This is a genomic window from Billgrantia hypersalina, from assembly GCF_052584175.1.
Map to the genome: position 1 here is coordinate 1 of NZ_JBMIQI010000005.1, position 41990 is coordinate 41990.

The 41990-nt window shown below is 65.0% G+C and carries 36 protein-coding genes; 14 read left to right on the forward strand and 22 right to left on the reverse strand.

What is annotated here, in order from left to right:
• Nucleotides 1–125: 125 nt before the first annotated feature.
• On the reverse strand, nt 126–410 hold the full coding sequence (locus tag ACOJCM_RS03270; protein WP_445210634.1) for a hypothetical protein: 285 nt from the start codon (nt 408–410) through the stop codon (nt 126–128).
• Between the two features lie 212 nt (nt 411–622).
• Here ACOJCM_RS03270 and ACOJCM_RS03275 point away from each other — a divergent pair, with 212 nt between their 5' ends.
• On the forward strand, nt 623–1105 hold the full coding sequence (locus ACOJCM_RS03275) for an FKBP-type peptidyl-prolyl cis-trans isomerase (protein WP_445210635.1): 483 nt from the start codon (nt 623–625) through the stop codon (nt 1103–1105).
• A gap of 93 nt (nt 1106–1198) precedes the next feature.
• Here the strand turns inward: ACOJCM_RS03275 and ACOJCM_RS03280 are convergent, their stop codons facing one another.
• Nucleotides 1199–1834: a CDP-alcohol phosphatidyltransferase family protein gene (locus ACOJCM_RS03280; protein ID WP_445210636.1), complete on the reverse strand. Its 636-nt coding sequence runs from the start codon at nt 1832–1834 to the stop codon at nt 1199–1201.
• Nucleotides 1827–4031, reverse strand: a complete 2205-nt coding sequence (locus ACOJCM_RS03285; protein ID WP_445210637.1) for an FAD-dependent oxidoreductase — start codon at nt 4029–4031, stop codon at nt 1827–1829. The genes ACOJCM_RS03280 and ACOJCM_RS03285 overlap by 8 nt, the downstream gene beginning before the upstream one ends.
• Nucleotides 4032–4140: 109 nt before the next feature.
• Between ACOJCM_RS03285 and msrA the strand changes: the two genes are divergently transcribed.
• Entirely contained in the window at nt 4141–4758 is a 618-nt protein-coding gene (msrA, locus tag ACOJCM_RS03290) for a peptide-methionine (S)-S-oxide reductase MsrA (protein WP_445210638.1), read from the forward strand.
• On the opposite strand, the gene ACOJCM_RS03295 is transcribed toward msrA, so the two are convergent.
• Nucleotides 4744–5946 (reverse strand): MFS transporter, encoded by a 1203-nt coding sequence (locus tag ACOJCM_RS03295; protein ID WP_445210639.1) that lies wholly within the window; start codon nt 5944–5946, stop codon nt 4744–4746. The two genes, msrA and ACOJCM_RS03295, sit on opposite strands and share 15 nt — an antisense overlap.
• 109 nt (nt 5947–6055) lie before the next feature.
• Between ACOJCM_RS03295 and ACOJCM_RS03300 the strand changes: the two genes are divergently transcribed.
• On the forward strand, nt 6056–6943 hold the full coding sequence (locus tag ACOJCM_RS03300) for a LysR family transcriptional regulator (RefSeq protein ID WP_445210640.1): 888 nt from the start codon (nt 6056–6058) through the stop codon (nt 6941–6943).
• A gap of 59 nt (nt 6944–7002) precedes the next feature.
• On the opposite strand, the gene ACOJCM_RS03305 is transcribed toward ACOJCM_RS03300, so the two are convergent.
• Both ACOJCM_RS03305 and ACOJCM_RS03310 read right to left on the reverse strand, forming a co-directional pair.
• A complete protein-coding gene (locus tag ACOJCM_RS03305; protein WP_445210641.1) occupies nt 7003–7626 on the reverse strand; it encodes a C40 family peptidase in 624 nt (207 codons plus the stop codon).
• A 222-nt stretch (nt 7627–7848) separates the two neighbouring features.
• A complete protein-coding gene (locus ACOJCM_RS03310; RefSeq protein ID WP_445210642.1) occupies nt 7849–10314 on the reverse strand; it encodes a DUF1266 domain-containing protein in 2466 nt (821 codons plus the stop codon).
• 202 nt (nt 10315–10516) lie between these two features.
• On the opposite strand from ACOJCM_RS03310, the gene ACOJCM_RS03315 reads away from it, so the two are divergent.
• The gene (locus ACOJCM_RS03315; RefSeq protein ID WP_445210643.1) at nt 10517–11962 is read left to right on the forward strand and encodes an NAD-dependent succinate-semialdehyde dehydrogenase; all 1446 of its coding nucleotides are present in this window, start codon (nt 10517–10519) and stop codon (nt 11960–11962) included.
• A gap of 34 nt (nt 11963–11996) precedes the next feature.
• Nucleotides 11997–13289, forward strand: a complete 1293-nt coding sequence (gabT, locus tag ACOJCM_RS03320) for a 4-aminobutyrate--2-oxoglutarate transaminase (protein ID WP_445210644.1) — start codon at nt 11997–11999, stop codon at nt 13287–13289.
• A gap of 80 nt (nt 13290–13369) precedes the next feature.
• Here the strand turns inward: gabT and katE are convergent, their stop codons facing one another.
• From katE to ACOJCM_RS03335, 3 genes are all read right to left on the reverse strand, one after another.
• Nucleotides 13370–15520, reverse strand: a complete 2151-nt coding sequence (katE, locus tag ACOJCM_RS03325) for a catalase HPII (RefSeq protein ID WP_445210645.1) — start codon at nt 15518–15520, stop codon at nt 13370–13372.
• Nucleotides 15521–15763: 243 nt separating this feature from the next.
• On the reverse strand, nt 15764–16006 hold the full coding sequence (locus tag ACOJCM_RS03330) for a GlsB/YeaQ/YmgE family stress response membrane protein (RefSeq protein ID WP_445210646.1): 243 nt from the start codon (nt 16004–16006) through the stop codon (nt 15764–15766).
• Nucleotides 16007–16089: 83 nt separating this feature from the next.
• Nucleotides 16090–16644, reverse strand: a complete 555-nt coding sequence (locus ACOJCM_RS03335) for a DUF924 family protein (protein ID WP_445210647.1) — start codon at nt 16642–16644, stop codon at nt 16090–16092.
• An 81-nt stretch (nt 16645–16725) separates the two neighbouring features.
• On the opposite strand from ACOJCM_RS03335, the gene ACOJCM_RS03340 reads away from it, so the two are divergent.
• From ACOJCM_RS03340 to ACOJCM_RS03365, 6 genes are all read left to right on the forward strand, one after another.
• Entirely contained in the window at nt 16726–16905 is a 180-nt protein-coding gene (locus ACOJCM_RS03340; protein ID WP_445210648.1) for a hypothetical protein, read from the forward strand.
• 94 nt (nt 16906–16999) lie between these two features.
• Nucleotides 17000–17995, forward strand: a complete 996-nt coding sequence (locus ACOJCM_RS03345) for a GlxA family transcriptional regulator (RefSeq protein ID WP_445210649.1) — start codon at nt 17000–17002, stop codon at nt 17993–17995.
• A 30-nt stretch (nt 17996–18025) separates the two neighbouring features.
• The gene (locus tag ACOJCM_RS03350) at nt 18026–19204 is read left to right on the forward strand and encodes an MFS transporter (RefSeq protein ID WP_445210650.1); all 1179 of its coding nucleotides are present in this window, start codon (nt 18026–18028) and stop codon (nt 19202–19204) included.
• Between the two features lie 26 nt (nt 19205–19230).
• Nucleotides 19231–20622 carry a YcjX family protein gene (locus ACOJCM_RS03355; RefSeq protein ID WP_445210651.1) on the forward strand — a complete coding sequence of 464 codons (1392 nt, stop codon included), beginning with the start codon at nt 19231–19233 and terminating at the stop codon, nt 20620–20622.
• A complete protein-coding gene (locus ACOJCM_RS03360) occupies nt 20619–21668 on the forward strand; it encodes a YcjF family protein (RefSeq protein WP_445210652.1) in 1050 nt (349 codons plus the stop codon). Before ACOJCM_RS03355 ends, ACOJCM_RS03360 begins: the two co-directional genes overlap by 4 nt.
• A 101-nt stretch (nt 21669–21769) precedes the next feature.
• On the forward strand, nt 21770–22210 hold the full coding sequence (locus tag ACOJCM_RS03365; protein WP_445210653.1) for a universal stress protein: 441 nt from the start codon (nt 21770–21772) through the stop codon (nt 22208–22210).
• Here ACOJCM_RS03365 and ACOJCM_RS03370 read toward each other — a convergent pair.
• The 9 genes from ACOJCM_RS03370 to ACOJCM_RS03410 all read right to left on the reverse strand — a co-directional run bounded on the left by ACOJCM_RS03370 (nt 22197) and on the right by ACOJCM_RS03410 (nt 32327).
• Nucleotides 22197–23468 carry a DUF1479 domain-containing protein gene (locus tag ACOJCM_RS03370; protein ID WP_445210654.1) on the reverse strand — a complete coding sequence of 424 codons (1272 nt, stop codon included), beginning with the start codon at nt 23466–23468 and terminating at the stop codon, nt 22197–22199. The genes ACOJCM_RS03365 and ACOJCM_RS03370 overlap by 14 nt on opposite strands.
• Nucleotides 23469–23481: 13 nt before the next feature.
• On the reverse strand, nt 23482–24603 hold the full coding sequence (locus ACOJCM_RS03375) for an ABC transporter ATP-binding protein (protein ID WP_445210655.1): 1122 nt from the start codon (nt 24601–24603) through the stop codon (nt 23482–23484).
• A 28-nt stretch (nt 24604–24631) separates the two neighbouring features.
• A complete protein-coding gene (locus ACOJCM_RS03380; RefSeq protein WP_445210656.1) occupies nt 24632–25510 on the reverse strand; it encodes a carbohydrate ABC transporter permease in 879 nt (292 codons plus the stop codon).
• Entirely contained in the window at nt 25503–26444 is a 942-nt protein-coding gene (locus tag ACOJCM_RS03385) for a carbohydrate ABC transporter permease (RefSeq protein ID WP_445210657.1), read from the reverse strand. The genes ACOJCM_RS03380 and ACOJCM_RS03385 overlap by 8 nt, the downstream gene beginning before the upstream one ends.
• An 81-nt stretch (nt 26445–26525) precedes the next feature.
• On the reverse strand, nt 26526–27800 hold the full coding sequence (locus ACOJCM_RS03390) for an ABC transporter substrate-binding protein (RefSeq protein ID WP_445210658.1): 1275 nt from the start codon (nt 27798–27800) through the stop codon (nt 26526–26528).
• A 120-nt stretch (nt 27801–27920) separates the two neighbouring features.
• A complete protein-coding gene (locus ACOJCM_RS03395) occupies nt 27921–29132 on the reverse strand; it encodes an AGE family epimerase/isomerase (RefSeq protein ID WP_445210659.1) in 1212 nt (403 codons plus the stop codon).
• Between the two features lie 64 nt (nt 29133–29196).
• A complete protein-coding gene (locus ACOJCM_RS03400; protein ID WP_445210667.1) occupies nt 29197–30606 on the reverse strand; it encodes an ATP-binding protein in 1410 nt (469 codons plus the stop codon).
• A gap of 80 nt (nt 30607–30686) precedes the next feature.
• The gene (locus ACOJCM_RS03405) at nt 30687–31409 is read right to left on the reverse strand and encodes a response regulator (RefSeq protein ID WP_445210660.1); all 723 of its coding nucleotides are present in this window, start codon (nt 31407–31409) and stop codon (nt 30687–30689) included.
• A 120-nt stretch (nt 31410–31529) separates the two neighbouring features.
• Nucleotides 31530–32327, reverse strand: coding sequence for a Cof-type HAD-IIB family hydrolase (locus ACOJCM_RS03410; RefSeq protein WP_445210668.1), 798 nt, complete (start codon nt 32325–32327; stop codon nt 31530–31532).
• A 194-nt stretch (nt 32328–32521) separates the two neighbouring features.
• Here ACOJCM_RS03410 and ACOJCM_RS03415 point away from each other — a divergent pair, with 194 nt between their 5' ends.
• A complete protein-coding gene (locus tag ACOJCM_RS03415) occupies nt 32522–34462 on the forward strand; it encodes an exoribonuclease II (RefSeq protein WP_445210669.1) in 1941 nt (646 codons plus the stop codon).
• A gap of 79 nt (nt 34463–34541) precedes the next feature.
• On the opposite strand, the gene ACOJCM_RS03420 is transcribed toward ACOJCM_RS03415, so the two are convergent.
• The 4 genes from ACOJCM_RS03420 to ACOJCM_RS03435 all read right to left on the reverse strand — a co-directional run bounded on the left by ACOJCM_RS03420 (nt 34542) and on the right by ACOJCM_RS03435 (nt 39620).
• Nucleotides 34542–35918, reverse strand: a complete 1377-nt coding sequence (locus ACOJCM_RS03420) for an extracellular catalytic domain type 1 short-chain-length polyhydroxyalkanoate depolymerase (RefSeq protein ID WP_445210661.1) — start codon at nt 35916–35918, stop codon at nt 34542–34544.
• Nucleotides 35919–35941: 23 nt separating this feature from the next.
• Nucleotides 35942–36358 carry a CopG family transcriptional regulator gene (locus ACOJCM_RS03425; RefSeq protein ID WP_445210662.1) on the reverse strand — a complete coding sequence of 139 codons (417 nt, stop codon included), beginning with the start codon at nt 36356–36358 and terminating at the stop codon, nt 35942–35944.
• 188 nt (nt 36359–36546) lie between these two features.
• On the reverse strand, nt 36547–37866 hold the full coding sequence (locus ACOJCM_RS03430) for an HlyD family type I secretion periplasmic adaptor subunit (RefSeq protein ID WP_445210663.1): 1320 nt from the start codon (nt 37864–37866) through the stop codon (nt 36547–36549).
• Entirely contained in the window at nt 37863–39620 is a 1758-nt protein-coding gene (locus tag ACOJCM_RS03435; protein WP_445210664.1) for a type I secretion system permease/ATPase, read from the reverse strand. Before ACOJCM_RS03435 ends, ACOJCM_RS03430 begins: the two co-directional genes overlap by 4 nt.
• A 401-nt stretch (nt 39621–40021) precedes the next feature.
• Here ACOJCM_RS03435 and ACOJCM_RS03440 point away from each other — a divergent pair, with 401 nt between their 5' ends.
• The gene (locus ACOJCM_RS03440; protein ID WP_445210665.1) at nt 40022–41173 is read left to right on the forward strand and encodes a hypothetical protein; all 1152 of its coding nucleotides are present in this window, start codon (nt 40022–40024) and stop codon (nt 41171–41173) included.
• Nucleotides 41116–41874 carry a hypothetical protein gene (locus ACOJCM_RS03445; RefSeq protein ID WP_445210666.1) on the forward strand — a complete coding sequence of 253 codons (759 nt, stop codon included), beginning with the start codon at nt 41116–41118 and terminating at the stop codon, nt 41872–41874. Before ACOJCM_RS03440 ends, ACOJCM_RS03445 begins: the two co-directional genes overlap by 58 nt.
• Nucleotides 41875–41990 lie beyond the last annotated feature (116 nt).

Sequence of the window (41990 nt, forward strand, 5' to 3'; positions counted from 1 at the left end):
CTGAGCCCCGTACAATACAGGACTCAGGCCTTGGGCACCGGCTGAATGAACCGTCCAACTATTGGGGGTCAGTTCAATACCGCGGGCCCTTTTTCGTCTCGCCGCGTCGCTGGCGACGCACAGACTCAATGAAACTTGGCCCGGCCCATCGCCCATTCGGCAAGTTTCTTGGCGATCAACCCCAGCACGGCGATGACGATCAGGGTCATCAGCATGTCGATGGGACGTACCAGCGTGGTGGCTCCCAGCACGGCGAGCGCCAGGGCCCACACCCAGCGGTTGTCGTCGCCGCTCTTGATGACACGGGGCACCACCTTGTTCAGACCTGCACTGACAGAGGTTTCCCACAGCTGGATGCAGAAATAGAGGATGAGGGCGAAGGCAATCAGCCAGATCACGATTTCAGTCATGGGTTCGCTCCGGTAAGCGTCGTTTCTGGTGAGAAGGACAAAATAGGGATCCCGCTAGGGTAGCGGCGAGGCCAAGGGTGCGCAACTCAACCAAAGGCCGTGAACGCGACTCAGGAAATGCCATGCGAAGCTGAAAAAACCGCATCCCCCCTGACAGCCCCGGTATCCCGCGTTACCATGGTTTCTACATGCACTCACCGAAAGGTTCATCAATGCAGATTGCGCAGAATTCCGTTGTCGCGTTTCACTACACCCTGACCAACGATGCAGGTGAGGTGCTGGACAGCTCGGAAGGTCGTGAGCCGCTCACCTATCTCCACGGTGCCGGCAATATCATTCCCGGACTCGAGAAGCAGCTGGAAGGACACGAAGCCGGCGAGAAGCTCACCGTGACCGTTGCGCCCGAAGAGGGCTACGGCGAGGTGCAGCCCCAGCTCGTCCAGGAAGTCCCGCGCGACGCCTTCCAGGGCGTCGAGTCCGTCGAGCCGGGCATGCAATTCCAGGCCCAGACCCAGGGCGGCCCGCTGATGGTCACCGTGACCCAGGTGGAAGGCGATACCGTCACTGTCGATGGCAACCACCCGCTGGCAGGCCAGAAACTGAACTTCGACGTCGAAATCTCCGACGTCCGCGAAGCCAGCCAGGAAGAGATCGAGCACGGTCACGTGCATGGTGAAGGTGGCCACCAGCACTGAACGCGACAGCACCGTGAACGCAAGGGGCAGCCGGCATGGCTGCCCCTTTTCTGTGTCGCCTGGTGATGTCGCAGGCGACAAGGGGAAACCCGGTCAGCCTTCTTCCTGCGCCGCTTCCAGGCCGCTTAGCGTGCGGTAGCCGCCCCATAGCCGCGTCGCCGTGGTAATCAGGCAGGCGACGGCAAAGAACGAGGCCAGCAGGGGGAAATGGCCCGGCAGCAGGCAGAAAAGCACGAAGGCAAGGATCGTCTCCGTGCCCTCGGTCAGGCCGTGCAGGTAATAGAACGCCTTCTGTTGGAACTGCGGCCGCTCGAGCCCGTGCCGGGTCGCCATGATGGCAAAGGCGAGGAACGAAGTGCCGGTACCGATGAAAGCGAACAGCAGGAAGGCAGCCGACAGCGCATTGTCTTCCGGGTCGGCCAGGGCGAAGCCCAGCACCACGGCCGCGTAGAACACGAAGTCGAGGGCGATATCGAGAAAGCCCCCGGCATCGCTCGCCCTGCCCGAGCGTCTGGCGAGAGCACCATCCAGACCGTCGCCCAGGCGGTTGAGCAGGATCACCACCAGAGCGAGCGCGTACCATTCCATGGCCAGCAGCGGCAGGCTGAGCATGCCGATCACGAAAGCCGCCACGGTGACCCGGTCCGGGCCGATGCCTCGTCCCTGCAAGCGCTTCGCCATGGCTTCCAGGGGAGGCTGCGTCAGGGGCATGGTCCAGCGATCAAGCATGCTTCCTCCTCGTTCCGGTAGATGATCGGCCCCGGCGCCAGGCGAAGTAGCGCGCCAGCCAGTCCAGCAGTCGCTCAGGCTTATGGGCGTTCTTCCATACGCCAGCGGTGGCCTTGGCCGCCTCCGACCAGGTGGGATAAGGGTGTACCGTGCCGAGCAGCTTGTTGAGCCCGATTCCGTGGGTCATCGCCAGGGTGAACTCTGCCAGCAACTCGCCGGCCCCCTGCCCTACCACGCTCGCTCCCAGGATGCGGTCCTTGCCCGGTACCGTGAGCACCTTGACGAAACCTTCGGTCTGGTCCTCGGCAATGGCGCGGTCCAGTTCGGCGAATGCATATCGCGTGACATCGTAATCGATGCCACGCTGGCGTGCCTCACGCTCGCTGAGACCGACCCGCGCCACCTCCGGTGCGGTATAGGTCACGGCGGGCAGTGCCCGATAGCTGACCCGGAAGCGCCTGAACTCGCCGAACAGGGCATTCACCGTGGCGTGCCAGGCCTGATGGCCGCTGGCGTGGGTCAACTGGAAGGGGCCGGCCACATCACCGCAGGCCCAGACATTGGGCAGCACGCTCTGCAGGCACTCGTCCACGGCAAGGGTGCCGTCCTCGCGCGTTTCGACGCCCAGTGCCTCGAGCCCCAGGCCGCCCACGCTGGCCTGACGCCCCACGGCCACCAGCAGGCGATCGAAAACCAGCCGGTGCGTTTCGACCTCGCCCGTTGCCGTGGGCCGCTCCACCTCAAGCGCACTGGCGACGCCGGGCGCTTCTCCGGGCACCACACGCACCGCGCGGGTATCGAGCCATAGCGCCACCGCTTCCCGCTCGAGCCGAGAATGCAGCACAGCGGCCACATCGGCGTCCTCACGCGGCAACAACTGGGGGCCCGCCTCCACCAGGCTCACTCGGCTCCCCAGGCGAGCGAAACTCTGTCCCAGCTCGCAACCGATCGGGCCGCCGCCCAGCACTACCAGTCGCTCCGGCAGGGTCTCGAGCTGCCACAGGTTCTCGGAAGTGAGTACCTCGATCGCCTCCAGCCCGGGCAGGGACGGCACCTTCGGCCTTGCCCCGCTGGCGACGATCACGTGCCGCGTGGTCAGCGTGCGGACTCCCTCGTCACTGGTCACGCGTACCCGCCACGGATCCTGCAGGCAAGCCTCGCCTGCGGACACCTCGACACCAAGCCGCTCGTAGCGTTCACGACTGTCATGAGGTGCCACGTCGCGAACGGCGCGCTGCACGTGCGCCATCACCGCGACGAAGTCGACCTGTGGTTTCTCCACGTGAATGCCGTAGCGATGGGCCCCGTGAATCTCCTCGATCACTCGTGCCGCACGGATCAGCGCCTTGGACGGCACGCAGCCGGTGTTCAGGCAGTCACCGCCCAGGCGATGGCGCTCCACCAGCGCCACGCGGGCCTTGACCGCCGCGGCGATATAGCTCGCTACCAACCCCGCCGAGCCGCCACCGATCACCACGATGTCGTAATCGAAGCGCGTCGGGCGTTGAAAACGCCGTGCCACCCGGCGGCGCTTGGCGATGGCCACCAGGCCGCGGGCCAGCCAGGGAAACAGGCCGATCAGCACGAACGAGCCGATCAGTCCCGGCGAGAGCACACCGGAAAGCGACTCCAGTTCACCGATCCCGCGCCCCGCGTTCACGTAGACCGCCGTACCCGGCAGCATGCCCAGCTGGCTGACCCAGTAGAAAGTCCAAAGACGGATACGGGTCAGTCCCATCATAAGGTTGATGACGAAGAAGGGAAACAGTGGGATCAGCCGCAGGGTAAAGAGGTAGAAGGCGCCTTCGCGGCGAACCCCGGCGTTGATGCGCTCGAGTTGCGGCGCGAAGCGTTTCTCCAGCGATCCGCGCAGCAGGTTTCGGGCGATCAGTGCAGCCAGGGTCGCGCCGAGAGAGCTGGCGAACGAGATGATGAGCAGGCCCCAGCCGAACCCGAACAACGCCCCGCCCAGCACCGTCATCAGTGTGGCGCCGGGCAGCGACAGGGCCGCCATGATCACATAGAGGAGAAAAAAGCCGCCCACGACAGTCAACGGTTCATCGGCCAGCCAGGCCTGGAAACGCGCCTGCTCGGCCTGGAGGTTGGCCAACGTCAGCGCCTCGTCGACGCCACTGAGGAAGTAGGCGGCCACGGTGGCGACGAGCACCAGCACGAGAAGTAGACGACGACGCGCCACGGCGACTCCCGGTTTGGAGGTACACTTTAAACAGAGGTTATACGGAACCTGTGTCTCGTAACAGCTTCCAACCTTACAGCCCGCAACGCAATGCAACGAGGGACCGGCCATGATCAGGATACGAAACGTCTTGCCGTGGGTGCCGTTACTGCTGGCCCTGCCCGTCGGCAAGGGCCTCGCGAACGAAGCGACTGACAGCGCCGTGTTCGGCGGCGGCTGCTTCTGGTGCGTCGAGGAGGCCTTCGACAAGGTCGAGGGCGTCGTCTCGACGACGTCCGGTTTCAGCGGTGGTCATGTCGAAGACCCGAGCTACCGGGAGGTGGTCAATGGAGAAACCGGGCATGTCGAGGTGGTCAGGGTCGAGTATGATCCCGAAGCGACCGACTATGCCGAGCTGCTGCACGTGTTCTGGCGCAATATCGACCCCTTCGCGGAAAACCGGCAATTCTGCGACGAGGGTGAGAGCTATCGTAGTGTGATCTTCACCGCAAACGAGACGCAGCGGGAGTTGGCCGAGGCCACGCGCGACGAGCTCGCCGAGCGCTTCGGCCGGGAGATCGTTACCGAAATCAGCGATTTCGAGGCTTTCTACCCCGCCGAGGAAACCCACCAGGACTACTACCGCAAGAACCCCGTGCGCTACAACTTCTACAAGTCGGCCTGCGGCCGCGACGAGCGCCTGGAGGAGATCTGGGACGAAGAGGCCGGCGGCCTAGCGGGCCAGTGATACCCGCTCGAGGTTGCGTTCGCTGCGCCATAACCACAGTGCGATGCCAAGGGTGACGCCAAGCAGAAGCCACGAACCGACGGCCACGCCCAGCCAGCCAGCGTGCTGCCAGAAGGGCTCGAGCCATAGGCTGCCCAGGCTCGCCCCCAGGTAGTAGAAAACCAGGTAGAGGGCGGAGGCACTGCCGCGAGCACGCTGGGCCTGGCGACTGACCCAGCTCGAGGCCATGGAATGGGCGAGGAAGAACCCGACGGCATTGATCGTCAGCCCCACGATGATCCCGCCCAACGACTCCATCAGGGTAACCAGGGTGCCGCCCATGAGCACGAGGATGCCCAGCGCCATGCAGGCCGGCTGGCTGAAGTAGCGGGTCAGGCGTCCCGACAGCCCCGAACTCAGGGTGCCCCCCAGGTAGGTAAGGAAGATCATTCCCAGCCAGCGCGACCCGAGGCCGAACGGTTCATCCGCCAGGCGGAAGGTGATGTAGCTGTACTGGTTGATGAAGATGAGGAAGTTGATGCCACCGAGCAGGTAGGCTGCCAGCAGCAGAGGATGGCACAGGTGAGCCCCCAGGTCCGCCAGGGCGCCGCGCAGTTCGAAGCGGCGCGGTGCAAACTGGCGGGGCGCCGGCAACAGCTTCCAGAACAGCGCTACGCCAGCCAGGGTCACCAGGCCCACCGTCAGGAAACCCGCACTGGCCCCGCCGATCTCACCCACGCCGCCACCGATCAGCCGGCCACCGATCCCGCCCAAGGTATTGGCGCCGATATAGAGCCCCACGGCTGCTAGCAGCGCCGGGCGATCGAACTCGTCGCCCATCCAGGCAATGGCGACCGCCGGCAGTCCCCCGAGAACGAAACCCTGCACCAGGCGCAGCGCCAGCAGGGTTTCGAAGTTGGGCGCCAGGGCCAGGCCCAACGAACACAGCCCGGTCAACAGCAGCGTGACACGCATGATGCCACCGCGGCCGATGGCATCGGACAGAGGACCGAAGACCAGTAGCGCCCCTGCCAGAGCCAGGGTCGCCATCGACATGATAAGGCTGACGCCCAGCGTCGATACGCCGTAGGTCTGGCGCAGCTCAGGCAGCAGCGGCTGCGGCGCATAAAGATTGACGAAAACCAGAATGGAACCGAGGCATAGCGCCAGTGTGGCGCGCCACCAGGCGGGGGAACGAGCGACGATCATGCACGGGACCTGAGCGGAAAAGCTTGCCCCTCATGTTCGGGCATGCAGAATGATAAGCCAAACAGAATAAAACGATTGTGACTATCTCTTTCGCTTATCGGTAACTTCCATGGCACTGCCCTTCGATCTACGCGCAATGCGCGTCTTCGTCACGGTGGCCGACCGTGCCGGCTTCAGCGCTGCCGCCCGCGAGCTTCACGTGGCCCAATCCGCTGTCAGCCAGACCGTAGCCAACCTCGAACGCCAACTGGAGCTGACCCTGTTCCATCGCCATGAGCGGCGGATTGGCCTGACCCCAGAAGGGGAAATCCTCTACGCCCACGCCCGGGAACTGCTGGAGCGCGCCGAGGCCACCCACCTGGCCATGCGGGAGCTTCACGGGCTGGTCAAAGGGGAAGTCCGTATCGGCATTCCTTCGATGCTCGGCTCCTACTACTTCCCCCCGCTGTTGATGGGCTTCAAGGCGCAGCATCCCGGGATTCGCTTGACCGTGGTGGAAGCCGGCGCCCGACGACTGCAAGGCATGATAGCCGAGGGCGAGCTGGATCTCGGCGTGGTGATCGACGACGAGCAGAGCCGCCACATGGAGCGGCGCCGCCTCGTACGAGAGGAAATGGTGGTTTGTGTGCCACGCGCCCATCCCTTTGCGGCTCGGCGTAGCGTAACGGCGAAGGAGTTCTTTCAGGAGCCGTTGGTGCTGTTTCAGGATGGCTACTTCCACCGTGAATTCGTCGACGCGCTCTCGCGGCAGACCGGCCTTGCGGCCAATATCGCCTTCCAGTCGAACCTGATACCGCTGACCAAAGCGATCGTGCGTCAGGGCTTCGGCATCACCACTTTTTTGCGCCGGGTGGTGGACGAGCCTGGGCTTGCTGCAATCTCCTTCGACAGCCCGGCCTGGCTCGACCTGTCGCTGGCCTGGGCGCGGAGCGCCTACCTTTCGCGAGCGGAGAGCGCTTTCGTAGAGTACGTCATCGCCCACCGCGATATCTTATGAGAGTGAAACGCCAGCGTTGGCGCATCTCGAGCAATAGCTTGGGAAAGCGTAGGCGCTGCTCAGCCTTCGCCCGGTTCGGTGACGCGCTGCGCCAAGGTCGTCGGCTCCAGCGTCCGACGCGCTTGCCAGTAGTAGCGCTGCCAGTAGCTGTTGTCGAGCTCGGAGAGCATCACGCCCTGGGAAGTGGAGGCGTGAAGAAAATAGCCGTCGCCCACGTAGATGCCCACATGATCGTAGCGCCCCGGGGGGCGGAAGAACACGAGGTCCCCGACCTGCAGCTCATTGCGAGATACCTGGGTACCTTCTCGTACTTGCTCGCTAGTGGAGCGCGGAAGCTGGAGGCGAAAGGTTTCGCTGAACACGTTCTGCACCAGTGCCGAACAGTCGATTCCGCTGCGGCCGGTGCCGCCGAGTCGATAGGGCGTGCCGGCCCAGCGCTCGTGTTGAGCCAGAAGCGCCTCGCGGACGAGTTCGGGGGGCGGGTTGTGTAGGCTACTTACCCGGAGGATGGGGTTGTCCACAGGCGACATCATGGGGTCGAAGGATGACGACATGCCTGGCAACTGTCTGGCAAAGTAGTCGTCGGGAGCTTCCAGCGAGGTTTTCGCTGAGCCGGCACATCCGGTCAACAGCGCCAACGATACACCGAGCACAGCGAGACGACTCGATCCCGTGGCAACCATCCTGCTAGTTCCTCATTTCCTTGAACCGCACGCAGGTTCGGGTCGAGCGGATGCCCTACCTGACAGACCCGAGAGGATCGCTGTGGTAGTGGTGCCTGGCGTTCGCCCGTACCACTGCCAGAGCGGCCTTGCGACGGCTCGCGACATGATGAAGGCTCCGTCATGCTGGAGCCATGTGTAATCCCGCTGACTATAAACCACACAGACTCAACAGGGCGAGTCCTAATGTAGCGTCTTGATATCGCCCGGCAGTGTATCGATATGCATGGGTGCCCAGTGGCGCGGCCTGGCACCGGGAAAGTCCAGGCTCGCCCATGGACCGGCCAGGGGCGGCGCGCCCGACAGCCAAGCGACCAGTGCCATGCGGAAGCTGCTGAGAAAGGCCTCGCGCTCGGGCGTTTCGCCCATGAAGAACGAAAAGCCAGCATACAGGCCGTTGGCATAGGCCTCCCAGCTGCCGTAATGCTCGGCGGCCAAGGCATGCGCCCGCTCGAGCACGCCGCTGAAGGCAGCCTCATCGAGCCAGCCCAGTTGACGCCCGGCAATGGCCAGGTCAACGGCCTGGGCCACGTCCCAGGCGGTCATGTCCAGCTCGTTGCAGCCATCGGTATCGTCACGCACCCGCTTCAGCCGCAGCATATGGTTGCGATCCTCCTCGCTGCACTCGCCGCTTTCCAGCATGGCGATCTCCGAAGACAGGCGCTGGGCATTGAGCGTGTAAGGCGCGTAGTTGATCTGGTATTCCTGCCGGTCGCCCGCCTCGAGCAGGAAATCGAGAAACTCGGTCAATTCGCCACGGCCCTGCAGGCCGTAGTGGCCATCGATCCATTCGCGTATCGAGACCGCCTCTCGGTCGCTCTCCACGTGCGGTTCGCTCCAGGCGGCACTGTTGAGCGGCCCCACCAGCGCCATGGCGGTGAAACGCGACAGGGTCGGCCGCGGGCCCGGTTCCTGCCACTGGGAGGAGCGCCAGTCGAGCCAGTGAAACGGGCTGCCAGGATCGTCCCGATGCCAGCGGATCTCCTCGACGAGCGGCGGTTGCTCACCTTCGGGTAACAGCGCCTCCCACTGGGCCCAGGCCTCGAGCAGGCGGCGCGGATCGGCATAGAAACGGCACAGGGTACCACGCAACGCCTCGGCCAGGGCCGTCAGCGCCCCGGCATCGAACGCCTCGCTATCCATCGCCATTTGCAGGTAGAAGGCGTACTTCTCGGCCATGTGGATGGTGGCTGCATGACGATTGCCCTTTTTCAGCGCCTCGAGCGTGGCCCGGTCGGCGGCTTCGGGTCGGCCGAACGGCGTATCCGCAGCGGGCAAGGCGCCATGGGCGGCATCGGCCGCCAACTGGTTGAGGTGGTGCGCCTGGGCAGGGAGCCAGTAGCGCGTGAAGGCCTCCACCCCCTCGTCGGGGTGTAGCCCCAGGGTCTCGTCGAGATAACGCAGGGCATCGGCGCGTTTCTCGGCGGCTACCGGCACGGCCGGCCCCTGGCGCATGCCGAATTCAGGCTCGCGTACCGAGGCCAATGCAAGCACCCAATGCTGTGGTGAACTCCGCCAGGCCATGATCGCCCGGCGCGACGCCTCCCTCGCATTCTCGTTCAGGAGCTGCTGCAACGGCACCCGCCAGGGGCTCACCGGTGAGTTGAGCAATAACCCCCAGTCACGCTGCATGTCGCCCAGCCGGTCGCGCCCCTCGAACAGGCTGCAGCCCCGCTGATAGGCCCGTGCCAGCGCCGACCAGTCGCTGTAGCGACGCAGCGCCAGATCGGCAGCGTGAGCGGCGAACGCCTGGGCTTCGGCGGGCTCCAGCCAGCCTGCGCAGGCCCCGGCCCAAGCCAGGTCGACCAGGCGCATCCAGTCCCAGGCGGCCCACTCCAACGGCTCGCCACGCTCCACGAAGTCGAGCAGCACCCGGCCGTAATCGCGTTCGGTGGCAACGAGCCCGCCAAGCCACGCCTGGCGTTCGTCACTGCTGGCCGCCAGCAGGCGAGTCGCATCGAGGTCCCAGCCTTGGCGATGACCGTAGCCCGCCAGCCACAGCAGGCTCTGGATCAGGCCGGTGCGGTTCTCTATTTGCCAGTACTGCCACAGCCAGCCCCCAGCCTCCGGCCAGTCCATCTCGCCCGGTGATGCTTCCACTACCGGCGAGAAAGCCGCCCTCAGGCGCCAGGCGCCAGCACCCTCGCTGTCGGGCCAGAGCGTACGCGCCTTTTTCCTGCGCAGCTGGGCCAACCTCTCGGTCAATGTGTGCCAGGTTATGCCTTCGCCGTCACGCTCAAGCGCCGCCAGCGCTTCGCAGGCGTCCCAGAAACCATCGTCACCGCGCACCCAACCCTCGACGCCCTTGGCATGCAGCAACGCTTCAAGCCACGCTTCCAGATTGGGATAGCGGCTAGCGATCTCTTCGGTCAGGCGTATCAGCCAACTTCGTACGCGGGGCTCGGAGAGCCAGTTGGCCGATCCGGCCAGAGCGAGTAGCTCGAGAGCGGCAAGCAGCCGCGCCGGCTCTGCCGTATCGGTACCGAAAGCTTCGACCAGCCGCCAGCCCAGCTCGCCGCGATCGTTGACTTCCAGCGCCTGCAGCCTGGCACGGGCCACTTCCGGCTCGATCGCGATGGGTTCGGGTTCGAAGACCCAGCCGCACAGGACCAATTGTTGAGCCCACCAGGCGTAAAGGGGGTCGACCAAGTCTCACCTCGACGTTCAACCAGCGTAAAAGGGGCGTGACTCGGCCACACCCGGGAAACCGGCGCCTAGTGTAGCGGAAAGCGCTGCGCGAGCCGATGGCCTGGCAGCGTAAAAAGCGCGAGATGCAGCGTGAGGGCTCTTGGCGAAGCGTTTTAAATAATGCACACTCGCCAAACAAATAATCAACACACCAGGAGCCTGCATGTCACTCCCTGCCGACATTTACCGCAACAAGGCCTTCATCGATGGCCGGTGGCGCGATGCTGAACGCCGCTTCGACGTGACCGATCCCGCCACCGGCGAGACACTTGCCAGCGTGCCCGACCTCACGGCAGAGGATGCCCGCGACGCAGTAGCCGCGGCGGAAGCCGCCTGGCCGGCATGGCGCCGCCAGCCTGCCAAGCAGCGCGCCGCACTGCTGCGTGCCTGGTTCGATGCCATCATGGCCCATCAGGAATCGCTCGCTCGCATGATGACCCTGGAGCAGGGCAAGCCACTGGCGGAATCGCGTGGCGAAGTGGCCTACGGGGCGTCGTTCGTCGAGTTCTATGCCGAACAGGCCAAGCGCATGGCGGGCGAAACTCTGCCCAGCCACGGCGTCGACAAGCGCATCCTGGTACTGCGTGAACCGATCGGCGTGGTAGCGGCTATTACGCCGTGGAATTTTCCGCTGGCGATGATTACGCGCAAGTGTGCCCCGGCGCTGGCCGCCGGCTGCCCGGTGGTGATCAAGCCGGCCGAGGCCACGCCGCTGACCGCCCTGGCCCTGGCCGGGCTGGCCGAGCAGGTGGGCTTCCCCGCCGGAGTGCTCAATGTCATTACGGCGAGCCGCCCCGCCGAGATCGGCGAAGTGCTGACCACCGATCCGCGCGTACGCAAGGTTTCCTTCACCGGCTCCACCGCAGTAGGCAAGAAACTGCTCGCCCAGTGCGCCGGCACGGTCAAGAAGGCCTCCCTGGAGCTTGGTGGCAACGCGCCCTTCATCGTTTTCGATGATGCCGACCTGGATGCCGCGGTGGAGGGTGCGGTGGCCTCGAAGTATCGCAACTCCGGCCAGACCTGCGTGTGCACCAACCGCCTGCTGGTCCAGGCCGGCGTTTACGATGCTTTCGTCGACAAGCTCGCCGCCCGCGTGGCCCAGCTCGAGGTAGGCAACGGTTTCGACGCGGGCGTGATGCAGGGTCCGTTGATCAACTCGGCGGCCGTGGACAAGGTACGAGAGCACATTGCCGACGCCTTGGCCAAGGGCGGACGCCTGATCTGCGGCGGCGAGCCCCACGCGCTAGGCGGGACCTTCTTCCAACCCACCGTGATCGCCGACGTCACCGATGAGATGCGCGTGGCCCGCGAGGAAACCTTCGGCCCGCTGGCGCCGGTATTTCGCTTCGACACCGACGAGCAGGCCATTGCCATGGCCAACGCCACCGAATTCGGCCTGGCAGCCTATTTCTACGCCCGCGACTACCGCCGGATCTGGCATGTCATGGAAGGCCTGGAATATGGCATGGTGGCCGTCAACGAGGGGATTCTCTCCACCGAGCTTGCCCCCTTCGGCGGCGTCAAGGAGTCGGGGCTGGGCCGGGAGGGGTCCCATCACGGCCTGGATGAATTCACTGAACTAAAATACGTTTGTGTCGGCGGCCTGTGATCGCCAGCAGCGTCTTTCCAAGGAGGTAGGCTAGATGAATAACGCACAGCTCAACGAACTCAAGCAGCGCTATGTCGCCAATGGCGCCGCCAGCCCCGCCACCCAGTTCGCCGATCGCGCCGAGAACGCGCTGATCTGGGACGCCGACGGCAACCGTATCATCGACTTTGCCGGCGGCATCGGCGTGCTCAACATCGGCCACCGACACCCCAAGGTGGTCGAGGCGGTCAAGGCACAACTCGACCGCGTGATGCATACCTGCCAGACCGTGATGCCCTATGAGGGCTACGTGAAGGTGGCCGAGCGCCTGAGCCAGGTGACCCCGGTGCGCGGCCACGCCAAGGTGATGCTGGCCAACTCCGGCGCCGAGGCGCTGGAGAACGCAGTGAAGATCGCCCGTGCCGCCACCGGCAAGAACAACGTGATCTGCTTCGACGGCGGCTACCACGGGCGCACCTTCATGACCATGGCCATGAACGGCAAGGTCGCTCCTTATGCCACCGACTTCGGCACCATGCCCGGCAACGTCTTCCGCGCCCCCTACCCCGTGCCCTACCACGGCGTCAGCGAGGACGAGGCGCTGCGTGGCCTGAAGATGGCGATCAAGACCGACGCCAACCCCCGCGACACCGCGGCCATCGTGCTCGAACCGGTACTCGGCGAGGGCGGCTTCTACCCGGCCCCGGCCAGCTTCCTCAAGGCGATCCGCGAGATTTGCGACGAACATGGGATGCTGATGATCGTCGATGAGGTGCAGTCGGGCTTCGGCCGCACCGGCAAGCTGTTCGCCATCGAACACAGCGGCGTCGAGCCGGACATCATCACCATGGCCAAGAGCATGGCCGACGGCATGCCGATCTCCGCCGTGGTGGGTACCGACAGTGTAATGGACGCATCAGGCAGCAACTCGCTGGGCGGCACTTATACCGGCAACCCGCTCTCCTGCGCAGCGACGCTCGCCGTGCTCGACGTCTTCGAGGAGGAGAATATCCTCGAGAAGAGCCAGGCCCTGGGCGACAAGCTGGCCAAGCGCTTCAGCCAATGGCAAAGCGACTTCGATTGCGTCGACAACGCGCGCAACATGGGCGCCATGGCGGCAATCGACCTGGTAGCGGACAAGGCCAAGCACACGCCGGATGCCGACCTGGCTGCCGCGCTGTGCAAGAAGGCCCGCGAGAAGGGACTGATCCTGCTTTCCTGCGGCCTCTACGGCAATACCATTCGCTTCCTGATGCCGGTCACCATCGAGGACGAGATTCTCGAGGAGGGCCTGGACATCGTCGAAGCCGCGCTCAAGGAGCTGGTCGGCAGCAAGGCCACCGCCTGATCACTGTCTCGTAGTGAAAACGCCCGCCGGCAGTCGATGCCGGCGGGCGTTTGCGTTGGCGCCATATCCTCGAGCGGCTATCAAGCCGGCATGTCGTTGGCCTTCGGGTCGCGCGCCCACACCCGATGCTGCGCCATGGCATCGCGCAGCGGCGTGAAGACATCGTCCACCGAGGCTCCGGTCAACACACCCTCCTCACCGGTGGGTACGCCCGCCGCATCCAATAGCAGCTTGCCCTCGCCCACGGCGGCGATCGCCTTGAGGTGCTTGTAGGCCTCCTGCACGTAGTAGCGCCCCAGCCCCGACCGGGCCAGCGCGTCCACACTGTCGCGGCCGCCGGGTACCACTACCGCATCCACCGCGACCGAGGGCATGCCGTTGAGCATGGCGTCGGGCGTCACGCGCTTGCCGTCGGCCGCCTTCACCGGCGCCATGCTCGGCGCGATCACCAGCCCCTGGGCGCCTTCCGCCTCGAACTTTTTCTTGAGCGCCTCAATCTGGTCGCCATCGACGCCATCGGCCACCAGGATCGCCACCTTGCGATACTGGATATTGCCCGGCAGCCGTGCCATCAGGCTCAAGGCCGGGGATTCCAGCTGGGAGCTCGTGCCCAGCTCCTCGGCGGGCGCCGGTTTCTGGCTCGGTGCCTCGATGCCGTGGTTCTCGCCGACCCGGCGTGCCAGCTCCAGGTCGATATTGGGCAGGATCTCCTTGATCACTCGCTCGCGGATCCAGGGACGCTGCACCTTGGAGAGCTCGAAGGTGTAAGCGGCAATGATGTGCTCCTTCTCCACCTCGGTCTGGCTATTCCAGAAGAGCGCGGCCTGGGAATAATGATCGCCGAACGAAGGGCTGCGGGCGCGAATCTTGTGCGCGTCGATGCGCTCCTGGTAGGACTCGAAGCCGCCATTTTCCGGTGCCGCCGGGGTCTCGCTGGGCCAGCCGCCATCAATCGAGTTGGGCTCGTAGGAGGCCTGCCCCTTGTTGATGGTCTGGCGGTGCATCGAGTCGCGCTGGTTGTTGTGAAACGGGCATACCGGCTGGTTGATCGGGATCTCGTGGAAGTTGGGCCCACTCAGCCGCAGCATTTGGGTGTCGAGGTAAGAGAAAAGCCGCCCCTGCAGCAGCGGATCGTTGCTGAAGTCGATGCCCGGCACTACGTGGGCCGGGTTGAAGGCGACCTGCTCGGTCTCGGCGAAGTAGTTGTCGGGGTTGCGGTTGAGCACCATCTTGCCGATCGGTATGACCGGCACCAGCTCTTCGGGAATGAGCTTGGTGGGGTCGAGCAGGTCGAAGTCGAACTTGTGCTCGTCCTCCTCCTCGACCACCTGGATGCCAAACTCGTACTCGAGGAAGTCGCCGTTCTCGATGTCCTCCCACATCATGCGGCGGTTGAAGTCCGGATCGCGGCCCCACAGCTTCTGCGCCTCGTCCCAGATCAGCGAGCAGGTCCCCGCCAGCGGCTTCCAGTGGAACTTGACGAAGCGCGCCTTGCCCTGCCTGTCGATCAGGCGAAAGGTATGCACGCCGAAGCCTTCCATGTTGCGGTAATGGCGCGGGAAAGCGCGGTCGGACATGGTCCACAGCACCATGTGGGTCGATTCAGGCATCAGCGAGACGAAGTCCCAGAAGGTGTCGTGGGCCGATTGGCCCTGGGGGATCTCGTTATGCGGCTCGGGCTTCACTGCATGCACGAAGTCGGGGAACTTGATCGCGTCCTGAATGAAGAAAACCGGCATGTTGTTGGCCACCAGGTCCCAGTTGCCCTCGTCGGTATAGAACTTGGTGGCGAAGCCGCGCACGTCGCGCACGGTGTCGTTGGAGCCGCGTGCGCCCTGCACGGTGGAGAAGCGCACGAAGACCGGCGTCTTCTTGCGGGGATCCTGGAACAGACCCGCCTTGGAGTACTGGGCGGCGTTGTCGTAGGGCTGGAAGTAGCCGTGGGCCGCCGCGCCACGGGCATGGACGATGCGCTCGGGAATGCGTTCGTTGTCGAAGTGGTTGAGCTTCTCGCGAAAGATGAAGTCCTCGAGCAGCGTCGGCCCCCGCTCACCCGCCTTTAGCGAATTATGATTGTCGGTAATACGCGTACCGTGGTTGGTGCGCAGGTCGTGCCCGGTGGCATCGCTGCGATATTTCTCGAGGTTCTCGGACTTGCTGTTCTCGTGAGTCTTGAACTCGGTATCGTTGGGTTTGCCGCTATTGGGCGTGGTGTGGGGGTTGTTCGCCATGCTCGAACTCCTGTGGGCGGTGTCGATCCATCAAACCCGGCATGTTTCGCCTCGGCCAAGGTGGCAGTGGTGGTTCGCTCGGGGTTCGATTGACAAGGTAGCCGCACACGCCAAAGCCGCCAATCGGCCTCACCTATGGCACTGAGAGTGAAAACCAATAGGCTGCGCCATCTTGGGAACACCGCAAACGAATCGACCCGGGCATCCGCCCGGGTCGATCCACCTCTCGCCGACGAAGGCGCGCTACGGCCTTCGCACCTTCGCTATGATCCATAGCAGGACTACGGCACCCACCGTGGCCGTTACCAGCGAGCCGATGAAACCTCCGGCCTCGAGCCCCAGCAGGCTGAACAGGAACCCACCGAGCAACGCCCCCACGATACCCACGCCGATGTTACCGAGGATGCCGAAACCGCCTCCACGCATGATGTTGCCGGCAATCCAGCCGGCCAGGCCCCCGATGATCAGCCAGGCGATGATACCCATACCGTCTCTCCTCCTTGTGGTCGATACTGCCGTTCGGGGCAGCTTCGATGATGCTTCAGTGCGTCCGTATGAAAAAGCGTAGCTCAAAATGACGAGCCGGGCTGTTCGAGAAATGTCAGCTCCTCCGCGCTCGACTCGCGTCCCAGGATGACATTGCGGTGTGGGTAACGGCCAAAGCGCAACAGGATGTCCCGGTGAAGGTGCTCGAAGCGCAGGTTCTCCTCGAGCCCCGGCTGATCGAACAGTCGTAGTGCCTCGTCGTGGATCTTGAGCGATTCGCTGTGCATGTAGGGCATGTAGAGGAAACTGCGCCGGGATACGTCCAGCTCACGGTCCACTCCTCGGGCCACGGCCTCCTGAGCCAGCACCAGCGCCAAGGGATCCTGGACAAAGGCACGCGGATCGTCGCGATAAAGGTTGCGCGAAAACTGGTCGAGCACAAGGATCTCCGCCAAGCGCCCCTGCGCCGTGTCGCGCCATTGCCACAGCTCCCCGGCGGCGGCGGCCTGGTGAAGGGCAGCAAAACGCCTTCGTATCTGCGCATCGAGCTCGGCATCTTTGCGAAACCACTGGACCGGCTCGAGCTCCTCGAACCAGAAGGCGATGACCGCATCGCGGCCGGGCAGTGTCTCGTCCATGTCATGTCCTCGTCGCTTGTGCTCCTGATATCCTGCACTTGGGTTTCGATTTTTTCACCTGTTCGCGCTACGGGAGTTGCCATGACGCCCATCCTCGGCATGTTCACCTTCGTCTTCAATCTCGTGGGCCTGGTGATCTGCCTCGTTGGCCTGACGTTCGCTCAACGCAGGGAGAAGCGCTGGCCGGGCTATTCCCTGGCCGGGCTGGGCTTCCTCATCGCCACGATACCGATCTGGGGACAGTGGCTGACCCCACCGTAACCGCGCTGGAATGTCCGTATCGGTGGGACATTCGTCATTGCAGACATATCGCTTCCGGCGGAGACTGATAGCATTGCCTCGCAGGAAACCCGTCATGTCGCGCACCGTTGTCCTTCTTGCCTACCCCGGCTGCCAGTTGCTGGACGTCAGCGGCCCATGGCAGGTTTTCGCCTCGGCCAACGACTTGAGCGGCCAGACGCTCTATCGCCTGCATCTCGCTGCCGACGCGCCGGGCAGCGTAGCAACCAATGGCGGCCTGGCGCTGCAGGCCGACATCGCCTGGGACGAACTCGCTGCGCTCGACCCCTTGGATACGCTGCTCGTCGCCGGCGGCCGCGGCGTAACACGCCAGTGCCAGCGCCCCGAGCTACTCGACGCCCTGAAGGAACGTTCCCGCCTGGCGCGTCGCCTGGGCTCGATCTGCACCGGAGCCTTTCTGCTCGCCGCAGCCGGCCTGCTGGACGGTCGCCAGGCCACCACTCACTGGCGATACTGCACCCAGTTGGCCAGCGATTACCCCACGGTTCGCGTGGTGCCCGATGCACTCTACGTCGAATCCGCCGGCCGCTTCACCAGTGCCGGCGTGACAGCCGGCATCGACCTGGCCCTGGCGCTGCTCGAAGCGGACCACGGCAGCGACCTGGCCGGCCGGGTCGCCCGCGAACTGGTGCTGTTCCTGCGCCGCCCCGGCGGGCAATCGCAGTTCAGCGAAGTGCTGGCCAGCCAGAACCGTGCCTGCGGTGCGCTGCGCCAGCTGCTCGACTGCATCCACGCCGACCCCGGCGCACCGCATCGCCTGGAAACGCTGGCCGACTCGCTCGGGGTCACGCCCCGCCACCTTTCGCGCCTTTTCCGCCAGCAGCTCGCCACCACGCCCGGTGCCTACCTGACCCGTCTGCGCCTGGAACAGGCCCGCCTGGCCCTGCTCGCGAGCGAGCGGCAGCCGCCGCTGGAGCGCCTGGCCCGGCAGTGGCGACTGGGCGGTGCGGAGCAGCTGAGGCGGCTGTTTCAGCGCCACTACGGGATTTCCCCCACGCTCTATTACCAGCGCTTCGGCCCCGCAGGCCAAGCTTCGTCCGCTTCCCTTTGAACAACGGATACACGAGCCCAGGAGGCTGCCATGCCCTTCAACGTGATGCTGCTGTCGCTGTGCCAGGCGCTGCTGGTGAGCGGCAATATCCTGCTCATTGCGGTCTCGCCGCTGATCGGCGCCCGCCTTGCTCCCGATCCGGCCTGGTCCACCGCGCCGGTCGCCACCCAGTGGCTGGGGTTGATGTGCGCCACCATTCCCGCCTCGCTGATCATGGCGCGGCTGGGGCGCAAGCGCGGTTTCCTGCTGGGTAACCTGCTGGGCCTCGTCGGGGTGGCGGTGGCCGCCCAGGCCCTGGTGGCCGAGGCCTTCTTCGCCTTCATGCTGGGTACCTGGCTGATCGGCATCGGCATCGGCTTCGGCCAACTCTATCGCTTCGCCGCAGTGGAAGCCGCACCCTTGGCGCTGCGCGACCGGGCCATTGGCCTGGTCATGGGAGGTGGCGTACTGGCCGCTTTCTTCGGCCCCTGGCTGGCCCGTATCAGTCGAGAAGCGGCCGTCACGCCCTTTCTCGGCAGCTTCCTCGGCCTGGGCGCACTCTACCTGGTGGCCCTGCTCGTGCTACTGGCCACCCGCCTGCCGCCCCCCGAGACGACCCACGGCGACGGCCAGCCGCGCCCCCTCGGCGAGATTCTGGGCCAGCCGGTCTTCGTGGTCGCGGCACTCTCGGCGCTGATCGGCTATGGCGTCATGAACCTGGCGATGACCGCCACGCCACTGGCCATGGCCGGCGCCGGCCACCATTTCGACCATGTCGCCACCACGATCCAGTGGCACGTGCTGGCCATGTTCCTGCCCTCGTTCGCCACCGGCCACCTGACGGCGCGCTTTGGCGCGCCGCGCATGATCACCGCGGGCTGCGCGCTGCTCGCAGCGAGCGGACTGGCGGCCCAGGTCGAGGCCGGCGTGATGGGCTTTCACGTGGCACTGGTCCTGCTCGGGCTGGGCTGGAACTTCACCTTTCTACCGGCTACCGGGCTGCTGACCGAGGCGTATCGGCCGGTGGAGAAGGCCCGCACCCAGGCGGCCAACGAATTCCTGGTCTTCTCCACCGTGGCCATTACCGCCCTGTTGGCGGGTCCGCTGGTCAATATGCTCGGCTGGACGCTGCTCAACGCCTTACTGGTGCCGCTCGCGCTGGTGCCTATCGGGCTACTGGCCTGGCAGCGCCTTGCCAGACGCCGTCAAGACCCTCACATTAGCGGCTGACACTGCTGTGAAGGGATCCCTCGCCAATGCGCCAGTCGCTCACTCGGGAGCTGACCAACCTGATCGAACGCGGTCGCGATCGCCAGCTGCGCCTGGCGGTCACCGGGCTTTCCCGCTCGGGCAAGACCGCCTTTCTCACCTCGCTGGTCAACCAGCTGCGCCATGCCGGGCTGGAGGCTCGGCTGGACCTGATGCCGGCTGCCCGCGAAGGGCGCTTGCTGGGGGCCCGCCGGGTCAGCCAACCCGACCTCGGCGTACCGCGCTTCCCCTATGACCAGGCCATGGCAGCGCTCGACGCCGAGCCGCCGCGCTGGCCCGACCCCACCCGAGGCATCAGCGAACTGCGCCTGTCGATCCGCTATCGCCCGGCCAGGCGCGGCCTGCTGCGAAGCGACACCGCCGAGCTCAGCCTCGACCTGTTCGACTACCCCGGCGAATGGCTGCTCGACTTGCCGCTGCTGGGCCACGACTACCTGAGCTGGAGCCGAGCCATGCTGGCCGGCGCCGGTGAGCAGCGGCGTGCCCTGCTGGCCGAATGGGAAGGGGTCGCCGCCAAGCTCGACCCCGCCGCCGAGGCCAGCGAGGCCGAACTTGCCGAGATCGCCGCGTGCTATGCACGCAGCCTGCAGGCCGCTCGTGAGGCGGGCTTCGCCAATCTTCAGCCTGGCCGCTTCCTGCTGCCGGGCGATCTCGAAGGCGCGCCGGTGTTGCAGTTCTTTCCCTTGCCGGCGCTGGCGGATGCCGACGACACAGCGTTGGCCAAGCTGCCGCCGGAGAGCGTCTACGCCACCTTGGCGGCACGCTTTCGCCACTACCAGCAGCACATCGTGCGCCCCTTCTACCGTGACCACTTCCGGCGCTTTGATCGTCAGATCGTGCTGGTCGACGTGCTCGGTGCCCTCAATGCCGGCCCGGAGCGCTTCGAGGATCTCTCCCAGGCCCTCGGCACACTGATGCAGAGTTTCGACTATGGTAAACGCAGCCTGCTCTCGCGGCTGTTCGCACCGCGCATCGACCGGTTGGCGATCGCCGCAACCAAGGCCGACCACGTCACGCCGGAGCAGCATGCCAACCTGACGGCCCTGCTCGAGGCCCTGCTCGCCGAGCCGCTGCAGGACCTGCGCTATGCCAACGTGCCGGTAAAAGCGCTGTCGCTGGCGGCCATCCGCGCCACCGAGGCCCACCTGGTCGACCGCAAGAGTGAGCGGACGCCGGCGCTGCGCGGCACCACGCTGGAAGACGAGGAAGTGTTGGTGTTTCCCGGTGAGGTACCGGTCAGGTTGCCCGACGCCGACTTCTGGGCCCGGCAAGGGTTCGATTTTCGCGCCTTTCGCCCCGCCCCACGGGAAGGTGGCGCGCTGCCCCACATCCGGCTCGACGCCGCGCTGGACTGGCTGATCGGAGACAAGCTGCAATGAGCGACCGCCGTGACGAGCCGCAGGGTAACGACCCACGCCCAGCCCGACGCTTCACACTCGACGAACCGGCTGCCCCCGGCCTGGAGCCGCCACGGCCACGCCTGGACTTCGACAGTCAGTTGCCGACCCTACCCGTGGAGGAGCCCGCGGTCAGCCGCGCCGAACGCGACCTCGAGACAAGCCTCGGCCGCCCGCGCAAGCGCCGCTGGGGACTGCTGGCGCTGTTGGGCGGCGGCATTGCGCTGGGTACGGCCGAGATGGCCCTGCGCCTGCCCGAGGCACTGCTCGGTGGCGACTGGCTCAGCGGCGGTTGGCATCTTCTGGGACTGGGAGCCATTGCCCTGGGGGCCGCGGCGCTGCTGCGTGAGGTGTGGCGACTCCGCCGCCTGAAGCGCCACGATGCCCTGCGTAGCCGACTGGCCGAGTTGCCCCAGGCCGATGCCGAGCAAGCCTTCCAACTGGCCAAGGTGCTCAAGCGGCAGCTCAGGCTCGACGACGACCACCCCCACTGGCAGGCCTTCCTCGACGCCCGCGAGCCGCACCACGGCGGAGCGGAAATCCAGCAGTTGCTGGCCTATCACCTGCTGGCCCCACGCGACCGCCAGGCCCGACGTCTGATCTCGCGCATGGCCGGCGAAACGGCCGTGATGGTGGCAGTGAGCCCACTGACGCTGGTCGATATGGGCCTGGTGGCGTGGCGCAGCCTGGCCATGATCGATCGCATCTGTCGTCTCTACGGGCTGGAGCTGGGGTACGCCAGTCGCCTGCGCCTGCTGCGCAACGTGCTCGCCAACATGGCCTTCGCCGGTGCCACCGAGATGGCCGGCGATGCCGGTATGGAACTGCTATCGCTGAACCTGGCCGGGCGCCTCTCGGCACGCGCCGGCCAGGGCATGGGGGTAGGCCTGCTGAGCGCCCGCCTCGGCCTGCGCACCCTACGCCTGACCCGGCCGCTGGTATTCGCCGAAGGCGAGGCGCCGCGCATGGCCGATTTGCGCAGCGAGCTCTGGCAACAGCTGCGCCGGCTGGAGGAAACCAAGGGATGAAATGACGATCTGCCCAATGCTTGACCCGAGTCATGACGTCTCGGGTAGGAGGTTCTAGGCTCGGGGTAGTGATTGTTTAACCGAGCAAGAAGGAGAACGCCATGTACAAGTCCATTCTGATACCCGTCGACGGTTCCGAAGGCGCCAAGAAAGCCCTGGAAGTCGCCTGTGAGCTGGCCAATCAGGCCGATGCCACCCTGCACATCCTGCACATCCCCGAGGAGCTCTCTCACGAGACGACACTGGTGTGGGGCATCGGCGCCATCGCCATCGAGGCGTCACGCCAGGAGCGCGAGGACCTCGGCAGGCAGGTCGTGGACAAGGCGGCCGAGGCGGCACGCGCCAAGGGCATTACCCAGATCGAGACTGCGGTAGGCCAGGGCGACCCGGCCCGCACCATCGTCAGCGAAGCCCGCCGACGTGGGGTCGAGGCCATTGTCCTGGGGAGCCGCGGCCTGAGCGACCTGCGTGGGCTGGTGGTGGGCAGCGTGTCGCACAAGGTTAGCCACATCGCCGAGTGCACGGTGATCACGGTTCGTTAGCCATGAACCCCATCTGCCGGCGGCCGAGCGGCGTGAGAAGTTCCGGTGTCCCACGCCCCTTGAAATCCACCTCGAAGTCATCTGGCGCAAAATCCGGCGGCGTGCGCCCCGTTTCGAAGGCTTCCCGCTGGCCGCGCAGGTAGACTGCATTCTTCTCGCACCACGGCGCCGACCCGATGTACATCACATTGCTGTCGTGCTCGCCTGCGTGCTCGGGATCGACGGCATGCACCACATCGCAGTGCCACCACACGGTGTCGCCGGGTTCGAGGTCGGGGATCGGCGTCACCGCCTCGATCAGCGGCGCATGCCAGTCGCGGTCCACCGACAGCGCGCGCCCCGGCCGGGCACCACATAGGTCGTCCTCGGGGACGTCGTCCTGAAGCGCACGCAGCAGCAGATAGGCCATGACGTTGGCGATGGGGGCCAGATTCAACGTGCCGGCCCCGGCGCGCTGCGGCGTCAGGGCGGTCCAGCCCTGAAAGGTACGGAACATCGAGCACACCGCAGGCGAAGGAAACTCGCGCACCTGAGTCCTGCCTTCGCCATTGAAGGGATCGAAGCGCCCCGGCTCTCCGGCAAAGACATGGCGATACACATGGCGGAAATTCGCGTCCAGCCAGCGCTCGACCGAGCCGCCATCGACGTGCGGCGACAACCCCAGGCTGGCCGACCCCGGCGGACGACGGCGGATCCGATCGGCATAGGTCGCCATGCGCTCGGGATCGAAATGCTGCCGTCCCTGGCTCGAGGTCTTCCATAGCCGGTTGAGAAAAACCTGGGCTTGCTGCAGGCGCTCGCTCTGACGCGCCAGGACCTGGGGCTGCGACCAGTAGATACCGTAGATCTGCGGCTTTCCCTGGGCGAGGTTGCCGAAGTAGCTATCCTCCGCGGCGCAGGCCAGGCGCTCCTCGAAACGATTCGTCTCGAGGTAACGACCGATGTCAGTGTTCCATTGGCTCGCCAGGCCGCGCTCGAACACGCCGGTGATCACGCACGCGCCGGCAGCCCTGACCTGGCGACGCCGAGCGTCGTCGATTCGCCCCGCCACGATGTCGCCGATATCGAGGCTAGGGATCGGGTTTTCTCCCCGTTCGCGGCAGGCGCGTATCGCGTCGACCTGCCGCAGCAGGTCCGTCTCCGCATCGAGAAAGGCTTGGCGGTAGTTCGGCAGCGCCCCACGCAGCATGCGCTTCACTTGCCGAATGGCCTCGGGCAGAGCGTCGTCGCTGATTCCGAATGGGTTGGCTAGCGTCATGTGCGTCTCCTCCTCAGGCCAAACGCTGCTCCGTCTCGCTGTCGAACAGCACCGCACGGGCCATGTCGATGCGCAGTGCCAGGCGCTCCCCCGCGGCCACCCGACACTTGGGCCCGACCCGGGCCGTGGCCTCGCCTTCCCCCAGCTTGAGCTGCAACAGGATGTCGGCGCCGGTGGGCTCGACCACGCTGATACGCGGCGTGAGCAGCACGCCCTCGTCGTAGTCGCTCAGCCGCGCATCGTCTTCGGCGAAGTGCTCGGGTCGCAGCCCGAGGATCACCGGCTTTCCGACTCGCTCGGCCATGGCCGGCGTCTGTCGTGCGTCCGGCCAGGGCAAGCGCAGCGTCTCCTCGCCCGGCGTGTCGACGCACAGCCGATACGCGCCCGCCTCGCTCTCCAGCGTCGCGGCGATGAAGTTCATCGACGGCGAGCCCATGAAGCCGGCCACGAAGATGTCCACCGGATCGTTGTAGACCTCGTCAGGCGAGCCGAGCTGGAGGATGCGGCCGTCGCGCATCACCGCGATGCAGTCGGCCAGCGTCATGGCCTCGATCTGGTCGTGGGTGACGTAGACGATGGTCGTGCCGAGGCGCTGGTGCAGCTTCTTTATCTCGGTGCGCATGTCGACGCGCAACTTGGCATCGAGATTGGACAGCGGCTCGTCGAACAGGTAGACCTTGGGCTCGCGCGCCAGCGCCCTGCCCATCGCCACCCGCTGACGCTGGCCGCCGGAAAGCTGCGACGGCTTGCGGTCGAGCAAGTGCGAGATCTGGAGCAGGTCGGCGACCCGCTCGACGGCGGCTTCGCGCTCGGCCTTGGGCACCTTGCGCATCTCCAGGCCGAAGCTGATGTTCTGGCGCACCGTCATGCTCGGATAGAGCGCATAGGACTGGAAGACCATGGCGATATCGCGCTCCGCCGGCGTCTGCCAGGTGACGTCCTCGCCGGCGATGCGGATCTCCCCGGATGTCACCGGCTCCAGGCCGGCGATGGCGTTCATCAGCGTCGACTTGCCGCAACCCGACGGCCCCACCAGGATCAGGAACTCTCCCGAGTCGATCGCCAGGCTGACATCCTTGAGTACCTGCTCGCTGCCGAAGTCCTTGCAGACATTGTTGATTTCAAGCGCTGCCATATCGAAAACCTCTTGATTGTTCTTACGCTCAGCCCTTGACCGAGCCGGCGGTGAGCCCGCGGACGAAATACTTACCGGCCAACACGTAGACGACCAGCGTGGGCAGCGCGGCGATCATCGCCGCCGCCATGTCGACGTTGTACTCCTTGGCCCCGGTCGAGGTGTTGACCAGGTTATTGAGCGCCACCGTCACCGGCTGGGTGTTGTGGGCCGAGAACGCGACGCCGAACAGGAAATCGTTCCAGATCTGGGTGAACTGCCAGATCACCGAGACCACGATGATCGGCGCCGACACCGGCAGCAGGATGCGCCAGAAAATACGGAAGAAACCGGCACCGTCGAGCTTGGCTGCGGACACCAGCTCCGTGGGCACCGCCACGTAGAAGTTGCGGAAGAACAAGGTGGTGAAGGCGATGCCGAAGATCACGTGAACCAGGATCAGCCCCGCCCGGGAACTCGACAGCCCCAGCCAGCCCAGGGTCTGCGCCATCGGCAGCAGTACCACCTGGAACGGGATGAAGCAGCCGAACAGCATCAGCGCAAAGATCAGCTCGGAGCCCTTGAAGCGCCACTTGGTGAGCGCATAGCCGTTGAGCGCACCGATGGCGGTCGAGATGAGCACCGCCGGCACGACAATGGCGATGGAGTTGAAGAAATAGCCGCCTATCCCTTCGCAGCGCATGCCGGTACAGGCTTCCCCCCAGGCCTTGGCCCAGGGGGCCAGCGTCGGCTCGCGAGGCAGCGAGAGCAGCGTGCCGGGAGTGATCTCGGCCAGCGGCTTCACCGAGGTGATCAGCATCACCACTAGCGGCATGAGATAGAACAGGGCGGCCAGAATCAGCACGGCGTAGAGCAAAATACGGGCCACGCGAGCACCGAGCGTGCGGCGGCGTATCACGTTATCCATGACGGCGATTCCTCAGCTCGGAGTAGAGGTAGGGCACCAGGATGGCCAGTACGCCCCCCAGCATCAGCATCGCACTGGCCGAGCCCAGGCCGATCTGCGCCCGGGTGAAGGCGTGGGCGTACATGAAGGTGGCCGGCAGGTCGGAAGCGTAGCCCGGCCCCCCGCCGGTGAGCGCCACCACCAGGTCGAAGCTCTTGATCGCGATATGCGAGAGAATCATCACCGCGCTGAACACCACCGGGCGCAGGCAGGGAATCACCACCCGCCAGTAGATTCGCGGCAGACTGGCGCCATCGAGCTGGGCCGCCTTGAGAATGCTGTCGTCGATGCCGCGCAGCCCGGCCAGAAACAGCGCCATGACGAAGCCCGAAGCCTGCCACACCGCGGCGATTACCAATGTGTAGACGGCCATGTCGGGGTCGGTGATCCAGTCGAAGCGGAAGCTCTCAAAGCCCCAACTACGCACCATCGCCTGGATGCCCAGGCCAGGGTTGAGCAGCCATTTCCACACCACGCCGGTAACGATGAATGAGAGCGCCATCGGGTAGAGATAAAGAGTTCGCAGCGCCCCTTCCTGGCGGATACGCTGATCGAGCAGGATCGCCAGCAGCAGCCCCAGTGCCAGGCAGATGGCAACGAACAGGCCGCCGAACACCACCAGGTTGGTCGAGGCCACCCACCAGCGGTCGCTGGCCATCAACCGGGCGTACTGGGCCAAGCCGACGAACTCGTAGCTGGGCAGCATGCGCGAGCTGGTCAGCGAGAGAATGAACGTCCACAACATGAAGCCGTAGACGAAGAACAGCGAGATGGCGATGGACGGAGAAAGCACCAGCCGCGGCAGCCAATCCTGCAGCCGGGCGGCCGACGAGGGACGACCGGCACGCGGAATGAGCACGCCGGGCCGAGCCGCGGGTGTCGATGCGGGTTTCATGGCGGATTACCTCGACTACGGAAGACGGGAAGCCGGCAGCCCGCCCTGACGACGGGCTGCGCAGCGAGGCGGGCCAATGACTCAGCCAGCCGCTTCGGCTGCACGGGCCAGCCGCTCGGCGGCCTGCTCGGCGGTCATCTCCGCGGAGTTGAAGTAGTTGGTGATGATATCGAAGAAGGCCCCCTGCACATCGCTGTTCATGGCCATGCGGTGCGCCATGCTCGGCACCAGGGTGTCGCCGTCGCGGGCGTGCTCGAAGTCTTCCAGCGACTGCTGGGCGCAGCTGTCGAATTCACCCATGTCGAGGTCGGGGCGAGCCGGGATCGACCCCTTGACCTTGTTGAACGCCTCCTGGAACTCGGGTTCGAGCACCAGACGGGCCAGTGTCTGCTGGGCCTCCTGGGCCTCCGGCTCGGTGACCCGGAACATGGCGAAACTATCGATGTTGAAGATGAAGTCCGATTCGGTGCCCGGCACGGGCGAGCAGACGTAGTCCTCTCCCGCCTCCAGGCCGGCGGCGATGAATTCCCCCTTGGCCCAGTCGCCCATCAGCTGCATGGCGGCATCGCCGTTGATGACCATGGACGTGGCGAGGTTCCAGTCACGCCCCGGCATGCCCTCGTCCATCAGGCCACGCAGGCGCTTGAAGGTCTCGAGCGCCTCGATCATGGTGTCGCTCTCGAGCGTCTCGACATCGAGGTCGACGAAGGCCTTGCGATAGAAGTCGCTGCCTCCCAGGCTCAACACCAGGCTTTCGAAAACGGTCGCATCCTGCCAGGGCTGTCCACCGTGAGCGAGCGGAACGTAGCCGGCTTCACGCAGTTGCTCCCCGATTTCGAACATTTCGTCCCAACTGGTGGGAAGCTCGACCCCCGCCTCTTCGAGCACCTCGGGATTGGCCCACAGCCAGTTGACCCGGTGCACATTGACCGGTACCGCGACGTAGTTCCCTTCGTAGCGCATCATGTCGGCGACAACGTCGGGCAGCAGCTCGTCCCAGTCGCCTTGCTCCGCGACTTCGTCGAGGTTGCCGAGCAGCCCCAACTCCCCCCACTCCTGGATTTCCGGCCCATTGATCTGCGCCGCCGACGGCGGGTTGCCTGACATGGCGCGCGACTTGAGTACCGTCATGGCGCTGTCCCCGGCACCACCGGCCACCGCGAAATCCTCCCAGGTGTGCCCTTCCGCCTCGACGAGGTCCTTCAGCACCCCGACGGCCTGGGCTTCGCCGCCCGAGGTCCACCAGTGCAGCACTTCCACTTCGCCGGCCTGGGTCTGGGCGCTGGACATGGCGGCGGCCACGGTCAGGCCGAGCAGCGTCTTGCGGAACAAGGGGAATGGCGTGAGTGTGCGCATCAGGTGTGTCTCCAGTGTTGTTAGAATGTCCGCGGCCGGAAAGAGAGACGGCCAGAGACTACGCTAGCCCATCCGGGGCCAGCGCGGGGTTACCTAGTAATGGATAGTGTTGCGCGCTCATTACAGGCTTGAAACATTGCGCAGGGTATGGATGACGTCGTAGCAGGCCCCCATGGTGTGGTAGTCGACCTTGCCCGCCGGACTCTTCTCGTCGGAGTAGCGGCGGTTGTCGGGCGTCAGGATGCGGTACCAGGCGCCATGGCGGTGATCGATCATGTGCGCCCAGCAGAACTCCCACAGCCCCTCGTACCACTGCCAGTATCGTGACTCACCGGTGCGCTGGCCGAGCATTGCCGCACAGGCCAGGCTCTCGGCCTGGACCCAGAAGTACTTGTCCGCGTCGAAGATAGCCCCTTCCAGATCCAGGCCATACACCAGCCCGCCGTGCTCGGGGTGCCAACCGGCCTCCACGGCGGTCAGGAACAGCCGGCTGGCAGTGGGCAGCAGCCAATCCTCCGGTGCGCGACGCTCAAGCAGCATCAGAAGCTTGGCCCACTCGGTCTGGTGGCCGACCTGGTAGCCCCAGGGCCGGAACAGGTGGGATGGGTTGTCACGGTGATAATCCAGATCGCGCCGCCACTGCCGATCGTAGTGTTCCCAGATCCACCCCCCCTGCTCCGGCTTGCGCTCGCTTGCCGCGTCATGCTGCGCTGACGCCAGGCAGAAGGCGCGGGCCAGCTGCAGCGCACGCTTGAGGAAAGCTCGGTCGCCTGTGGCATCGTAAGCGGCGATCAGCGCTTCGCAGCTATGCATGTTGGCGTTCTGGCCACGGTAGTTAGACACCTGCCAGTGGCGGTCCGCCTCATCGGCATAGCGCTGCCATTGCGCTTCCCAGAAACGGCTCGTCTGGATTTCGTGTACACGATAGAGGCCTTGTCGTGCCTCGGGGATGCCGGCCTTGAGTGCCGTTGCATAGGCCAGCAGCACGAAGGCCAGGCCATAGCAGTGGTTGGTGTCGTCCTCGACCTGTCCGTCGTCAAGGGTCCAGGCGTAGCCTTGATAGTCGGGTTGGAAATGGAAGCGCTCCAGGAATTCCAGGCCGTGCCGCGCCCCATCCAGATACTCCGGGCATCCGAAATGCTCGGCATAACGGGCATAGGTGAAGACGTAGCGAGCGCTGGAAACCAAGTGACGATGACGGCGATCGTAGATCTCGCCATCGTCGCGCAAGTAATGAAAGAAACCACCTTGGGAATCGATGGCCCGGGGATGATAGAACGCCATGGTCTTGCGGACATGAGCTTCGAGAAAGGCGATATCGTAGAAGTCCACGTTCGTATCCTTGAGAGCGATGAAACCCCTAACCTAACCCATCGCCCCGACCGCGCCATGTTTCCTAGTGCTGCAAAGTATTGCTTGCGTCCCGGCGGGGCACTGTCAGGGTGACGAGCAGACCGCCTTCGGGGTGGTTGGCAAGCGCAATCTCGCCCCCTAGCGCGCGAGCGATATGCCGTGCAATCCCCAGCCCCAGGCCACTGCCCCCGGTGTTGCGGCTGCGCGAAGGCTCGAGACGCACGAAGGGTGCGAACACGCGCTCGCGCTGCGCCTCGGGAATGCCCGGCCCATGGTCACGGATGAAGATCGAGAGCTGTTGCCAAGAATCGTCCAGCGTCACCTCGGCACGCCTACCGTAGAAGACTGCGTTTTCCACCAGGTTCGCCAGGCAGCGCTTGAACGCCAGGGGCTTCAACGGCAGCGGCTCGGCCTGCCCCGAAACGGTCACCTCTCCACCCTGCAGGGCCAGTTCACCTGCCAGCTCCTCCAGCACCACCCGCGGATCGACCTCCTCCACCGCCTCATGCAGGTCGAAGCCCTTGACCGAGGCCAACGCGCCTTTCACCAGCAGGTCGAGTTCATCGAGCGAGGCGCAGAAGCGCTCGCGCTGCCGGGGATCGTCGAGCATCTCGGCGCGCAAGCGCATGCGGGTAATGGGTGTCTTGAGATCATGGGAGATAGCCGAAAAGAGTCTTTCACGCTCATCCACCTGCTCGCAGATGCGTTCCTGCATGCGGTTGAACGCCACCGCGGTGGCTGCCACCTCGCGCGGCCCTGTCTCGCGCAGCGGCGGCGCATCGAGGTCGTCGCCCAGCTGTCGTGCTGCCCTCGCCAGCCGGGCGAGCGGTCGGGTGACGCTGCGGATGCCGAGCAGCGACAGGCCAATCACGGTGAGCAGCACCATCAAGCCGGCCAGCAGACGCTCGCCCGAAATCCAGCGATTCTCGTTGAACAGGTCCGTTACCGGCAGCAGGGTCGCCACGTAGAGCCAGGTCTCGGGGCCAAGTTCCATCTGCACTACCAGAATCGGCGGCGACAGCGGCTCCATCAGCAGGCTGTGCTGCCCCCAGCGCGGCGGCAGGTCGTGCAGCAGCACCTCGTTGTTGTACATACGCAGGGTCTCGGGGCGCGAGAACTCCACCAGCACGTCATCGATGCCCAACTCGCGGGTCAGGATCTCGCGAAAATTGTCGACCACCAGCGCCTTCTCGGGCCCCGAGCCGATGTCCTCCACCGCTATGCGGCGCTCGTTGACGCTGACGAAGAAGCGCGTGCCGCCCATGTTACGCAGCTGGTCGAGTACGATATGGCGATATTCATACGGCAGCGAGCGGAAGAAGCGCATGGTCGAGGTTACGCTGTAGGCCACGTTGCGTGACAGCTCGTCGAGCTGCTCGAGCTGGCTGGAGCGCACCTGGGAGGTCCAGATGGCATAGCTTGCAAGCTGGGCCGAGAGTACGCCGACGATCATGATCAGCACGAAACGCCCACGCAGGGTACGCGGCAGAAAGCGCACCAGTCGGCGTTGCAAACGCTTGAGACGTCCTTCGTTCACGTTAGCGCTTCGACCCGGGCGGTGAAGACGTAGCCCGCGCCGCGCACGGTGCGGATCAGTTGATGGTAATGGGTGTCCTCGCCCAGGCGCTGGCGCAGCCGGCAGACATGCACGTCGATGGAGCGATCCAGCGGCGGCGCCGGGCGGCCACGGGTCAATTCATACAGTGCCTCGCGCGTGAGGACCCGCTCGGGATGCTCGAGGAAGACCTGGAGCAGCTGGAAATCAGCCCCCGAGAGAGGGCTTCGCTCGTCCTTCTCGTCGATCAGTTCGCGGGTCATGCGGTCCAGCCGCCAGGCACCGAAGGCAACCAACCGCGCCCGGGCCGGGTCGGTTGCCGCCCCGCCACGGACCCGGCGCAGTACCGCCTTGATGCGCGCCAGCAGTTCGCGCGGATTGAACGGCTTGCCCAGGTAGTCATCGGCACCGAGTTCCAGCCCCAGGATACGATCGGTCTCGTCGGCGCTGGCGGTGAGCATGATGATCGGCACCTGGCTGTCGCGTCGAATGTCACGGCAGATGGTAAAGCCATCGTCGCCGGGCAGCATGATGTCGACGATGAGCAGGTCGGGGGTTTCGCTCGTCAGCAGCCGATGCAATGCCTCGGCGTCCTCGGCAGCCAGGGCGCGATAGCCGTGGCGGCCCAGGTAATCGACCAGCAGTTCACGGATCTCGGGGTCGTCGTCGACCACGATCAGGGTGGCGGGCGTTGTCGTCATCGTCGTCCGATGGTAGGGGCATCGCCTGGGCGATGCCGGGAGTCGTTGTCGTTATTCGGCCTTGATGATGGGCAAGCGGGTACGACGCGACAAGGGGGGCTAGACCAACGTCGAAGCGCCCTAGAGGGAGAAACGCTCCTGCAGGAGGCGCGCCACGGCGGTTTCGGCATGGTGACCGATGCGGCGCGCCACGGGTACCCGTTCGACCAGCTTCGGGTGCGCATTCGCCATGACGTGCGCTTCGCCGGCGAGGGCGAGCATTTCGGTGTCGTTGAGGTTGTCGCCGAACGCCAGGCAGCGTTCGCTGTCGATCCCGAGCGCGGAGAGTAGCCCCTCAAGTGCCGTGCCCTTGTTGACGCCACCGCCCATGATCTCGAGTGAGTTGACGGTGGAATAGGTGACATGCAAGCGCTCGCCGTGGCGCACGCGAATCGCCGCCTCGAGCCCCGCCAACCGCTCGGGTTCGCCGATGTAGAGCACCTTGCCGACACCCTCCCCATCGAGGCTCGCCGGCTCGACCACGCGATAGCCGAAGCCGGTATGGGCGTGATAGGCCAGCAGCCGCGGCTCGGGGGCGTCGATCAGCCATTCGTCCTCGAGATAGAGGTTGAGGCGTACGCTGTCGTGACGCTCCAGCGCGATCAGCTCGCGAGCCTGCTCGACCGCGAGATGGCGCGACGCCAGCAGCTCGCCTTCCGGACCGTGCAGGTAGGCACCGTTGGTGCTGATCACATGGATCGGCACCCCCAGACGCTCGCGGAACGCCAGCATGTCGCGATAGTGGCGTCCCGAGGCGAAGGCCAGGTGATGTCCCCGTTCGGCCAACCGCCGCAGGGTCTCGATGGTCTCGGGGTGCAGATCGTGATTGGCATCCAGCAGGGTGCCGTCGAGGTCGGAGACGATCAGGTGAGGTGTCATGGGCGTCCATTGCATCGAGTACCCCGTAGAGGCTAACGCAGCCCAGGAAGATTGCCCAGTCGAAGGGCATGGCTCGCACACTACAGGCCACCCTGGCCAAGCCTATGATTTCCCGTCGGCGGAAGTGGCAACGTTTGGCGCCGGCTTCGGGAATCCGTATAGTGGCCCTCCTACCCCGCCACACGTTCGTGACCATGCTGCAGAACAACCCGCTGCTCGCCCAGCTCAAGCAACAGATTCGTGACGTCACCCCCCGCGCCGAGGGTGTGATCAAGGCCACTGACAAAGGCTTCGGTTTTCTCGAGACCGACGATGGCCAGTCCTATTTCATCCCGCCGCCTGCCATGAAGCAGGTGCTTCACGGCGATCGCGTACAGGCCGTGATTCACGAAAATGGCGACAAGACTTCCGTCGAGCCCGACACCCTGCTGGAAGCCGGCCTCGACCGCTTCATCGCCCGGGTGCAGAAGCGCGAGGGACGCCTGGCGGTGGTGCCCGACCATCCCTCGATCAAGAACGCGCTCAAGGCACGGATCAAGAACAGCCTCGACGAGGCGAGCATTGGCGACGCCGATTGGGTCGTGGCCCGGTTGGTACGCCACCCGCTCAAGCCCGAGGATCGTGCCTTCTTCACCCAGATCGACGAATTGGTGGCCAAGGCCGATGACCCCGCCGTGCCGTGGCGTGTGACCCTGGCCCGCCACGCCCTGGAGCAAGCCAGCCCCGTGGCCGGGAGCGACTGGCCGCTGCGCGACGAAGGACTCGAGCGCGAGGACCTCACCGACGAGCCCTTCTTCACCATCGACAGCGAGAAGACCCGCGACATGGACGATGCGCTGCGCATCGCACCACGCGAAGACGGCGGCTGGCGATTGACGGTGGCCATCGCCGACCCTACGGCCTACGTCGAGGAGGGGCATGCCGCCGACCTCGAGGCGCGCACACGTGCCTTCACCGTCTACCTGCCGGGCCAGAACGTCACCATGCTCCCCGAGCAGCTCGCCGATGATCTCTGCTCGCTGCGCGAGGGTGAGGAGCGCCCGGTGCTGGCCTGCACCCTGGAAGTCGAGCCCGACGGCAGCCTGGGCGACTATCGCTTCTTCGCCGCCACCGTCCGTTCGCAGGCCAAGCTGGCCTACGATCGGGTTTCCAACTGGCTGGAAGGCCAGGGCGAGTGGACACCGGCGGAGGCGATCGGCGAACAGCTGCGTGCCCTGCGCGAAATGACCGAGGCACGCGCTGCCTGGCGCGCCGAGCATGCGCTGGTGTTCAAGGATCGTCCCGATTACGTCTTCGATCTCGACCCGGCAGGCAATGTGCTGGATATCCGCATCGAGCAGCGACGCATCGCCAATCGCATGATTGAGGAGTCGATGATCGCCGCCAATGCCTGCTGTGCTCATCTGCTCGCCGAACATGTCGGTCACGGCATCTTCAACGTGCACCGCGCCTTCGACCCGGAAAAGGCCGAGGCCGCCCACGAGTTCCTTACCGCCCAGCAGGTGGAAGTCGAGCTCGAGGCCCTTTCCGAGCTGCCCCGCTACAAGGAGCTCAAGCGCGCGCTGGAGAGCCGCGACGATGCCTGGCTCGATGCCCGGCTTCGCCGATTCCAGGGTTTCACCAGCATGTCTGCCCGCCCCGGCCCGCACTTTGGCCTGGGCCTGGCCGCCTATGCCACCTGGACCTCGCCGATTCGCAAGTATGGGGACATGGTCAATCACCGCCTGATCAAGCGCGTGCTCAAGGGCGAGCAGGCCCCGGCCGAAGCGACCCAGGCGCTGACCGAGCAGCTCACCGAGAGGCGCCGGCTCAATCGCATGGCCGAGCGCGACGTCAAGGACTGGCTCTACGTTCGCTACCTGACGCCGGCGGCCAAGGCGCAGGAAGCCTTCGAGGCGGAGATCTTCGGCATCAGCCGCGGTGGTATTCGCGTGCGCCTCACCGCCAACGGTGCCACGGCGTTCGTCCCGGCCCCGATGCTGCACAGCGACCGCGACAAGGTCGCCATCGACGACAAAGAAGGCCGCATCCAGATCGAGGGCGAAGAGCGCTACAAGCTGGGTGACGTGATTCGCGTCGAACTGGTCGAGGCGCGCGAGGAGACCCGCTCACTGGTGGCACGGCCGGCGGTGTGAAAGCCTCGCCGATGGTAACCAAGAACGCCTCGACCCTGGTCGAGGCGTTTTTTTTCAGTTGCCCCCCTGATGGCGCTCCTCAGGCCGTGCCCGGGCCTGACTCATCCGGGTTCTTGGCATGCGACAGGAAGAATCGCAGCATCTCACTGGCCGCATCGGGTCCCTTGGGATCCGTATGGGAGCCGCATGCATCGCCACCTGACCAGGCGTGGCCGGCGCCATGGATCATCCACTGCTCGAGGCGGGGCTGCCCCTTCGCATCGTGATGGCGGGTCCGCGTATAGGCGTAGCCATTGGGAACCTGCCCCCGCTCCACCGTGACCCCGGCCCTGCCCTCGCCTTCGTTCCTCCTCTTGCCGGCCGCACGCCAGGCGGCGTATTGAGCGGCGACGCGATCCGCGTTGCTGGGGTGCACCGTCGTGTCGCGGTCACCGTGGAACACCACGGCGGGTACGCGCGACAACGCCATGGACGCTCGTGCCGATGTGCCGGCGGCCAGCGGACCGGTGCCTCCGTTCATCAACCCCAGCGCATCGGGCAGACTCTGGGCCACGCCGTGAGGCAGCCCGGAGTGAACGCCAACCGCGGCATAAAGGTCCGGATAGGTCATGGCCAGCGTCGTCGCCATGGCGCCACCCGCCGACAGCCCAGCGACATATACCCGGTGCGCATCGAGCCCGTAGGTGTCGATGACCTGGCGGGTCATGCCGGCAATGATGGCCGGCTCGCCTCCCTGGCGCTGCTGGTCTTCAGCCTTGAACCAGTTCCAGCATTTCGAACTGTTGGCGGTCATCGGCTGGGCCGGATAGAGCACGCAGAACAGTTGCTCTTCGGCGAGCCGATTCATGCGGGTCCCGGCAGCAAAGTCGTCGGGATTCTGCGTGCAGCCATGCAGCATGACCACCAGCGGCAGGGCCTGGCCGTGATAGCCGCTGGGTAGATACAGCTTGTAATCCCGCGTGCCGGCACGATCGGTATAAGCCCCCCCGCTGAACGCACCAGGCTCGGCTGACTCATCGACGCCTCGCGCCTGCTCGGGCTGCGCCATGACCTCACGCCACTGGCGCCACTTGTCACGCCAGGCCGAAGAGAGCCCGTTGTTACCGCTCGGAATCGTCCCGGTGGTCGCCTGTCGGCCAGGGCCAAACGTCGAGTGCGACGCCGCTCCCGCTGATGATTTACCGGTCCGCTGAGAATTCTGCTCAGCAGAGGCTGGCCTCGACGCCGATGCCTTCTCGTCGACGTCGACCACCTGCCAGCTCCCCTCAAAGGTGTTCCCCTCGTCGGTGTTGCCCACGGATTCGGCCTCACCCTGCCCTTCCTCGCCCCTCGCCCCGTGCTTATCATATTTCCCAGGCATGGCGCCCTGGAGGATGGCCATGGCCTCATGCAATTTCCCCGCGCGAGTAAGCCGCGTCGCTTCTTCCATTCGGCGCGTCATGGTGGCGTCGATCATCGTCAATGTCCCTATTAGATGTTTCAGTGGATCCGATCCGCCAGGGCGGCCTTGACCGCTGCGCTGGCATGCAGGGCCCCCAGCACGACTACCGATTCGATGGTGGCGCGGGCAAGCTCCGGCGAAACGTCGTCGGCAATGCTGGCCATCCCCAGAACCTGGATCTGCAATGTCTCTCCCGCCGACTGCAGAGCCTCGAGATCCGCGCGGCTGTAATGCTCGAGCCCCAGCACGAAAGACTTTCGTGTCACGGTTTCCCTCACCACCTCGGCATGGGACGCCAGCTGGTTGCGGATGGCCGTGCGGATCAAGTCGGTGCGATTGGAATAGAACCCCTCCTGGACCAGCAGGTCGATCTGTCCCAGGTCGACGACCCCCAGGTTGATGGTGATCTTTTCACTTGAGTCGCCGGATTTGCGGCGCAGTTCATGCACGCTCATGGGTTATGCCTCGTTGCCGGGTAGGTATGTCGCCACTGGCGCTTCTCGCCATCCTAAGACCATCTGTATACCATCCACATGGATGGTATAGGCCAGCCAATGGCGCGTCAACGGCATAAACGAAAACGACCCGCCAATTGGCGGGCCGTCAAGAGGTGCTTTTCATCGGTGGCTGGTGTATGGCTCGCTTATTCGCGCATGGCCCGGGCCAGCACATCGGCGATCGGCTTGATCAGGTAGCTGGCGAAGGTGCGCTCACCGGTATGGATCATGACCTCGGCCGGCATTCCCGCGAGCAGGCGCATCTCGGCCGTCATCTCCTCGCGCCCCGCTTCGGTGACCCGCACCCGTGTGCGGTAGTAGTCGCGTCCGGTGCTCTCGTCCTCGAAGCTATCCGCCGAGACGTGGAGCACCTCACCGGCCACGGCGTGGGTGACGCCTTGGTTGAAGGCGCTGAAGCGGACCTCCGCCGACTGCCCCACATACAGGCTTTCGACATCGCTGACCGGTACGCGCGCCTCGACCACGAAGCCTTCATCACTGGGGACGATATCCAGGATCGGATCGCCGGCACCGATCACGGCCCCTAGCGTGTGCAGCTGCAGGCCCACCACGGTTCCCGCCACTGGCGCCGTTATCGTGGTGCGCCGCACTTCGTCCGATAGCGCCGTGATCCGTTCTTCGGCATCGGTAATCCGTTCCTGTACCTCGCGCAGCCGCTCGCCGGCCTCGGCCTGGAACTCCTGCTTATGAATCTGCTTTTGCAATTCATTCTCGCTGATTTGTGCGGCTATGCGCGCGATGACGGATCGCTGCTGGGCGCTCTCCCCCTCGAGCTCGAGAATCTCACGCTCCAGCTCGCGCAGGCGCTGGCGGTCGCCCAGGCCGCGCTCGAACAGGCTGCGCAGGTCGCTTGCCTCCTCGCGCAGCGAGGCGACCTGCTGGCGGTTGTACTCGACAAGCGCCTGCAACCCATCGCGCTGCTCCTCGTACTGGCGAGTCTGCTGATCGAGCGTTTCCAGCGTACTGTGCAGTGACTGCCGACGAGAGAAGAACAGGCCATGCTGCACCGCCAGCACCTCGCTGACGCGCTGAGAGTCGCTCTCCAGCAGCTCATCGGGAAACGCCAGGGTTGCCTCCTCGGCCAGTTCGGCGGTCAGGCGCACTTCGCTGGCCCGATTGATCAAATACTGCGTTCTCGCCAGCTGGAGCTGCGACGCGGCACGGGTGTTGTCGAGCACCACCAGCACATCGCCCGCTTCGACATGATCGCCGTCGCTCACGCGAATTTCCCTGACGATGCCGCCTTCATAGTGCTGCACCGTCTTCTTGAACGAAGCCACGGAGACCTTTCCCGGGGCCACGACGGCGATCGCCAGGTTGGCGGCCAAGGCCCAGCCCCCGAAGCCGCCGAAGGCGACAAGCAGGATGAACAGGCCCAGGCGGCGGTAGCGACGCCCGTCGACGGGCAGGGCCGTGTTGCCCTGTAGCGTGCCTTGTCGTTTCATCGTGCACCGTACCCTGACGTATGCCCCTCGTGAGCCTGTCGCGGTCGCGACGGCTTGCCGGACGTCGCCTGGCGACGCCCGGGTGCTGCGATACGGGCCAGTACCTCTTCGCGAGGCCCCATCAGGCGCAGCCGTCCGTCACCCAGCACCATCAGCTTGTCGACCTCGGCCAGAACGCTGCGCCGGTGGCTGATGACGAACAATGTCGTCCCTTCCGCCCTGAGCTGGCGTAGCGCCTCGGCCAGCGCCCGTTCGCCGGCATCGTCGAGGTTGGCATTGGGTTCGTCGAGCACGACGAGGACGGGCTGCCCGTAAAGCGCACGCGCCAGGCCGATGCGCTGCCGCTGCCCCCGTGAAAGCGAGCCCTCGGCGGCGCCGATGCGAGTCTCGTACCCTTCGGGCAGGCGCAGGATCATCTCGTGCACCCCCGCCTTCCTTGCGGCGGCGACGACCTGCGCGTCGTCGATCTCACCGAAGCGCGAGATGTTCTCGCTGATCGTGCCATCGAAAAGCTCGATATCCTGCGGCAGGTACCCCACGTGGGGCCCCAGCTCGTCCCGGTTCCAGTGTTTCAAGTCGGCGCCATCGAGCCGGACCGTCCCCGACTCGGGCTCCCAGATGCCCAACAGGGACCTTGCCAGCGTGGTCTTCCCCGCCGCACTCGGACCGATGATGCCGACGTGTTCTCCCCGCGCGACACGAAAGTCGAGGTCACGCAGAGCCGGTTTCGCGGCCCCCGGCGGCACCAGCGTCAGGGACTCGACCGACACATCCCCCCGAGGCTCGGGAAGCGAAAGGCGACGCGTGTCCTGCGGCACCTCACGAAACAGCGCATCGAGCCGATGGTAGGCATCCCGGCATCCGACGAAGCTCCTCCAGCTGCCGATCATCTGGTCGATCGGCGCCAGCGCCCGCCCCAGGATGATCGAAGCGGCGATCATCATGCCGGGCGTAATACTCGCCTCCAGCACCAGCAGCGCTCCCAGCCCGAGAATCAGCGACTGCGCCAGGATACGCAGCCCCTTGGACAGGTTGCTCAACCCGCTGCTTCGATCGCTGGCCTGGGACTGCTTGAGCAATGCCTTGACGTGGCGGGCTTCCCAGCGCTGCATAATCGCCGGCAGCATGCCCATGGCATGCAGGACCTCGGCATTGCGCAAGTTGCTCCCCACCTGAGCCTGTGCCTGGATGTGCTCACGCCCCGCTTCGGCCAGCAGCCGCTTGGAAGCCTTCTCGTTGGCAACCGCCAGGCCCATCAGGATCAGCCCGGCGGCGGTGGCGAAGACCCCGAACCACACGTTGAACACGAACAGGATGGCCAGATACAGAGGGACCCAAGGCGCATCGAAGAAGGCAAACAGGCCGTTGCCCGAAATGAACTGGCGTAGCGTCTTCAGATCGTCGAGCGGTTGGCTGCTGCCATCGCCCGGTGACGCCAGCCCTCGGGCGAACATCGCACGATACAGGCGCCCGCTCAGCAGCGTATCGAGATGGTTGCCTACCCGCACCAGCAATCGGGAGCGCACCAGCTCCAATCCCACCATGACCGTCAGCAGGAAAATGGCCACCAGCGTCAGCATGAGCAGGGTCTCCTTGCTGCCACTGGCGATGACCCGATCATAGACCTGCAGCATGTACAACGCCGGCGTCAACATCAGCAGGTTGATGAACAGGCTGAAGCCAGCCACCCATAGCACGGCGGGCCGGCAAAGGCGCATCGCCTGCTGTAAATCGCTTTGGGGTCTTGAAGACATAGTGCTCACTGAATTGAACTGGCGGGACAATGCAGGCCCGATCGCCGTTTGGTTACGGCACACTAACAAACCGTTCCCTGGCAAGCGGCAAACTTATTTACCTTTTTGTTAACTACCGTAGTTATACGTGAACTTCGCGCCGACTCAACCGCGAGCCATGAACCAGAAACTCCTTGTCCTTTCAATTAAATACCAACATCGGAAAGCACCATGCCCCGATTAAATGTAAAAACCTACTCCACTTACATTCGAATATAGTCCATGCCCTCTTGCCACTCGCCCCAGCCTCGCTAGCATGCGCAGCGAACCGCTCGCCTGCCCAGACAGGCCGACGAACTCATGGCCCCGCAAGCCTGTCGCCTCGTGCCGGGGCCCGACATGACCCATCAGGAGGAACCTGCATGCCCACCATCGATGTCGCACGCGGAACATCGGCCCGAGCGCTTCAGGAGCTGATCGATACCGCCCCGAGCGATTCGATTCTGCGATTGGAATCGGGCAACTACCGATTCGACCAGGCCCTAAGCCTTCACCGCTCCGACCTGGCCCTCAAGGGTGCGGGTGCCGATGCCACCACATTGACCTTCACCGACAAGGCGCTCGACAACAGCGGTGACGTCGTCATCAGCATCGAGGGCGACACACGGGGAGAAACCCAGGGGACCCTCGCCGCCAACCTTGGCGAAGGCGAACGGCAATTGCAGCTGGGTGCAGAACACGACCTCAAGCGTGGCGATACGGTACGTATCTGGGAGGACAATGATACGGCTTTTCTCGATGCGATCGGCGACACCTCCTGGCGCAAGCAGGCGCACGCCGAACTGCGCACCAGTATGGCGAAGGTCGAGACCGTGAACGGCACCACCGTAACGCTCGACCGAGGTGCGCATTTCGAGTTCACGCAGGGGCAGGCCCGGGTGGAACGGCTCGTTCCTGCCGATGACGTCTCTCTCGAAGGGTTTACCGTCGATTTTGAACTGGGCACCCCCGACCCCTCGGATTTCTCCAATACCCGCAGCGGTCTGACGGATTTCCAGGCCATTCGCCTGGATGGCACCAGCGATGCTCGCCTGGAAGACATCGTGGTCGAGAACGGCCCATCCACGGCTTTCCATTTCGCTCGTTCACTGGATGTGAAAGCCGATTCCCTGCGTGCCGAGGGCGCCTTCAACAAGGGCGGCGGCGGTAACGGCTACGGCTACGAACTGAAGGAGAGCTATGACGGCAGCTTCGCTCATCTCGAGGACAGCGGAATGCGCCACGGCGTTCTATTCGCCTCGTGGCGCTCCTCAGTAGGCAACGAGATCTCGGTCGACTTCACGGATCGCGACATCAATTTCCATGGCGGGCGCGACCATGACAACCTCGTCAGCGTGGCGCAGGCCATCCGCGACAGCGAGGCCGACAAACTCCCCCCACCCTCTGGATCAATGGCGGTGGCGAGAGCTTCGGCGCCATCACCGATGCGGGTGCCAACGAGGTCCGCTTCGACTACGTGCAGGGTTCACGCCGGGACGACGTTCTACACGGCAGTGACGACGGCGTCTATCTGAATGGGGGACGGGGGCACGACACGCTGATCGGCGGAGCCGGCCACGACATTCTGGAGGGGGGGCCAGGCGACGACTGGTACGACGGCGACGACCGACTGGTCGGAGGAGAAGGCCTCGACACGGTACGCTACTCTCGCCCTGTCGAGGCCTACCAGATCGAATTCGATGACGACCGCGTCACGATCCATAGCGATAAGGGGGCAACCGATACGCTGGAAGACGTCGAGTTGGTCAGTTTCGCAGATGGCACCGTGCTGCACACGGCATCCCGCGGTACCTTCCAGGCCACGGCGCTGGACACTCCCGAAGCCGGGGAAATACTCGACGGCAATGCCATTCCCAGCGGCTTGCTGGACGGGGGCGCCGAGCTGCTGGTAGCCGGCGGCACCAAGCGACGCTGGGACGATGGCTATGTCGCCGAGATCTTCGTCGAGAACCTGACCGACGATCACCTCGAGTCGCCCGAGCTGCGCCTGGACACCGACGACACCATCGATGCCCTGTGGAATGGAGAGCTGAGCCGCGACGGCGATGCCTACCGCATCCGCGACGACGATGCTCTCGCCCCCGGCGAGACATGGCGCTTTGCCTATCGCGCCTATGGCGACGAACCTGCCCCCGACGCCGTCACTGGCGCAGATGGGGTGGACGTCGCGCTGCTCGGCATGCACGACGGCAGCGAACTTGGACTGCTGGGCTGATCGTGGCGGACAACGTTCATGAAAAAGGGCGCCCCTCTCTGAACTGCACCCCGAAAGTTGGACACCCAATCCAACCTTCGGGGTGTTTCTATGAGGAAGCGATACGACGAGAGGTT

Bases quoted from the DNA above. Each gene is read 5' to 3' on its own strand.
- ACOJCM_RS03420 (WP_445210661.1), bottom strand. From the start codon at position 35,918: ATGATCGACGCCACCATGACGCGCCGAATGGAAGAAGCGACGCGGCTT.
- ACOJCM_RS03430 (WP_445210663.1), bottom strand. From the start codon at position 37,866: ATGAAACGACAAGGCACGCTACAGGGCAACACGGCCCTGCCCGTCGAC.
- ACOJCM_RS03385 (WP_445210657.1), bottom strand. From the start codon at position 26,444: ATGAAACCCGCATCGACACCCGCGGCTCGGCCCGGCGTGCTCATTCCG.
- ACOJCM_RS03440 (WP_445210665.1), top strand. From the start codon at position 40,022: ATGCCCACCATCGATGTCGCACGCGGAACATCGGCCCGAGCGCTTCAG.
- ACOJCM_RS03435 (WP_445210664.1), bottom strand. From the start codon at position 39,620: ATGTCTTCAAGACCCCAAAGCGATTTACAGCAGGCGATGCGCCTTTGC.
- ACOJCM_RS03360 (WP_445210652.1), top strand. From the start codon at position 20,619: ATGAGCGACCGCCGTGACGAGCCGCAGGGTAACGACCCACGCCCAGCC.
- ACOJCM_RS03400 (WP_445210667.1), bottom strand. From the start codon at position 30,606: ATGATCGTCGGCGTACTCTCGGCCCAGCTTGCAAGCTATGCCATCTGG.
- ACOJCM_RS03370 (WP_445210654.1), bottom strand. From the start codon at position 23,468: ATGACGCTAGCCAACCCATTCGGAATCAGCGACGACGCTCTGCCCGAG.
- ACOJCM_RS03375 (WP_445210655.1), bottom strand. From the start codon at position 24,603: ATGGCAGCGCTTGAAATCAACAATGTCTGCAAGGACTTCGGCAGCGAG.
- ACOJCM_RS03335 (WP_445210647.1), bottom strand. From the start codon at position 16,644: ATGGACGAGACACTGCCCGGCCGCGATGCGGTCATCGCCTTCTGGTTC.
- ACOJCM_RS03410 (WP_445210668.1), bottom strand. From the start codon at position 32,327: ATGACACCTCACCTGATCGTCTCCGACCTCGACGGCACCCTGCTGGAT.
- ACOJCM_RS03350 (WP_445210650.1), top strand. From the start codon at position 18,026: ATGCCCTTCAACGTGATGCTGCTGTCGCTGTGCCAGGCGCTGCTGGTG.
- ACOJCM_RS03280 (WP_445210636.1), bottom strand. From the start codon at position 1,834: ATGCTTGATCGCTGGACCATGCCCCTGACGCAGCCTCCCCTGGAAGCC.
- ACOJCM_RS03355 (WP_445210651.1), top strand. From the start codon at position 19,231: ATGCGCCAGTCGCTCACTCGGGAGCTGACCAACCTGATCGAACGCGGT.
- ACOJCM_RS03365 (WP_445210653.1), top strand. From the start codon at position 21,770: ATGTACAAGTCCATTCTGATACCCGTCGACGGTTCCGAAGGCGCCAAG.
- ACOJCM_RS03380 (WP_445210656.1), bottom strand. From the start codon at position 25,510: ATGGATAACGTGATACGCCGCCGCACGCTCGGTGCTCGCGTGGCCCGT.
- ACOJCM_RS03340 (WP_445210648.1), top strand. From the start codon at position 16,726: ATGACGCCCATCCTCGGCATGTTCACCTTCGTCTTCAATCTCGTGGGC.
- ACOJCM_RS03405 (WP_445210660.1), bottom strand. From the start codon at position 31,409: ATGACGACAACGCCCGCCACCCTGATCGTGGTCGACGACGACCCCGAG.
- ACOJCM_RS03425 (WP_445210662.1), bottom strand. From the start codon at position 36,358: ATGAGCGTGCATGAACTGCGCCGCAAATCCGGCGACTCAAGTGAAAAG.
- ACOJCM_RS03330 (WP_445210646.1), bottom strand. From the start codon at position 16,006: ATGGGTATCATCGCCTGGCTGATCATCGGGGGCCTGGCCGGCTGGATT.
- gabT (WP_445210644.1), top strand. From the start codon at position 11,997: ATGAATAACGCACAGCTCAACGAACTCAAGCAGCGCTATGTCGCCAAT.
- ACOJCM_RS03345 (WP_445210649.1), top strand. From the start codon at position 17,000: ATGTCGCGCACCGTTGTCCTTCTTGCCTACCCCGGCTGCCAGTTGCTG.
- ACOJCM_RS03415 (WP_445210669.1), top strand. From the start codon at position 32,522: ATGCTGCAGAACAACCCGCTGCTCGCCCAGCTCAAGCAACAGATTCGT.
- ACOJCM_RS03390 (WP_445210658.1), bottom strand. From the start codon at position 27,800: ATGCGCACACTCACGCCATTCCCCTTGTTCCGCAAGACGCTGCTCGGC.
- ACOJCM_RS03300 (WP_445210640.1), top strand. From the start codon at position 6,056: ATGGCACTGCCCTTCGATCTACGCGCAATGCGCGTCTTCGTCACGGTG.
- ACOJCM_RS03295 (WP_445210639.1), bottom strand. From the start codon at position 5,946: ATGATCGTCGCTCGTTCCCCCGCCTGGTGGCGCGCCACACTGGCGCTA.
- ACOJCM_RS03305 (WP_445210641.1), bottom strand. From the start codon at position 7,626: ATGGTTGCCACGGGATCGAGTCGTCTCGCTGTGCTCGGTGTATCGTTG.
- ACOJCM_RS03275 (WP_445210635.1), top strand. From the start codon at position 623: ATGCAGATTGCGCAGAATTCCGTTGTCGCGTTTCACTACACCCTGACC.
- msrA (WP_445210638.1), top strand. From the start codon at position 4,141: ATGATCAGGATACGAAACGTCTTGCCGTGGGTGCCGTTACTGCTGGCC.
- ACOJCM_RS03315 (WP_445210643.1), top strand. From the start codon at position 10,517: ATGTCACTCCCTGCCGACATTTACCGCAACAAGGCCTTCATCGATGGC.
- ACOJCM_RS03270 (WP_445210634.1), bottom strand. From the start codon at position 410: ATGACTGAAATCGTGATCTGGCTGATTGCCTTCGCCCTCATCCTCTAT.
- katE (WP_445210645.1), bottom strand. From the start codon at position 15,520: ATGGCGAACAACCCCCACACCACGCCCAATAGCGGCAAACCCAACGAT.